Origin of the sequence: Bradyrhizobium sp. 521_C7_N1_3 (genome assembly GCF_052075975.1) — a bacterium.
In the GTDB taxonomy this organism is placed as follows: domain Bacteria; phylum Pseudomonadota; class Alphaproteobacteria; order Rhizobiales; family Xanthobacteraceae; genus Bradyrhizobium; species Bradyrhizobium japonicum.
In genome coordinates this window covers 9,282,939-9,337,051 of record NZ_CP197232.1, presented here as the reverse complement: position 1 = coordinate 9,337,051, position 54,113 = coordinate 9,282,939, and the positions used below count along the sequence as shown (strand labels likewise).

59 protein-coding genes (2 of these 59 cut by a window edge) are annotated in these 54,113 nt (G+C 65.0%); 38 read left to right on the top strand and 21 right to left on the bottom strand.

Annotated elements, in window-relative coordinates:
* The 3 genes from ykgO to AB7008_RS44305 all read left to right on the top strand — a co-directional run.
* Positions 1–56: the end of a type B 50S ribosomal protein L36 gene (gene ykgO / locus AB7008_RS44315; protein WP_006611362.1), read on the top strand. It extends 70 nt beyond the left edge of the window; 56 of the gene's 126 nt are visible here — the last part of the coding sequence; its start codon lies beyond the left edge, outside the window; its stop codon occupies positions 54–56.
* A 107-nt stretch (positions 57–163) separates the two neighbouring features.
* Positions 164–811 (top strand): tetratricopeptide repeat protein, encoded by a 648-nt coding sequence (locus AB7008_RS44310; protein ID WP_304491603.1) that lies wholly within the window; start codon positions 164–166, stop codon positions 809–811.
* A gap of 124 nt (positions 812–935) precedes the next feature.
* Complete coding sequence (locus AB7008_RS44305; protein WP_028147974.1) at positions 936–1,196, top strand: hypothetical protein; 261 nt, start codon at positions 936–938, stop codon at positions 1,194–1,196.
* Between the two features lie 7 nt (positions 1,197–1,203).
* On the opposite strand, the gene AB7008_RS44300 is transcribed toward AB7008_RS44305, so the two are convergent.
* Positions 1,204–1,386: a hypothetical protein gene (locus tag AB7008_RS44300; RefSeq protein WP_014491898.1), complete on the bottom strand. Its 183-nt coding sequence runs from the start codon at positions 1,384–1,386 to the stop codon at positions 1,204–1,206.
* A gap of 327 nt (positions 1,387–1,713) precedes the next feature.
* Between AB7008_RS44300 and AB7008_RS44295 the strand changes: the two genes are divergently transcribed.
* Positions 1,714–2,670, top strand: a complete 957-nt coding sequence (locus AB7008_RS44295; RefSeq protein WP_441260908.1) for an alpha/beta fold hydrolase — start codon at positions 1,714–1,716, stop codon at positions 2,668–2,670.
* 118 nt (positions 2,671–2,788) lie between these two features.
* Here the strand turns inward: AB7008_RS44295 and cycA are convergent, their stop codons facing one another.
* Positions 2,789–3,184: a cytochrome c-550 CycA gene (cycA, locus tag AB7008_RS44290; protein ID WP_014491900.1), complete on the bottom strand. Its 396-nt coding sequence runs from the start codon at positions 3,182–3,184 to the stop codon at positions 2,789–2,791.
* Positions 3,185–3,448: 264 nt separating this feature from the next.
* Between cycA and AB7008_RS44285 the strand changes: the two genes are divergently transcribed.
* Positions 3,449–4,942, top strand: a complete 1,494-nt coding sequence (locus AB7008_RS44285; protein WP_304491600.1) for an FAD-linked oxidase C-terminal domain-containing protein — start codon at positions 3,449–3,451, stop codon at positions 4,940–4,942.
* Between the two features lie 26 nt (positions 4,943–4,968).
* Positions 4,969–6,132 carry an acyltransferase family protein gene (locus AB7008_RS44280; protein WP_441260907.1) on the top strand — a complete coding sequence of 388 codons (1,164 nt, stop codon included), beginning with the start codon at positions 4,969–4,971 and terminating at the stop codon, positions 6,130–6,132.
* Between the two features lie 45 nt (positions 6,133–6,177).
* Here AB7008_RS44280 and AB7008_RS44275 read toward each other — a convergent pair whose 3' ends face one another.
* Positions 6,178–6,663, bottom strand: coding sequence for a putative quinol monooxygenase (locus AB7008_RS44275; protein WP_304491598.1), 486 nt, complete (start codon positions 6,661–6,663; stop codon positions 6,178–6,180).
* 221 nt (positions 6,664–6,884) lie between these two features.
* On the opposite strand from AB7008_RS44275, the gene AB7008_RS44270 reads away from it, so the two are divergent.
* The 4 genes from AB7008_RS44270 (at position 6,885) to AB7008_RS44255 (ending at position 11,368) form a co-directional block, all read left to right on the top strand.
* Complete coding sequence (locus tag AB7008_RS44270) at positions 6,885–8,123, top strand: FAD-binding protein (RefSeq protein ID WP_248880118.1); 1,239 nt, start codon at positions 6,885–6,887, stop codon at positions 8,121–8,123.
* Entirely contained in the window at positions 8,120–9,442 is a 1,323-nt protein-coding gene (glcF, locus tag AB7008_RS44265) for a glycolate oxidase subunit GlcF (RefSeq protein WP_304491597.1), read from the top strand. Before AB7008_RS44270 ends, glcF begins: the two co-directional genes overlap by 4 nt.
* Positions 9,443–9,510: 68 nt before the next feature.
* A complete protein-coding gene (locus AB7008_RS44260; protein ID WP_304491595.1) occupies positions 9,511–9,885 on the top strand; it encodes a histone in 375 nt (124 codons plus the stop codon).
* Positions 9,886–10,336: 451 nt separating this feature from the next.
* Positions 10,337–11,368, top strand: coding sequence for a TorF family putative porin (locus tag AB7008_RS44255; RefSeq protein WP_028157912.1), 1,032 nt, complete (start codon positions 10,337–10,339; stop codon positions 11,366–11,368).
* 253 nt (positions 11,369–11,621) lie between these two features.
* On the opposite strand, the gene AB7008_RS44250 is transcribed toward AB7008_RS44255, so the two are convergent.
* The gene (locus AB7008_RS44250; protein WP_028157913.1) at positions 11,622–13,385 is read right to left on the bottom strand and encodes an ABC transporter ATP-binding protein/permease; all 1,764 of its coding nucleotides are present in this window, start codon (positions 13,383–13,385) and stop codon (positions 11,622–11,624) included.
* A 311-nt stretch (positions 13,386–13,696) separates the two neighbouring features.
* On the opposite strand from AB7008_RS44250, the gene AB7008_RS44245 reads away from it, so the two are divergent.
* Positions 13,697–15,361, top strand: coding sequence for an L-lactate permease (locus AB7008_RS44245; RefSeq protein WP_028157914.1), 1,665 nt, complete (start codon positions 13,697–13,699; stop codon positions 15,359–15,361).
* 242 nt (positions 15,362–15,603) lie between these two features.
* Entirely contained in the window at positions 15,604–16,002 is a 399-nt protein-coding gene (locus AB7008_RS44240; protein WP_304491593.1) for an META domain-containing protein, read from the top strand.
* 146 nt (positions 16,003–16,148) lie between these two features.
* Here AB7008_RS44240 and AB7008_RS44235 read toward each other — a convergent pair whose 3' ends face one another.
* From AB7008_RS44235 to AB7008_RS44225, 3 genes are all read right to left on the bottom strand, one after another.
* Positions 16,149–17,360 carry a hypothetical protein gene (locus AB7008_RS44235; RefSeq protein WP_304491592.1) on the bottom strand — a complete coding sequence of 404 codons (1,212 nt, stop codon included), beginning with the start codon at positions 17,358–17,360 and terminating at the stop codon, positions 16,149–16,151.
* A 143-nt stretch (positions 17,361–17,503) separates the two neighbouring features.
* Positions 17,504–19,135 carry a chaperonin GroEL gene (groL, locus tag AB7008_RS44230; RefSeq protein ID WP_028157916.1) on the bottom strand — a complete coding sequence of 544 codons (1,632 nt, stop codon included), beginning with the start codon at positions 19,133–19,135 and terminating at the stop codon, positions 17,504–17,506.
* Positions 19,136–19,243: 108 nt separating this feature from the next.
* A complete protein-coding gene (locus tag AB7008_RS44225) occupies positions 19,244–19,540 on the bottom strand; it encodes a co-chaperone GroES (RefSeq protein WP_014491914.1) in 297 nt (98 codons plus the stop codon).
* Positions 19,541–19,868: 328 nt separating this feature from the next.
* Between AB7008_RS44225 and AB7008_RS44220 the strand changes: the two genes are divergently transcribed.
* Positions 19,869–20,387: a hypothetical protein gene (locus tag AB7008_RS44220; protein ID WP_028157917.1), complete on the top strand. Its 519-nt coding sequence runs from the start codon at positions 19,869–19,871 to the stop codon at positions 20,385–20,387.
* A gap of 189 nt (positions 20,388–20,576) precedes the next feature.
* Here AB7008_RS44220 and AB7008_RS44215 read toward each other — a convergent pair whose 3' ends face one another.
* Positions 20,577–21,356, bottom strand: coding sequence for a protein phosphatase CheZ (locus tag AB7008_RS44215; protein ID WP_028157918.1), 780 nt, complete (start codon positions 21,354–21,356; stop codon positions 20,577–20,579).
* A 314-nt stretch (positions 21,357–21,670) separates the two neighbouring features.
* On the opposite strand from AB7008_RS44215, the gene AB7008_RS44210 reads away from it, so the two are divergent.
* Positions 21,671–22,486 carry a L,D-transpeptidase gene (locus tag AB7008_RS44210; protein ID WP_248880114.1) on the top strand — a complete coding sequence of 272 codons (816 nt, stop codon included), beginning with the start codon at positions 21,671–21,673 and terminating at the stop codon, positions 22,484–22,486.
* Between the two features lie 73 nt (positions 22,487–22,559).
* Here the strand turns inward: AB7008_RS44210 and AB7008_RS44205 are convergent, their stop codons facing one another.
* The 6 genes from AB7008_RS44205 to AB7008_RS44180 all read right to left on the bottom strand — a co-directional run bounded on the left by AB7008_RS44205 (position 22,560) and on the right by AB7008_RS44180 (position 28,060).
* The gene (locus AB7008_RS44205) at positions 22,560–23,411 is read right to left on the bottom strand and encodes a DUF2076 domain-containing protein (RefSeq protein WP_304491591.1); all 852 of its coding nucleotides are present in this window, start codon (positions 23,409–23,411) and stop codon (positions 22,560–22,562) included.
* 125 nt (positions 23,412–23,536) lie between these two features.
* Entirely contained in the window at positions 23,537–24,382 is an 846-nt protein-coding gene (locus AB7008_RS44200) for a ChbG/HpnK family deacetylase (protein WP_304491590.1), read from the bottom strand.
* A complete protein-coding gene (locus AB7008_RS44195; RefSeq protein ID WP_014491920.1) occupies positions 24,379–25,425 on the bottom strand; it encodes a glycosyltransferase family 2 protein in 1,047 nt (348 codons plus the stop codon). Before AB7008_RS44195 ends, AB7008_RS44200 begins: the two co-directional genes overlap by 4 nt.
* 85 nt (positions 25,426–25,510) lie before the next feature.
* Positions 25,511–26,488, bottom strand: a complete 978-nt coding sequence (gene hisG, locus AB7008_RS44190) for an ATP phosphoribosyltransferase (RefSeq protein WP_028157922.1) — start codon at positions 26,486–26,488, stop codon at positions 25,511–25,513.
* A 3-nt stretch (positions 26,489–26,491) separates the two neighbouring features.
* The gene (locus AB7008_RS44185; RefSeq protein ID WP_028157923.1) at positions 26,492–27,643 is read right to left on the bottom strand and encodes an ATP phosphoribosyltransferase regulatory subunit; all 1,152 of its coding nucleotides are present in this window, start codon (positions 27,641–27,643) and stop codon (positions 26,492–26,494) included.
* A 192-nt stretch (positions 27,644–27,835) separates the two neighbouring features.
* Positions 27,836–28,060, bottom strand: a complete 225-nt coding sequence (locus tag AB7008_RS44180; protein ID WP_304491589.1) for a hypothetical protein — start codon at positions 28,058–28,060, stop codon at positions 27,836–27,838.
* 247 nt (positions 28,061–28,307) lie between these two features.
* On the opposite strand from AB7008_RS44180, the gene AB7008_RS44175 reads away from it, so the two are divergent.
* A complete protein-coding gene (locus AB7008_RS44175; RefSeq protein WP_244463960.1) occupies positions 28,308–28,760 on the top strand; it encodes a hypothetical protein in 453 nt (150 codons plus the stop codon).
* Entirely contained in the window at positions 28,729–29,781 is a 1,053-nt protein-coding gene (locus tag AB7008_RS44170) for a helix-turn-helix domain-containing protein (protein WP_441260906.1), read from the top strand. Before AB7008_RS44175 ends, AB7008_RS44170 begins: the two co-directional genes overlap by 32 nt.
* Positions 29,782–29,837: 56 nt before the next feature.
* On the opposite strand, the gene AB7008_RS44165 is transcribed toward AB7008_RS44170, so the two are convergent.
* Entirely contained in the window at positions 29,838–30,587 is a 750-nt protein-coding gene (locus AB7008_RS44165; RefSeq protein ID WP_304491587.1) for a 16S rRNA (uracil(1498)-N(3))-methyltransferase, read from the bottom strand.
* Between the two features lie 211 nt (positions 30,588–30,798).
* On the opposite strand from AB7008_RS44165, the gene AB7008_RS44160 reads away from it, so the two are divergent.
* Complete coding sequence (locus tag AB7008_RS44160) at positions 30,799–31,458, top strand: hypothetical protein (RefSeq protein ID WP_304491586.1); 660 nt, start codon at positions 30,799–30,801, stop codon at positions 31,456–31,458.
* A complete protein-coding gene (gene ubiA, locus AB7008_RS44155) occupies positions 31,455–32,387 on the top strand; it encodes a 4-hydroxybenzoate octaprenyltransferase (RefSeq protein ID WP_038944546.1) in 933 nt (310 codons plus the stop codon). Before AB7008_RS44160 ends, ubiA begins: the two co-directional genes overlap by 4 nt.
* A gap of 115 nt (positions 32,388–32,502) precedes the next feature.
* Here ubiA and AB7008_RS44150 read toward each other — a convergent pair whose 3' ends face one another.
* On the bottom strand, positions 32,503–33,021 hold the full coding sequence (locus AB7008_RS44150; RefSeq protein WP_304491585.1) for a DUF6101 family protein: 519 nt from the start codon (positions 33,019–33,021) through the stop codon (positions 32,503–32,505).
* Positions 33,022–33,297: 276 nt separating this feature from the next.
* Between AB7008_RS44150 and AB7008_RS44145 the strand changes: the two genes are divergently transcribed.
* From AB7008_RS44145 to AB7008_RS44105, 9 genes are all read left to right on the top strand, one after another.
* Positions 33,298–34,701 (top strand): TldD/PmbA family protein, encoded by a 1,404-nt coding sequence (locus AB7008_RS44145; protein WP_028157930.1) that lies wholly within the window; start codon positions 33,298–33,300, stop codon positions 34,699–34,701.
* Positions 34,688–35,506 carry a 3'(2'),5'-bisphosphate nucleotidase CysQ gene (locus AB7008_RS44140; RefSeq protein WP_038955620.1) on the top strand — a complete coding sequence of 273 codons (819 nt, stop codon included), beginning with the start codon at positions 34,688–34,690 and terminating at the stop codon, positions 35,504–35,506. Before AB7008_RS44145 ends, AB7008_RS44140 begins: the two co-directional genes overlap by 14 nt.
* Positions 35,507–35,566: 60 nt before the next feature.
* A complete protein-coding gene (locus AB7008_RS44135; RefSeq protein WP_014491932.1) occupies positions 35,567–35,809 on the top strand; it encodes a DUF4170 domain-containing protein in 243 nt (80 codons plus the stop codon).
* Complete coding sequence (locus AB7008_RS44130) at positions 35,806–36,519, top strand: lysophospholipid acyltransferase family protein (protein WP_441260905.1); 714 nt, start codon at positions 35,806–35,808, stop codon at positions 36,517–36,519. The genes AB7008_RS44135 and AB7008_RS44130 overlap by 4 nt, the downstream gene beginning before the upstream one ends.
* Entirely contained in the window at positions 36,512–37,816 is a 1,305-nt protein-coding gene (locus AB7008_RS44125) for a 3-deoxy-D-manno-octulosonic acid transferase (RefSeq protein ID WP_304491583.1), read from the top strand. The genes AB7008_RS44130 and AB7008_RS44125 overlap by 8 nt, the downstream gene beginning before the upstream one ends.
* The gene (lpxK, locus tag AB7008_RS44120) at positions 37,809–38,825 is read left to right on the top strand and encodes a tetraacyldisaccharide 4'-kinase (protein ID WP_304491582.1); all 1,017 of its coding nucleotides are present in this window, start codon (positions 37,809–37,811) and stop codon (positions 38,823–38,825) included. Before AB7008_RS44125 ends, lpxK begins: the two co-directional genes overlap by 8 nt.
* Before the next feature lie 314 nt (positions 38,826–39,139).
* On the top strand, positions 39,140–39,475 hold the full coding sequence (locus AB7008_RS44115) for a GYD domain-containing protein (RefSeq protein ID WP_011090245.1): 336 nt from the start codon (positions 39,140–39,142) through the stop codon (positions 39,473–39,475).
* Between the two features lie 385 nt (positions 39,476–39,860).
* Entirely contained in the window at positions 39,861–40,220 is a 360-nt protein-coding gene (locus AB7008_RS44110; RefSeq protein WP_248880105.1) for a hypothetical protein, read from the top strand.
* Between the two features lie 346 nt (positions 40,221–40,566).
* Positions 40,567–40,881 (top strand): hypothetical protein, encoded by a 315-nt coding sequence (locus AB7008_RS44105; protein ID WP_248880104.1) that lies wholly within the window; start codon positions 40,567–40,569, stop codon positions 40,879–40,881.
* A 16-nt stretch (positions 40,882–40,897) separates the two neighbouring features.
* Here AB7008_RS44105 and AB7008_RS44100 read toward each other — a convergent pair whose 3' ends face one another.
* The gene (locus tag AB7008_RS44100; protein ID WP_014491939.1) at positions 40,898–41,125 is read right to left on the bottom strand and encodes a DUF2093 domain-containing protein; all 228 of its coding nucleotides are present in this window, start codon (positions 41,123–41,125) and stop codon (positions 40,898–40,900) included.
* Positions 41,126–41,319: 194 nt separating this feature from the next.
* Here AB7008_RS44100 and AB7008_RS44095 point away from each other — a divergent pair, with 194 nt between their 5' ends.
* Both AB7008_RS44095 and AB7008_RS44090 read left to right on the top strand, forming a co-directional pair.
* The gene (locus AB7008_RS44095; RefSeq protein ID WP_304491581.1) at positions 41,320–42,144 is read left to right on the top strand and encodes a dienelactone hydrolase family protein; all 825 of its coding nucleotides are present in this window, start codon (positions 41,320–41,322) and stop codon (positions 42,142–42,144) included.
* A gap of 268 nt (positions 42,145–42,412) precedes the next feature.
* Positions 42,413–42,562 (top strand): hypothetical protein, encoded by a 150-nt coding sequence (locus AB7008_RS44090; RefSeq protein ID WP_196236551.1) that lies wholly within the window; start codon positions 42,413–42,415, stop codon positions 42,560–42,562.
* A 178-nt stretch (positions 42,563–42,740) separates the two neighbouring features.
* Here AB7008_RS44090 and xseA read toward each other — a convergent pair whose 3' ends face one another.
* Positions 42,741–44,363, bottom strand: coding sequence for an exodeoxyribonuclease VII large subunit (gene xseA / locus AB7008_RS44085; protein WP_248880103.1), 1,623 nt, complete (start codon positions 44,361–44,363; stop codon positions 42,741–42,743).
* A gap of 138 nt (positions 44,364–44,501) precedes the next feature.
* On the opposite strand from xseA, the gene AB7008_RS44080 reads away from it, so the two are divergent.
* From AB7008_RS44080 to AB7008_RS44060, 5 genes are all read left to right on the top strand, one after another.
* A complete protein-coding gene (locus AB7008_RS44080; RefSeq protein WP_304491580.1) occupies positions 44,502–45,512 on the top strand; it encodes an alpha/beta hydrolase in 1,011 nt (336 codons plus the stop codon).
* Positions 45,509–46,096 carry an inner membrane-spanning protein YciB gene (locus tag AB7008_RS44075; protein ID WP_304491579.1) on the top strand — a complete coding sequence of 196 codons (588 nt, stop codon included), beginning with the start codon at positions 45,509–45,511 and terminating at the stop codon, positions 46,094–46,096. Before AB7008_RS44080 ends, AB7008_RS44075 begins: the two co-directional genes overlap by 4 nt.
* A 12-nt stretch (positions 46,097–46,108) precedes the next feature.
* Positions 46,109–46,666, top strand: a complete 558-nt coding sequence (locus AB7008_RS44070; RefSeq protein ID WP_028157941.1) for a hypothetical protein — start codon at positions 46,109–46,111, stop codon at positions 46,664–46,666.
* 4 nt (positions 46,667–46,670) lie between these two features.
* Positions 46,671–46,973 (top strand): winged helix-turn-helix domain-containing protein, encoded by a 303-nt coding sequence (locus tag AB7008_RS44065; RefSeq protein ID WP_028157942.1) that lies wholly within the window; start codon positions 46,671–46,673, stop codon positions 46,971–46,973.
* Between the two features lie 303 nt (positions 46,974–47,276).
* Positions 47,277–47,690, top strand: coding sequence for a hypothetical protein (locus AB7008_RS44060; protein WP_028157943.1), 414 nt, complete (start codon positions 47,277–47,279; stop codon positions 47,688–47,690).
* 24 nt (positions 47,691–47,714) lie between these two features.
* On the opposite strand, the gene AB7008_RS44055 is transcribed toward AB7008_RS44060, so the two are convergent.
* Positions 47,715–48,005: an AAA family ATPase gene (locus AB7008_RS44055; RefSeq protein ID WP_304491577.1), complete on the bottom strand. Its 291-nt coding sequence runs from the start codon at positions 48,003–48,005 to the stop codon at positions 47,715–47,717.
* A gap of 331 nt (positions 48,006–48,336) precedes the next feature.
* Between AB7008_RS44055 and purD the strand changes: the two genes are divergently transcribed.
* A complete protein-coding gene (gene purD, locus AB7008_RS44050) occupies positions 48,337–49,620 on the top strand; it encodes a phosphoribosylamine--glycine ligase (RefSeq protein ID WP_304491576.1) in 1,284 nt (427 codons plus the stop codon).
* A 167-nt stretch (positions 49,621–49,787) separates the two neighbouring features.
* Complete coding sequence (locus tag AB7008_RS44045; protein ID WP_441260904.1) at positions 49,788–50,693, top strand: alpha/beta fold hydrolase; 906 nt, start codon at positions 49,788–49,790, stop codon at positions 50,691–50,693.
* Here the strand turns inward: AB7008_RS44045 and AB7008_RS44040 are convergent.
* Positions 50,690–51,148, bottom strand: a complete 459-nt coding sequence (locus AB7008_RS44040) for a nucleoside deaminase (RefSeq protein ID WP_041954073.1) — start codon at positions 51,146–51,148, stop codon at positions 50,690–50,692. The genes AB7008_RS44045 and AB7008_RS44040 overlap by 4 nt on opposite strands.
* Before the next feature lie 119 nt (positions 51,149–51,267).
* Here AB7008_RS44040 and AB7008_RS44035 point away from each other — a divergent pair, with 119 nt between their 5' ends.
* Positions 51,268–53,373, top strand: coding sequence for a pseudouridine synthase (locus AB7008_RS44035; RefSeq protein ID WP_441260903.1), 2,106 nt, complete (start codon positions 51,268–51,270; stop codon positions 53,371–53,373).
* A complete protein-coding gene (rsmD, locus tag AB7008_RS44030; protein ID WP_441260902.1) occupies positions 53,374–53,928 on the top strand; it encodes a 16S rRNA (guanine(966)-N(2))-methyltransferase RsmD in 555 nt (184 codons plus the stop codon).
* Between the two features lie 106 nt (positions 53,929–54,034).
* Here the strand turns inward: rsmD and mutL are convergent, their stop codons facing one another.
* Positions 54,035–54,113, bottom strand: partial view of a DNA mismatch repair endonuclease MutL gene (gene mutL, locus AB7008_RS44025; RefSeq protein WP_441260901.1) — the 3' portion only. Its footprint extends 1,733 nt past the window's final position; only the last 79 of its 1,812 coding nucleotides appear in the window; its start codon lies beyond the right edge, outside the window; the stop codon is at positions 54,035–54,037.

Below are 54,113 nucleotides of genomic sequence, written 5' to 3'. Positions count from 1 at the left end.
GCCGGGTCTATGTGATCAACAAGGTGCAGCGCCGCTTCAAGGCTCGCCAGGGCTGATATTGCCCTCGCGGTCGCCTCTCGCGCGCCCCGCAAGACCACGGCTCACACGAGTTTGACGCCGCCTTTGCTTTGCAAGGGCGGCTTTGCGCGTCTAGACTTTGGCCATGGCAGTGAGATTCCCTTTCGCACGCACCCTGTGTCTGGCTCTCGTTCTGGGAGCCGCCGGTCTCGCTTTGGTCACTCCTGCCTTGGCGCAGGCTGATCCGCCGGCTCCGCCCGGCAAGCAGAAGAAGCTTCCCGAGGCGCCGGCCAAGCTGCCGAAGGTGGACCGCAGCAAGAATCTCGATTTCCTGTTCGGCGCGCTGAAGGCCGCTCCCGACGAGGCCAGCGCCAAGCATGTCGAGGCACGGATCTGGGCGATCTGGATCCAGACCCCGAGCGACACCGCATCGCTGTTGATGGCGCGGGCCAAGACCGCGGTCGACGCGCAGAAGATCGACATCGCGATCAAGCTGTTGGATTCGGTCATCAAGCTCAGGCCCGACTACATCGAGGCCTGGAACCGGCGCGCCACGCTCTACTACATGCAGAATGACTACGGCCGCTCGCTTGCCGACATCCGCGAGGTGCTGATCCGGGAGCCGCGCCATTTCGGCGCGCTCGCAGGCCTCGGCATGATCATGCAGGAGGTCGGTGACGAGAAACGTGCGCTCGAGGCCTACCGCAAGGCGCTGGCCGTCAATCCGCACCTCGAGAAGATCCCCGACCAGGTCAAGGCGCTGACTGAGAAGGTCGAAGGCCGCGACATCTAGCGGACAAGTTGATCATTTCCCGAGTGATTGCGGCGTGCGCGGATTAACCACGATCACAGGTGCGGCGTTCTCGGGGGTATTGTTGGAGCGCGCGCAGGCCTACCTGCATGGCAGGAGCACGGCCATGAAGCGTTTGATCTTTGCAGGTGTATTGCTGCTCGCATCGGGCTCGGTGAGCCTCGCCGACGGCTTGTTCTGGGTGGTCGGCAATCGCGCCACGGGCAAATGCAACATCGTAACCAGCAATCCCGTGATCATCGGCGATATCTGGTTCGGCGACGGTCCCTACAAGTCCAGGGCCGATGCCAAGCTTGCCCGTTCGACGATTCGCGCCTGCCCCGCGGTCACGCCGGACGAGGAAAAGGACGAGGACGGAACGAACTAGCCTGCACCTAGTGCAGGATGCTTCCGGCGCGCTCGACAAGGCCGTGATCGGCGGCTGCGGCGTAGGCCTTTGCAAGCTCCGTCTCGAGATGCTCATTGATCAGAAGCAGTGCTCGCACGGCACCGCGCAGGTCACCGTTGCAGCTCGCCACGATCTCGTCGATCGCAGTGTCGTTGGATCTGAAGCTCATCGACATTCTCCGGTTCAAATCAGGACAAATCCTGCCGGCCTTTCCCGCATCTCCTGGAGTTGCGAGGAGGATCGGCGCCCACCCGCGCCTAGATGGCGGAACCGACCGTGGCGATTATATGGAAGCCGCGATGACGACTGCATGAAGCTGGCCTGAGGCTTGCGTGCTGCGAGGAATTCCATTGATTTTGTTGCATTTTTTCTTGATGGAATTATGCACATATCCACAGCCCCGGCATTTCACGTGGAGCGCGGGATCTCACGGCGCGAAACTGCCGCCCGCTAGTCTCGTAACTGCCAGGTGCCCTGGATCGCCCGGATTCTCTCCATGATCGTGATGTCAGTCGTGACCGCGCTGGTTGTGCTGGCGCTGGCCACGCAGGCCGGCATCCTCGCCGTGCAGCGCGCCTTTCCGCCTCAGGGCCGGATGGTCGAGGTCGACGGCGCTGTGCTTCACGTCGTCGATATCGGTCCGCGCGGTTCAGGCGTGCCGATCGTGATGCTGCACGGCGCGAGCTCCAATCTCGAAGCGATGCGGCGTCCGCTCGGCGACCTCCTGGCCAAAGACCATCGCGTCATTTTGATCGACCGTCCCGGTCACGGCTGGAGCACGCGGATGCGGCGGCAGGATTCGACGCCGCAGATCCAGGCCCGGATGATCGACGAGGCGCTTGGTAAGCTCGGGATCGATCGCGCGGTCTTCGTCGTGCATTCCTGGAGCGGTGCGCTCGGCGCGCGGATCGCACTCGATCATCCCGGCCGCGTCGCCGGTCTCGTCATGCTGGCGCCGGTGACCCACCCCTGGCGCGGCGGCGTCGGCCGCTACAACGAGATGATCGCAACGCCGGTGATCGGCCCGCTGCTCGCCTACACCATCACGCTGCCGATGGGGTATTTCGTTGCCGAGGCTGGCGCGCGCAACGTCTTCCTGCCGCAAATCATGCCGGACGGCTTCGTGCAGGACTCCGCGACGCCGCTATTGCTGCGTCCGCGCGAGTTCATCGCCAATGCCTATGATTTGGTGACGCTGAAGCAAGCGGTGACGGCGCAGGCAGCGCGTTACGGCGAGATCAAGGCGCCGGTCACGATCATCGCCGGCGAGCCCGACAAGACGGTGAAGACCGACATCCACGCACGCCCGTTCGCCGAGATGGTGCCGGGTGCGAAGCTGATCGTGCTGCCCGATCTCGGCCACATGGTGCAGAACGCTGTGCCGGACCTCGTGAAGACGGAGATCGAGACGATGATCGGGAAAATCGTCCTGGCGCAGGCGGCCGCCGATTAAAGCGTTTTCGAGCGAAGCGGATACCGGTTCGTGTGAAGAAAACGCGTCAAAACAACAATCCCGAGCTTCGCTTCGGACTCAATCAGAACCGAAGCCCGGGCGGCTGCCGATCGCGCGCTTACTGCTTGATTTTCCCGTCCTTGTCGAACTGCGCGACGAAGGCCCAGAGATTGTTGATCTCGTTCTCGTTCTTGATGCCGGCGAACGCCATCTTGGTGCCGGGGATCTTGGCCTTGGGGTCCTTGATGTATTCCTTGAACGTGGCTTCGTCCCAGGTGATGCCGGAATTCTTGTTCGCATCCGAGTAATTGTAGTCCGGCGCGGTGCCGGACTTGCGGCCGTTGAGGCCGTTGAGCTCGGGGCCGACCTTGTTCTTGGCGCCTTCGCCGATCGCGTGGCAGGCCAGGCATTTGTTGAACGACGATTTGCCGGCCGCAACATCCTGCGCCATCGCGGCGGGTGCGGTGGCAGTCACGGTGAGGATCATCAGTGCGCCAAAAGTCAGTTTTGTCATCGGGTGCTCTTCGTCTCTTCCCTGGTGGGTCTAGGCTGGTCGGTCTTGCCTGGTCGGCAAACGACGGGCCTGCCGGTTTTGGCAGGCCCGCCCGGCTTGGACAAGCCGCCAAACCATGACAGGTTTCATGCTGTCCTACTTGTCCCAGAGCGAACTCGCCGAAGATCGCCGTTCCGACTTTCGGATGGCCTACCCAAACAGGCGCGGACGTGGTTGATTTGGCGCGACAATTTGATCGTGGGCTACGAGTCGGAAGGATATGTTATGGCCATCATGATGCCCGCGAGCGACCAGACCGTGCTGGCGCGCCGCGCTGAGATCGTGGCTGCATTGCGCGCAATCGTGCCCGGCGAGGGCGTGATCGACAGCGCCTCCGAGATGCGGGCCTACGAATCCGACGGGCTGACGGCCTATCGGCAGCCGCCGATGGTCGTGGTGCTGCCCGACACCACCGAGCAGGTCTCGCTCGTCCTGAAATATTGTGCCGCGCAGGGGATCAAGGTGGTTCCGCGCGGCTCCGGCACTTCGCTGTCCGGGGGCGCGCTGCCGCTGGAAGATGGCGTGCTGCTCGGGCTCGGCAAGTTCAAGCGGATCCGCGAGATCGATTTCGACAACCGCGTCGTCGTCACCGAGCCGGGCGTCACCAATCTCGCCATCAGCCAGGCGGTCGCGCATGCCGGCTTCTACTACGCCCCCGATCCGTCCTCGCAGATCGCCTGCTCGATCGGCGGCAATGTCGCGGAGAATTCCGGCGGCGTGCACTGCCTGAAATACGGCATGACCACCAACAACGTGCTCGGTTGCGAGATTGTCCTGATGAGCGGCGAGATCCTGCGCATCGGCGGCAAGGGGTGCGAGAACGCCGGCTACGACCTGATGGGCGTCATCACCGGCTCGGAAGGGCTGCTCGGGGTCATCACCGAGATCACGGTGCGCATCCTGCAAAAGCCGGAGACGGCGCGGGCGCTGATGGTCGGCTTCGCGCAGGTCGAGGCGGCCGGCGAATGCGTGGCACGCATCATCGGCGCCGGCATCATCCCGGGCGGCATGGAGATGATGGACAAGCCGGCGATCCACGCCGCTGAGGCCTTCGTTCATGCCGGCTATCCGCTCGACGTCGAAGCGCTGCTCATCATCGAGCTCGACGGTCCCAAGATCGAGGTCGACGAGCTGATCACCCGCGTCGAGACCATTGCGAACGCTTGCGGCTCGACCACCTGCCAGATCTCGACCTCGGAGGCCGAGCGCAATTTGTTCTGGGCCGGCCGCAAAGCCGCGTTTCCGGCCGTTGGCCGCATCTCGCCCGACTATCTCTGCATGGACGGCACGATCCCGCGCGGCGCGCTGCCGAAGGCGCTCGCCCGCATCCGGGAGCTTTCGGAGAAATACCAGCTCGGCTGCGCCAACGTGTTCCACGCCGGCGACGGCAATCTGCACCCGCTGATCCTCTACGACGCCAACAAGCCCGGCGAGATCGAGCGCGCCGAGGCCTTCGGCGCCGACATCCTGCGCGCCTGTGTCGAGTTCGGCGGCGTGCTCACCGGCGAGCACGGCGTCGGCATCGAGAAGCGCGACCTGATGCCCGACATGTTCACCGAGATCGACCTCAACCAGCAGCAGCGGCTGAAATGCGCCTTCGACGCGCAGGGCCTGCTCAATCCCGGAAAAGTGTTTCCGACCCTGCACCGCTGCGCCGAGCTCGGCCGCATGCATGTGCATGCCGGGAAGGTGGCATTTCCGGACATTCCGCGGTTCTGACGGTCGATACCCGGCATGGCGGCGACATGGCGGAGGTTCGGATCCGTGTGAGGAAAGAGGCGCCGGGCGGGCCGCTGGCGAAGTCGCGCCTGCTGTTCATCGACAACATCCGCTGGTCGATGATCATTCTCGTGCTGAGCATGCACGCAGCCGACACCTACAGTCCGTTCGGCAATTGGTACTATGTCGACCGGCGGGAGACCGGCTTCGGCACGGCCCTCTTCTTCGGCATCTATCAGAGCTTCCTCCAGGCCTTCTTCATGGCCGCGCTATTCTTCATCGCCGGCTATTTCGCCGTCGGCGCCTTCGATCGGAAAGGACTTTCGAAATTTGCGCGTGATCGGCTGATCAGGCTCGGCTTGCCGACTTTGCTCTACATGTTGGTGATCGGCCCGCTCACGCAGTATTTTCTGTCATGGACTTGGGGCAAGGGCGGTTTCGGCCATCAATGGCTGACCCATCTGATGGACGGCGAATGGCTTTCCGAGACGGGACCGATGTGGTTTTGCGCGGTGCTGCTGCTGGTCTCGCTCCTCTATGGCCTGATCCGCCAGACCGGATGGCGGGAGCCCGAAGTTGCGCTGTGCGGCACGGGGATTGTTCTGTTCGTTGCGGCCATGGCGGCACTCACCTTCGCCGTTCGCATCGCCGTCCACGCCGATACCTCCGTGCTCAACGTTCACCCCGGCGATCTCCCGCAATACGCTCTCATGTTCGCAGCCGGCGCCCTCGGCTATCGCGGCAATTGGATGCTTGGGCTTGCCGAGCGCTCCTGTATCCGCTGGGGACTGTTCGCGCTGTCGCTCTCTGCGCCGCTGTTTGCAGCGCTCGTGCTGTTCGGGGGAGGCCTGCAGGGTGACACCGCGCTCTATGCAGGCGGCTTCAACGTCGTCAATGCCGGGAAGTGCCTGTGGGAGGCGCTGGTCTGCGTCGGCATGGGTCTCTTGATGCTGGCCGTCTACCGCCGCCATTTCGACGCGCAAGGGCCGGTCGCCAAATGGCTGTCGGACAACGCCTTCGGCGTCTACCTGATCCATCCGCCGATCCTGGTCGGCTTTGCCCTGCTTCTGCACGCAATGCCGCTCTTCGCACTCACCAAGGCGTTCCTGCTGACCATGTTGGCCGCGATCGGCAGCTTGGCCGTCTCGGCACTGATCCTGCGCAGATCGCCGCTGCGCGCGATCATATAGTCGTGTGCCGCGGTCCGGATCGAACCGCGGCATACGAGCTGGTGCTTACATAAGTGCGTATTGAGCCCGTTCGCGCTTCGCCAGCAGCGGCAGGGCTTCGCCGGCGATCCAGGTCTTGAAATGTGCGCTCTCCTGATGCGCCTTGAAAGCCGCCTCGTCGCGGAACAGCTCGTAGAACAGGAACTGGGCCGGATTGTCCTTGGCGCGCGAGATCAGGAACAGCTTGACGCCGTCCTCGCGCTGCGCCTCCGGCAGGAAGCGGTCGAGGATCGCGGCGACCTTGTCGGCCTCGCCGGGCTTGGCCTCCCATTGTGCGACGACGAGCAGGCCGCCGCCGTCGACGGCGTCGCTGAGGGACTTCTGCGTGGCGTAGTGGTTCATGGTCCTTGCTCCTTGCTGCTGGGCTTGAGATGACGCCGCCGCCCATGGCGAGAGATAGATCGCCAGGACGGCTCCGAAGGCCCGGATCACCGACCTGCGGCTGAACGCTTCGTGGACGCGCGGCATCAGCCGCTGATGTATCGATCGCATGCTTGTCTCCATCGGTTGGCCTCGATCGCGATCGGCGCAAGCTTGTAGCGAGGGGCTGCCGGCTTTGGTTCGCCGCTGATCGAAGTGTCGATGTCGTGAACGCTTCGATCATGATCGAAGCGTTGTTGTCGCCCGTGCAGGATCCCCGACTGCACCGGCGATGATCGCCGGCGTCACGCCGCATTTGATTTTGGTGGCGAATTTCGCTACCGCCTTTTCCCGTGGATACGCTCAGGGTCAGAGACGCCAAAGACGTCGAAGAGGTGGTGCGCGCGGCGATTGCCAACGAGCAGCCGCTCGAGATCATCGGTCATGGCAGCAAGCGCAGCATTGGCCACACGATGGCGACCAACGCCGTGCTCGACCTCTCCGCGCTGAATGCCGTCACCTCCTACGAACCGAACGAGCTGATCGTCACGCTCCAGGCCGGCGCGCCGCTGGCCGACGTGCTGTCGCTGATCGATGCCAAGAACCAGCAATTCGCCTTCGAGCCGATGAATACGGCGCCGCTGCTCGGCGCGCCCGCGTTGGGTACCATCGGAGGCATGATCGCGGCCGGCCTTGCCGGTCCGCGGCGGATCAAGGCGGGCGGAGCGCGCGACCACCTCTTGGGGGCGCACGCCGTCTCCGGCTTCGGCGACAGCTTCAAGACCGGCGGCAAGGTGGTGAAGAACGTCACCGGCTACGACCTCTGCAAGCTGCTGGCGGGGTCCTGGGGCACGCTGTCGGTGATGACCGAAGTCACGCTCAAGGTGATGCCGAAGCCCGAAGCGGAGCGGACGCTGCTGCTGCGCGGGCTCGACGATGCCGCCGCCAACAAGGCGATGACCGCTGCGCTCGGCTCGCCCTACGACGTCTCCGCCGCCGCGCATCTGCCGAAATCGGCGTTCCGGGCGAAGACCGACGGGCTTGGCGACATCGCCAGCCAGGGCGAAGCGCTGACCGTGCTGCGGCTCGAGGGCATCACGGCGTCCGCGGCGCACCGCGCCGGCTCGCTGCGCGAACTGCTGGCGCCGTTCGGGACCGCGACGCTGGTCGAGGATGCGGCGTCCGCCGCATTGTGGGCCACGATCCGCGACGTCCTGCCGTTCGCGGCCGGCGGTGCAGTTGGGGCCTGGCCGGTGTGGCGGATCGTTTGTCCGCCGGCTTCCGGCGCGGCGCTCGGGACGCAGCTGGCGCGCGAGACCGGCGGCGACATCATCTACGATTGGGGCGGCGGCCTTATCTGGGCCGCGCTGCCGCCGAAGGCCGACGCGCATGCCCCGGCCGTGCGCCAGCGCGCGGATGCTTTCGGCGGGCACGCCACGCTTATCCGGGCGGCCGAGGACGTCAGGCGCGGTGTCGACGTGTTCCATCCGCAAGCGCCCGGCATTGCCGCGCTGAGCGATCGGGTCCGCGCCAGTTTCGATCCGAAAACCATTCTCAACCGGGGGCGGTTGACGCGGGGCGCTGCGGCATGAAGACCGAATTCTCACTGGCGCAGCTCGCCGACCCCGACATCGCGGAAGCCGACAAGATCCTGCGCGCCTGCGTCCATTGCGGCTTCTGCACCGCAACCTGTCCGACCTATGTGTTGCTCGGCGACGAGCTCGATAGCCCGCGCGGCCGCATCTACCTGATCAAGGAGATGCTGGAGAAGGACCAGGCACCGACGGCCGAGGTGGTCAAGCATGTCGACCGCTGCCTGTCGTGTCTGTCCTGCATGACGACCTGCCCCTCAGGGGTGAACTACATGCACCTCGTCGACCAGGCCCGGGTCCGGATCGAGCAGCGCTATCAGCGGCCGCTGACCGAGCGGCTGTTGCGCCAGGTGCTGGCCTTTGTCCTGCCGAATCCGCAGCTCTTCCGCACCAGCATGCGGCTGGCGCGCCTCGCCCGTCCGCTTGCCGTATTCCTGCCGACGCCGCGGCCGTCGGCGACGCCCGGCCTGATCCAGCGCCTCAAGGCGATGCTGGCGCTGGCGCCGAACCGTCTGCCGTCGCCCGGCCCGCTCCCGGGCAGCGTGTTCGCGGCACTCGGCAAGAAGCGCGGCCGGGTCGCGCTGTTGCAAGGCTGTGCCCAGCAGGTGCTGGCGCCGCGCATCAACCAGGCCGCCATCAGCCTCCTCACCCGCCACGGCATCGAGGTTGTCCTGGTCCGGGACGAGCAGTGCTGCGGCGCGCTGACCCATCATCTGGGTAACGACCAGGATGCGTTGGCGCGGGCCCGCGCCAACGTCGCGGCGTGGCGAAAGGAAGCGGCCGGCGAGGGGCTCGACGCCATCTTGGTGACGGCCTCCGGCTGCGGCACGGTGATCAAGGACTACGGCTATCTGCTGCGCGAGGACACGGCGTTCGCCGCCGATGCAGCGCAGGTGTCCACGCTCGCCAAGGACATCACCGAATTCGTCGCCGGCCTCGAGCTCGCGACCACTACCCAACAGGACAACATCGTCGTCGCCTATCACTCCGCGTGTTCGTTGCAGCACGGCCAGAAAATCACGGGGCTTCCGAAAGAATTGCTTTCCAAGAATGGATTCGTGGTGAAAGATGTGCCTGAGAGCCATTTGTGTTGCGGCTCGGCGGGGACCTACAACATTCTCCAGCCCGAGCTTGCGGGCCGGTTGCGCGACCGCAAGGTGGCCAACATCGCAAGCGTCAAGCCGGACATGATTGCCGCAGGCAATATCGGCTGCATGGTGCAGATTGCCAGTGGCACGTCAGTTCCGGTCGTACACACGATTGAGCTTCTCGATTGGGCTACGGGCGGGTCGCGGCCGGCATTGAATGCGTCGAGCTAGCCTTCGTCCGGAGGTGACGGCTGAAGACGCCCGATCGACCATTGTTCGGCGGCAACAGGAGGACCACGATGGCGAAAGCGAAGAAGAAAAAAAGCAAGAAGGCCAAAAAGGCCAAGAAGGCTGTAGCGGCGAAGAAGACCGCGAAGAAGGCAGCCAAGAAGTCCGCGAAGAAGTCTGCCAAGAAGGCTGTGAAGAAATCTGCCAAGAAGGCCGCCCCGAAGAAGGCCGCCAAGAAGGCTGCGAAGAAGTCGGCCAAGAAGGCTGCCAAGCCGGCTGCACCGAAGAAGGCCGCAAAGAGAGCGGCACCGAAGAAGGCGAAGGCAGCTCCTGCGCCGATGCCATCAGCGCCGGTGGCGGCTCCGGCTCCGGAGCCCGCCGCCGAGACAAGCTGGGCGATGCCTTCGTCTTCTACGGAGCCGACGCCGGCCGAGGAGCAGGGTTAGGCCCCGAGGGGCCCCCACGGTTAGGGTCCAAGTCAGGTCCAGGGTGAGGACCAAGGCTGGGTCCATCCCGACGACAACGACCGATCTCAGGAAGGCCGCGGCGGTGACGCTGCGGCCTTTTTGTATCGTCACAATGGTCGCGGTCGGGTTGTCGTTTCTCGCGTCAGTCCGATTCGTGGCACAGGCACCACTGCACCGGCGGCTCCCGTACTAATCCGGACGGCTCTGTGCACTTTGGAATGCAAATAATGTGATCGAGAAGCAACACAGGCGGACAACCTTTTGTAGAAGTGTCAGAACGCCTAAAAAGTCGGCAGATGCTCGTGATTTTTGCTTCACGGTTCGCATCCTCCCAGCCAGATTGTCGCGGTAACGAAATTTTGCAGTCAGATCGTACGGCCCGGGGGGCTTCCGGGAAACCGACTGTGTGGAACTGGTGATGGGGATCGAAATGAAAAAAGTGGCTTTGTTGGCAACGGCGCTGGCAATGGTGACGGGTTCGGCTTTCGCGGCAGACATGCCGGTCAAGGCTCTGAAGGCCCCGCCGCCGCCCGCCTTTGACCCCTGGGATGTCGCCTTCGGCGCCGGCATCATGAGCGATTACATCTTCCGCGGAGTCACTCAGTCGAACCACAACCCGTCAGTCGCGGCCTATTTCGAGCCGCGCTACAACGTCAACAAGGACCTCCAGCTCTACGTCGGTACGTCCGCGGAGAGCATCTCGTTCCCGAACCGCGCCGCGGCTGAAGTCGACATCTACGGCGGTATCCGCCCGACCTTCGGCATGTTCGCCTTCGACTTCGGTATCTGGGGCTACCTCTATCCGGGCGGAAGCTGCTTCGGTTCGCAGGGCACCCTCGCCCAGGGCAATTGCGGCACCAGCCTCGACAATTCGCAGGGCGCGATCGGCCTTCCGATCAACGGCAACTTCGCCAAGAAGGACGCAAGCTTCTACGAAGTCTATGCCAAGCTGAACCTCAACATCAACGATCAGTGGGTCGTTGGTTTCAACGAGTACTATTCGCCGAACTTCCTGAACCTCGGCGCCTGGGGCAACTACGCCTCGATCACCGCCAAGTGGACCGCGCCGAGCACCACGTTCGGTGCCAGTGGCGTCGGCATGTATGTGTCGGGTGAATTCGGCCGTCAGTGGCTCGGCACGTCCGACATCTTCTACGGCATTGCCGGCGACCCGCTGTACTCCAACGGCATCAAGGAGCCGAGCTACAACACCTGGAACATCGGCGTTGGCTTCACCTACAAGGTGTTCACGCTCGATCTGCGCTACTACGACACCGACCTCTCGAAGGGTAACTGCAACGCCTTCACCAGCGACTTCTCGGCCACCAACTCCAGCCCCGGTTTCGTGACGCCGATCAATGGCGGCGCGAATGCGGCCACGGCGTTCGGCTCCAACTGGTGCAGCGCGGCCGGCGTCGCCAAGCTCTCGGTCGACCTGACGGCGATGACCAACCTGAAGTAAGTTTCTTCCCGAGACGACCTAACGAGGGCGGCAGAGCAATCTGCCGCCCTTTTGCTTTGGGCTTGGGCTCTTCAGTGAGAGCGCTCGGCTGCATGGTCCGAGACGCGCCGCAAGGCGGCGCACGTCACCACGAGGGGCGGGATCTTGCCGCGAGGACAGACCTCATCGTGAGGAGCCCGCCGGAGGCGGGCGTCTCGATGGGGGGCCGCGACGAAGGTCCTGTCGAGGCTAGCCTCAGGCTTGGTGTGCCGCCTCAGCTCGCCGCGGTCGACTCCGCCTGGGCCGGCTCGCCGTCCTTGCCGAGAACATGGATCTCGCCGTCCTTCACCATCGCCACCTTGCGGGTGTGGAAGGCGTCGAGCGTCGAGCGGTGGCCGATCGAGACGATGGTGGCCTGCGGCAGCTTCTCCGCCAGCAGCCGGTACAGCCGGGCCTCGGATGGCTCGTCGAGCGACGCCGTGGCCTCGTCGAGGAACAGGTAATCCGGCACGTGCAGCAGCGCGCGCGCGAGCCCCAGGCGCTGCTGCTCGCCGAGCGACAGTGTCCGGTTCCAGTGGCCGTCCTCGTCGAGCCGCTCAGCGAGGACGGGCAGCCCGACCGCGATCAGCGCGTCCCTGATCCGCGCGGTCTCGAACGTGCCGGGCGCGGCGGGGTAGATGACGGCATCGCGCAGCACGCCCACCGGGAAGTAGGGGCGCTGCGGCAGCATCATCAGCTTCGCCCTCTCGGGGATGAAGATGGTGCCGGCGCCGAATGGCCAGATGCCGGCGATGGCCCGGAACAGCGTCGACTTGCCCGAGCCGGACGGCCCGGTCACCAGCACCCGCTCCGAAGTCTGGATGGCGAAGGCGTCGGCGGCGACCAGCGGCGTGCCGTTGGGCAGGTTCACACAGAGCTGTTCGAGGGCGATGTTGCGGCCGCCGCTGGCGGCCTTCAGCGCGATCGCGGGCTCATGCGCCGGCGGGTTGGTGGCTGAAGCGACCGACATCTCGAAGCCGTCGAGACGTGCGACGATCGAGCGCCATTCTGCAAGCGACCGGTAGGCCACCACGAAGAACGACAGCGCCCCCTGGACGCTCGAGAACGCCGATGCCGTCTGCATCATGTCGCCGAGCTGAATCTTCTTGGCAAAGAAGGCCGGCGCCACCAGCACGTAGGGGAAGATCACGGCGGCCTGCTGATAGCTCGCCGTGAACGCGGTGAGGCGCTTGGTACGGCTCATGATGGCGTACCAGTTGCCGATCACGTAGCCGAACCGGCCCAGCAGGCGGCCGCGTTCGGCGCCTTCGCCCTTGAGCAGTGCGATCTGCTCGGAATTCTCGCGGACGCGGACGAGGTTGAAGCGGAAGTCGGCTTCATAGCGCTGCTGCTCGAAATTGAGATTGACCAGCGGGGCGCCGATCCAGTGCGTCAACGCGGTGCCGAAGATCGCGTAGATCAGCGCGCCCCAGCACAGATAGCCGGGGATCATGAGATCGGTGCCGAACAGGTGCAGCGGCGCAGCATTGGACAGGCCCCAGAGGATGATCACGAACGAGAACAGCGTCACGATCGCCGACAGCAGGCCGAGCCCGATCGTCAGCGTCTGCTCGACGAAGTTCTTGACGTCCTCGGTGATGCGCTGGTCCGGGTTGTCGGCCGCGTCGCCCTTGAGCTGCATGCGGTAATGCTTGGAGCCGTCGAGCCATTCGCCGAGATAATGCGTCGTCAGCCATTGCCGCCAGCGGATCTGGAGCCACTGGTTAAGGTAGAGCTTGTAGACGGCCAGCGCGATCGCGGTGAAGGCGAGGGCGATGAAGATCCAGATCTGCGTGACGAAGGCGTCCCAGTCGCTGTTCTGGAGTGCGCTGTAGAACCGGTTCTGCCACTGGTTCACCAGCACGTCGATCGCGACCAGCGCCAGCTCGATCGCGATCACGGCGGCGAGCAGGCCGCGGCCGGCCCACTTGTCCTCCGAGCGGAAATAGGGGACGGCGATTCGCCAGACGATCGCGAGCGTGGCGCTGATGTTCTTCACAGAGCTCTGTCTCCTGAGGGGATGTGCACAACGGCCATAGGCCAAATGGTTGTGGCAATGGCAGAAACGGGCGCGCTTAGACTAAAGTCGCAAGTTCAGCAATTTGCGTTGGATTGTCGCAGCCTGCAACCCTAGCATGGGCACGACGGCGCGGGGTGGGGGCCTCCAGGACTTCGCGGGCTTGTGAGCGGACGGGAACCGCCGCACTCGCGAGGAATTCGCGTCCAGTCCGGGGGGTATCGCTTCCAGCGTCAAGCAGGTCCGGCTGTCCACGCGGGCCGCCTGCCGCAACAGGCGTGGGGGAGGAAGCCATGTGGAATCAAATCTATAATCCGCTGAACAACGCGGGGCTGTCGACCATCGCGGCCGCCATACCGGTTGTCTCGCTCTTGGTCATGATCGCGAGCGGGCGCGTGAAAGCGCACATTGCGGCCGTGATTGCCGTGATCATCACCAACCTGATCACGATCTTCGTCTTCACGATGCCGGCAGGCATGTCGATCCGCGCCTCGATCCTCGGTGTCGTGACGGGCTTCTTTCCGATCGGCTGGATCGTCCTCAACGTCATCTTCCTCTATCAGGTGACGGTGTCCACCGGGCGCTTCGAATTGCTCAAGCGCGCCATCGGCGGCGTCACCGAGGACCGCCGCTTGCAGCTCCTGCTGGTCGCGTTCTCGTTCGGCGCGTTCTTTGAGGGTGCTTCGGGCTTCGGCACGCCGGTCGCTATTACCGGTGCCGTGCTGATCGGCCTCGGCTTCTCGCCGCTCGCGGCATCAGGCTTGTCACTCATCGCCAACACCGCGCCGGTCGCTTATGGCGCGCTCGGCACGCCGATCCAGGGCCTTGCATCCGTCACCGGGCTCGATCCCTACATCCTCGGCGCGATGGTCGGCCGGCAATTGCCGTTCTTCTCGATGATCGTGCCGTTCTGGGTGGTGTGGGCGTTCGCGGGTTGGCGCGGCATGAAGGACGTCTGGCCGGCGATCCTCGTGACCGCCGTTTCCTTTGCCATCCCGCAATTCGTGATCTCGAACTTCATCAACCCCTGGATCGTCGATATCGGAGCATCGCTGATCTCGATGGGCGCGCTGATCCTGTTCCTGAAGGTGTGGCAACCAAGGCAGCTCTGGACATCGCCGGAACTGCGCGGCCACGACGAGTCGGCCGCGCAGATGGAAAAAGCAACGCCTCTCGACAAGACGCCGCTCACCCAGTCCGAACTGTGGAGCGCGCTGCTGCCGTGGATCATCGTCTGCATCGTGATGCTGATCTGGGGCAACGGTGCCTTCAAGACCTGGGCGAACGGGATTTTCACCTGGAACTACGCCGTTCCCGATCTGCATCAGATGATCAACAAGGTGCCGCCGGTGGCGGCCAAGCCGACGCCGGAAGGCGCGGTGTTCGCGTTCACCTATCTGTCCTTCACCGGCACGGGTATGCTGATCGCCGCGATCATCTCGGGCTTCCTGATGCGCGTCGGCCCGGGACGGCTGTTGGTCGAGTATGGCCGCACCATCCGGCTGTGCGCGATCTCGCTGATCACGATCTCGGCGATGCTCGCGATCGGTACGTTGACGCGGCTGTCCGGCGTCGACGCGACGCTCGGCCTCGCCTTCGCCGCAACCGGCGTGCTCTATCCCTTCTTCGGCACGCTGCTCGGCTGGCTGGGTGTGGCGCTGACGGGATCGGATACGGCGTCGAACATCCTGTTCGGTAATTTGCAGAAGATCACCTCCGAGCAGCTCGGCCTGTCGCCGGTACTGATGGCGGCCGCGAACTCGTCCGGCGGCGTGATGGGCAAGATGATCGATGCGCAATCGATCGTCGTCGCCTCCACGGCCACGCGGTGGTACGGGCACGAGGGCACTATCCTGCGTTTCGTGTTCTGGCATTCGATCGTGCTGGCCTGCCTCGTCGGCGTGCTCGTGACGCTGCAGGCCTATGTCTGGCCGTTCACGGCGATGGTGCTGAAGTAGCAGGCCACGCCACGCCTCAACGCAAATCCCCGCAAGGCTTCGCCGCCTTGCGGGGATTTTTGCATCTGAAGCATGATCCGGAAAAGTGCGAAGCGGTTTTCCGAAAAGATCATGCTCAAACAACAACCTGAAGCGCGATGACGATTCGTCCCAATCTCATCGCGCTTTAGCCTCCGCGAACCTTCTCAACGGCACCGCCGTCTTATAGAAGGTGCCGCAAATCAGGTCGGTCGAGAGGTCTCATGGTTTCGCTCAAGCAGATGGCGTGTTTGGCGGTTGCAATGCTGGCGATGTCCACGCTCGCGCGCGCAGAGGACGGTTTTCCGTTCGGTACCGAGATGACGCTGGAGGCCCTGCCGCAGGCGGGCTCGAAGCGGATTCCGAACATCGAGATCGGCGACAATGGCGAAGTCGTGCTGGAGCTCTGGTGCAAGGGTGGCAAGGGCCAGTTCTCGGTCGCCGGCAACACCGTGATCTTCGTCCCCGGCCAGATCCAGGATCGTTCCTGCCCGCCGGCCAGGGCGCAGGCCGACGATGAACTCGTCGCGGCGCTGGGCAGCGTCGAGACCTGGAAGCGCCAGGGCGACGTGCTGACGCTGATCGGTCCCAAGCCGCTGCGCTTCAGGACGACGGGGAATTAGGTCTCGTGTCCCGGACGCGCTGCAGCGTGCAACGCTGCTGCGCAGATCCGGGACCCAGACTCGATCGGCGACTTCGCTTGCGGCCTCTGGGCCCCGGCTCTGCAGCGCATCACTGACGTGCTGCGCTGCGTCCGGGGCTCGAGAGCCTACTTCCACACCGACTTGTCGGCGTCCCAGCGCTGGCCCTTCAGCTCCTTGGCGAGCGCTTCGATCGAGCCATTGTCGTCGGGCTGATCGCCTTCCTCGTCGGTCGAAGCGTCATCCGAGAGATTGAGCTTGGCGCCGCTGTTCTCATCGGCGGTCGTGGTCGAGGGGCTGCCGATCCAGAGCATCAGCTTGTCGGTCGTGCCGGGCTTGTCGGGCGAGATCAGGCCAGCAACCTCGATCGTGTCGGTGAGCTCGAGTGCCGGAAAATCCTGGTTCGGCCGCTTGAAGACGAGCTTGAGCTTGCCGGTGGCGGGATTGAATTTTTGCGAGACCGGCTTTGCCGCAAGCGTCTTGCTGAGCACGCCCGCGACGGCAGTCGCGAGCTTGTCGCGGTCGAGCTTGTCGCCGGCACGCCAGTCGGCCGCGGGAAAGCGGATGGTGCGGTCCATCTCGGTCATGCCCGCGGTCCAGCCCGCCGCGGTGACGCCGGGCATAGCCTTCAACTTCGCCAGCAGCGCGCCGGCGCGTTCCGGATCGACCGACATGTTGATGGTCTGCTCGCCGGCACGCAGCGCGTCACAGCCGACGGTCAGGCTCGCCAGCGTCACCTCGACATCCTGGCCCTTCAGGCTCTTCAGGAACTCGGTCGCCGCATCCAGCTTGACCTTGACCGCGATCGCTTCCGGCGAGACGTCGGTGAAATCCTTCGGCTGCGGCGTGATGCCGTCGTCGGAGGTCTGGTTGTCCTGAAATTCCTTCTCGCTGAGATCGGAATTGTCGGGCGAGGTGACCTCGGTCACGGTCTGGCCGATCGCGATCTGGCCGCGGAACTCGAACGTGTCGCCGGTCTGTTTGCGCAGCAGCTTCACGGTGACGGGCGCCTTCTCGCCGAGGCTCTGCGTCGTGCCCGTCAGGTTCTGGCCCGCGACCTGGAGATTGACGACGAAGCGGTCCTTGCGATCGGAATTTTTTGCCACGGGATAGCAGACGTCGAGCACGGCCGCCGTCACCGTCTTGCCCTGCCGCGTCTCCTTCAGGATCACGTCGGCATTGCCGTCCATCAGGCCGTCGATCGAGGTGAAATAGCGGGTCTCCGTCCCGCCCGGCGCCGTCGCCTTCGGCGACAGCTTCATCTGGGCCGATGCGACATCGGGCGAGACGGCAAGCAGGGCCGCCAAAAGGGCTGTCGAACAAACCAGAAGCGCACGCATCGATGAATCCTCGCGCAATCGAATCGGCGCGCCACCGTAGTGGGTTTTGGCCGCCGGTTGAATTGGAAAGCAGAAGGGGCAGGGTCGGCAAAAAAGAAGGCCGCCCGGAGGCGGCCTTCGCAACATTGTAATGGAACGCAGGCTTAGAAGCCGCCCATGCCGCCGCCGCCCGGCATGGCGGGCGGAGCTTCCTTCTTCGGCGTTTCGGCGACCATGGCCTCGGTGGTGACCAGCAGGCCGGCCACGGACGAGGCGTCCTGCAGCGCGGTGCGGACCACCTTGGCGGGATCGATGATGCCCTTCTCGACCATATCGACATAGTCCTCGTTCTGGGCGTCGAAGCCGAAGGTCTCGGACTTGTTCTCCATGATCTTGCCGACCACGATCGAGCCTTCCACGCCCGCGTTCTCGGAGATCTGGCGGATCGGGGCTTCCAGCGCCTTCAGCACGATGTTGATGCCGGCCTGGACGTCGGCATTGGCGTTGGTGAGACGGCCCACCGCCTTCTTGGCCCGCAGCAGCGCGACGCCGCCGCCGGGGACGATGCCTTCCTGCACCGCGGCGCGGGTGGCGTTGAGCGCGTCCTCGACGCGGTCCTTCTTCTCCTTGACCTCGATCTCGGTCGCGCCGCCGACGCGGATCACCGCGACGCCGCCGGCGAGCTTGGCGAGGCGCTCCTGGAGCTTCTCACGGTCGTAGTCCGAGGTGGTCTCCTCGATCTGGGCCTTGATCTGGCCGACGCGGGCCTCGATCTCCGGCTTCTTGCCGGCGCCCTTGACGATCGTGGTGTTCTCCTTGTCGATCACGACCTTGCCGGCACGACCGAGCATTTTCACCGTGACGTTCTCGAGCTTGATGCCGAGGTCTTCGGAGATGAGCTGGCCGCCGGTGAGGATCGCGAGGTCCTCGAGCATGGCCTTGCGGCGGTCGCCGAAGCCCGGCGCCTTGACGGCGGCGACCTTCAGGCCGCCACGCAGGCGGTTGACGACCAGGGTCGCCAGCGCCTCGCCCTCGACGTCCTCGGCGACGATGACGAGCGGCTTACCCGACTGCACCACGGCTTCCAGCACCGGCAGCATGGCCTGCAGGCCGGACAGCTTCTTCTCGTGCAGGAGGATGTAGGCGTCCTCGAGCTCGGCGGTCATCTTCTCGGCGTTGGTGACGAAGTAGGGCGACAGATAGCCGCGGTCGAACTTCATGCCCTCGACGATGTCGACCTCGGTGTCGAGCGACTTGTTCTCCTCGACGGTGATGACGCCCTCGTTGCCGACCTTCTGCATCGCCTGGGCGATCATCTTGCCGATGGCGGCATCGCCGTTGGCCGAGATGGTGCCGACCTGGGCGACCTCGGAGGAGGCGGCGACCGGCTTGGCGCGCTTCTCGATGTCCTTGATCACCGCCGTGACCGCGGTGTCGATGCCGCGCTTGAGGTCCATCGGGTTCATGCCGGCGGCAACCGCCTTGGCGCCTTCGCGCACGATGGCCTGGGCCAGCACGGTCGCGGTGGTGGTGCCGTCGCCCGCGGTGTCGTTGGTCTTGGAGGCGACTTCGCGCAGCATCTGCGCGCCCATGTTCTCGAACTTGTCCTCGAGCTCGATCTCCTTGGCGACGGTGACGCCGTCCTTGGTGATGCGGGGGGCGCCGAAGCTCTTCTCGATGACGACGTTGCGGCCCTTCGGACCGAGCGTCACCTTGACGGCGTTGGCGAGAATGTCGACGCCGCGCAGCATGCGTTCGCGCGCGTCTCCGGAAAACTTGACGTCTTTGGCAGCCATTTCTTCAATCCCTCATGTTTCGTGACGTGTCTGCCGCTTGCGGAATGACCGAATGCCCGGATCGCGCGATCCGGGCATGACATTCAGCGGCTGTTCAGGCTGACGGCCTTAGGCCATGACACCCATGATGTCCGACTCCTTCATGATCAGGAGCTCTTCGTTGTCGATCTTGACCTCGGTGCCCGACCACTTGCCGAACAGCACGCGGTCGCCGACCTTGAGGTCGATCGGGATCAGCTTGCCGGCCTCGTCGCGGCCACCGGGGCCGACGGCGACGACCTCGCCCTGGGACGGCTTTTCCTTGGCGGTGTCCGGAATGATGATGCCGCCCTTGGTCTTTTCCTCGGCGTCGATACGTTTGACCACGACACGGTCATGCAGCGGACGAAATTTGGATTTAGCCATGACGTTTCCCTTTGGAGGCTCGCTTCGGAAGGAATGGAAGTGGGTAGGGCGGCGTCCGTCCACCCTCTTGCCGAGGATCGAACGGCGCGCTTAGCAATCGGGCTTTCCGAGTGCTAATAGTGCGCCCGGAAATATGGCTTGGCCGCGATCCTGTCAAGCAAGGGTGGTTAAGCGATTGGTGAGGCGGATATAGGATCGTGTCTAGAGAAACTTATTGGTCGCGCTGGCGTATAAAGGACGTCATTGCTCCGACAGCGGTTTTGCGCTTGGCTGCGGCAGGGATGCGGTCGGGGTCTCGTTTGGGGGACGGTTTGCTCGGGGGAATGTCATGATCAGTTCAGCTCACGCACGCACGGTTGCCAATCTGGCGGCCGCCTCCTGCCTGGCGCTGCTGCTTGGCGCCTGCGGCGGCGGTATGAGCCTGCCGTCGTTCTCATCGTCGCCGCCGCCCGAGGCCGAGCCCGGCGCGGGTCCGGAAATGCCGGCGAGCATCCGCGCCGACGAGATCGTCGGCCGCTGGGGTCTCGCCTCGTTCCAGAACCCGGCCGACCGCGCCCGCACCGAGGCCGCGGCCCGGGCGCAGTGCAAGAACCCCTACGTGATCACCGCCGGTTCCTCCGGCGGCGTGATCATGCATCTCGCCGACCAGGCGACGCCGCAGGAGCTGCGGTTGAAGGGCTCGCCCAGCGGCAAGAACTACATCGGCCCGGCGGGTCCCACCCCCGGCGAGCAGGACCGCGAGATCGTCTCCTTCGACGGCCGCGTCCTGATCACCCGCTTCATCGACAAGGACGCCGCCACTCGTTACGGCAACATGGTCTACGTCCGCTGCGCGCCGAGGGCGTAGTTTCTCGACTTCGTCATGCCCCGGCTTGACCGGGGCATCCAGTACGCCGCGGCCTCTCGGCTCAATCACCACCGCCTCTGGAATACTGGATCGTCCGCCTTCGCGGACGATGACAGCGGAGGGGACGCTCCAAAAACAAAAAACGCCGGCTCTCGCCGGCGTTTTGTTTTTCCGTGATGCCGCGCCCGATCAGTCGAACAGCGCGTCGATGTCGTCCTGCGAGGCGTGGCCGACGTCGCCGGCGAGCTTGGGGCCGTTGAGGAGCTTTTCGTCCTCGCTGCGGGTGTCGGCCGGCGCGGGCACATGGGCCTTGATCGCGTCGACGCCGCCCCAGATCTCCATCATCGCATTGATGTGCTGCTCGATGAACTTCATCGTGGTCATGACCTTGCTGATGCGCTGGCCGGTCAGGTCCTGGAAGTTGCAGGCTTCGAAGATCGAGATGACGCGTTCCTGGATGTCGTCGGCGAGCCGCTTCTGCTGGTCGGCCGATTGCACCTTGGACATCGCGCTGGCCGCCTGGTCGATCGACTCGGCGGCTTCGAGGATCTGCTGGGTCGCCTGCTCGGTGCCGCCGACGACCGCGCCGAGCTCGCCATTGACCTTCGCCATCTCGCCGCCGTCGAAGCTCTTGCCGTGCAGCGTCGCGATCTCGCGCTTGGTGCGATCGATGGCGTCGTGGATGAGATCGAGCTCGACCTTCAGCTTCTCGCACTGCTCGATCTGCGCCCGGTAGGTATCGAGCATGGTACGAGCTTCAGAGAGCTCGTGGGCGGTGGAGGCGTCGATCGCCGCCATGGCCGCGCTGCCGGACAAGGGCACAGTGCCCTTCGCCATCTGTGCGCGGATCGCACGCAGCTCCGCCATGATCTCGTTGTGCATCGGCGCAGCCTCCTCAATCATTTCGGGGCTGGGCATCTCGCCGACAATAGCCTCTTCGACACGAAAACGTTTGCGGTGAATAGCCATCAGGAACTCCCCCCACCTCACTCACGCGTCTTTGTAGGCAGAAGCGATTTAACACGAGGTTCACAGCGGGAACTGTTGCGCGGCCGCACGCGACGGCACGAAAAGAAGCGATTAACCATGGGCCTGCGGCGTTCATCGAAAATAAACGCTGATCGCCAAATTGCACCCTCGCTCGCGACGTGGTGAATCGAAACGGCTGATACGTTTACCAAACACAACGGCTTTTGCTCTTTATTGACCACGTCGCGGTCGCCGATCAGCCATCGGCTCCGCACGACGCATGTGATCTAGACGAAACAGTACAGAGTACGTCGATGTTCAAGAAAATGTCTGTCGCGCTGCTCGGCAGCGCTTGCACCTTCATTGCCGGCGCGAGCAGCGCCAGCGCCTTCGACAATAGTGTGCCGAACGATCCGCCTGCGGTGCTCTACCAGCCGCGGGTGCCGCCGGCGCCGGTGCGCGTCGCCTCCAATGCGAACATGGGCGGCGGCTTCATCGAGTTCCTGTTCGGTGACGGTCCCGGCCGCGGCCCGGCCTACGCGCCGCAGCAGCCGGTCTATCAGCAGCAGCCCGGCTATTACGACCAGCGTCGCCTGCCGCCGATGGGCGAGCCGCAGATGCAAGGCGGATATCAGCAAGGCGCAGGTCTCCAGCAGGAGGCGGTCGATCCGCGCCAGCGTCCGTTCGATCCAAGATTCGAGAAGCAATCCGTCGACTATACCGGCAAGGAAAGTGCCGGCACCATCGTGGTCGATACGCCGAACAAGTTCCTCTATCTGGTCGAGGGCAACGGCCGGGCGGTGCGCTACGGCATCGGCGTTGGTCGTCCCGGCTTCACCTGGTCCGGCGTGAAGTCGATCACGGCCAAGCGCGAATGGCCGGACTGGACGCCGCCGGCGGAAATGATCGCGCGCCGGCCGGACCTGCCGCGGCACATGGAAGGCGGCCCGGAAAACCCGCTCGGCGCGCGCGCGATGTATCTGGGCTCGACGCTCTACCGCATCCACGGCTCCAACGAGCCCTGGACCATCGGCACCAACGTCTCCTCAGGCTGCATCCGCATGCGCAACGAGGACGTCATCGACCTCTACGGCCGCGTCAATGTCGGCACCAAGGTCGTGGTGATGTGATCGCCTGACGCTCGACATGAAAACGGCCGCCTTCCGGGCGGCCGTTTTTGTTTGTCGCGCTGATCGGGCAGCCTCACGCGTAGTCGCTGCCGCCATCGTCTCCGCCGCCGAAGTCGCTGTCGTCGTCGGCCATGTCCACATCGTCGTCGTGGTCGTTGTCGTCGTAGTTCTGATCGTTGTTGTTGTCCCGGTCGTTCGACGCCTGGTCGGTGAAGCCCTGGCGGGAACCGTCGTCGCGGTCGCGGTTGGAGCCGATGTCGTTGAGACCGGCATCGCGCGAGAGCGAACCGCCGGACTGGTCGCTGCCGCCCCAGGGACTAGCGCTGCGGTCGCCGAACGCGTTGGTGTCGCCGAAGGCCTGCTGATGCGATCCGCCCATCATGCCGCGGATGCTGGAGAGCAGCAGCGAGCCGCCGACGACGCCGGCCGCGGCCGCCGCCGCGGTGCCGAGGAACGAGCCGCCGCCACCGCCCATCGGCGGGGCGCCATAACCCTGACCCGGAGCTTGACCTGGAGCTTGGCCGTAGGCCTGTCCATAAGGAGGCGGCGCGCCGTAGCCCGGCTGCGTCTGCGGCATCACCTGACCGGTGTTCCAGACCGGCCGCTGCTCACGCGGCGGCACGTTCGGAACCGAGCCGCGCGAGGGGCCTCCGCCGAACAAGCTATCGCGCATGGTATCGAGGAAGCCGCCGGACTGCGCCTGCTCGGGCGCATGGGCCGCTTCCAGCTCCTGGATACGGTTATGGGCGCGCTTCAGCGCTTCGTCCTGCAATAACGTGGTCTGCACCAGCGCGTAGACCGCGCCGGGGGCCTTGCGCAGGCCATCGGAGATCGCGGCGATCGCGTCGGGATCGCGCGGTGCATTTTCCAGTTTCGAAAGCCGGTCGAAAAGCTCGTCGACGAGCTGGCGTTCCTGCGGCGTCATGATCAGTCTCCCTCGCGCAAATCAAGCGCGAGGGAGATGTAGGGTTCCATTGTGGTCCCAACAGTGCCGGCCGGATTAAATTTCGGTATGCGACAAGCTGCCCGGCGGCTTGTTTTCGGCCGGTTTCACCCCAGCGTGGCGCCGCTGTCCGCCAGCAGGCGCGCAAACGCGTCGCCCGAGAGATAAGCGTGCTCGCGTTCGCGGACGTCGGTCATCGGATCGAGCCCGGCGAGGATGTCGTCGACGAAGCCGGGGTGGCACATCACGAGGCCGCCATCGGGGAGGCCTTCCAGAAACTGCCGCATCAACGCGCCGAAATCGGCCTCGCGCGTAAAATCATAGGCGCCGGCGAAGCCGGGATTGAAGCTGAGGCCGGCGCTGGCGGCGCGGCGGCGGAATTGTGCGCTCAGGATATCGAGCACCATGGCTTTTGGTGAGGCCAGCCGCTGCACGAGCGGCAGGTCGCGCCCGCCCTGGCGGACCCAGGCTTTCGGCGCGGCTTCGCTGACCGCATCGACAAAGCCGTCGCGCACCTGCGGATAGAGCTGCACATGCTGGTGGCCGTCGACGAAGTCAGGCGGGCGGCCGAACGCTTCGGCGAACGCCGCCAGCTGCGCCTTGACCTCATTGCGAAAGAATTCGCGGTCGAGCCGGCGCGCAAGGCCGGCGCGCAGCAGCTTCGGGAACGGCATGAACATGTCGCCGTCCAGCGGTCGGAAATGCATGGTGAGCGGCCGGAACGGCGCCGACAATGTCACGTGCAAGCCGATCGCGCAGCGCGGGCTCGCTTTCGCCGCCGTCTGGAGCGCCTCGATCTCGCCGCGCTCGATCGCCGGTCCCACCATCATCACCGAGGTGGCATTGAGACGGCCGCGTTCGATCAGGTCGCGGATGGCGCGATTGACGCCCGGGCTGATGCCGTAATCGTCGGCGCAGAGCCAGATCCGCCGCAGGCCCGCGGCGGCGCTCATTCGGCGGCCGTCCTCTTCGAGGCGTCGTCGGCCTTTCCGGTCTCGAAATGCTTTTCGCTGTGCTCGGCAACGAAGTAGATCGGGCGCGCCTTCAGCTCGGACAGGATCTTGCCGATATATTCGCCGACGATGCCGATCATGATGAGCTGCACGCCGCCGATGGTCATCAGGCCGATCACGAGCGAGGGATAGCCGGGCACCTGCTTGCCCGTGGTCCAGACCTCCCAGAGGATCGAGAGGCCGAACAGGAAGGCGCCGCCGGCGAGGATCACGCCGAGCAGGCTGGCGAAGCGCAGTGGTGCCACCGAGAACGAGGTCACCCCTTCGATCGAAAGACCGAGCAGGCGCGCGGCGCTGAAGGTGGTCACGCCATGGGTGCGCGGCGCGGGCTCGTAATCGACGCGGATCTGGCGGAAGCCGATCCAGCTCGCAAGGCCCTTGAAGAAGCGGTTGCGCTCCGGCAGCTGCCTGAGCGCTGCGACCGCGCGCGGCGACAGCAGGCGGAAGTCGCCGGCGTCTTCAGGGATCTTCTGGCGCGCGCCCCAATTGATCAGCGAATAGAACCCGCGCACGGCGACGCGGCGCAGGAAGGGCTCGTTGTCGCGATGGGCCTTGGCGGTATAGACGACGTCATAGCCGTCCTCGATCCAGTGCCGCACCAGCTGCTCGACCAGGGCCGGCGGATGCTGGCCGTCGCCGTCCATGAACATCACGGCGCCGAGCCGGGCATGGTCGAGGCCGGCCATCAGCGCGGCTTCCTTGCCGAAATTGCGCGACAGCGACACCACCTGAACGTCGACCGCGTCGGCCGGCAGCGACCGGGCGATCGAGAGCGTCGCGTCCGCGCTGCCGTCGTCGACATAGACGACCTCGCAGCCGAGGCGATAGCGCTGCCGCAGCGTCTTGGCGAGATCGCAGATGCGCTGGTGCAGGACGGCGAGGCCCGCCGCCTCGTTGTAGACGGGGACGACAATCGACAACCCCTTCGCGGCGGCACTGGCCGCGGTGGTCGTCATGCCGGAAACGTCAGAGCCCAGCGTCATTGATCAAGGTTCCAGAGGCGTCCATGGTTCTCAACAGCATATGGTAGCTGCCGTTTGCTGTCGCTACGCTGAACGAACCTGAGGCTCACTGCCGCAGGAATGCCTCGAGCTTGGCGAACAGCGGGTTCTCCCGGTCGAACACATAGTCGAGCGAAACCACCGAGACGGTCTCGGCGCCATGCTCGCGCAGGAAGCTCGCCAGCGCATAGAGCTGACCCGGCGGACAGTGCAGCGTCAGCATGCCCGACGAGGTCGGCCCGCCGAACGGGGCTACGACGCCGAAGCGCTCGTGGGCTTCGCCGAGCAGGGCGGCGTCGCATTGCTGGAAGCGGGTGCGGACCTCGCGGTATTTGTTGGCCCGCGCCCTTGCTGCGATGTGATCGAGGATGACGCGCGCGGTCTCCCGCGCCTGCGGCGACCAGTCGGCATCCTTCGAGGCGACCAGATTGGCCTGGCTGCGCAGGATCACGCCGTCGTCGAGCACCCGCAAGCCGTTGGCGGCGAGCGTCGCGCCGGTCGTGGTGATGTCGACGATCAGCTCGGCGCTGCCGGCCGCCGGCGCGCCTTCGGTCGCGCCCGCGCTTTCGACGATGCGGTAATCGGTGATGCCGTGGCTCTGGAAGAAGGTGCGGGTGAGGTTGATGAACTTGGTCGCGACCCGCATCCGCATGTGATGCTGCTCGCGGAAGCCGGTGGTGACGTCATCGAGGTCGGCCATGGTGCGGACGTCGATCCACGCCTGCGGTACCGCGACGACGACGTCGGCATTGCCGAAGCCGAGCCCGTCGATCAGGGACACGCGCTTGTCGGCATCCGCGATGTTCTCGCGTACCAGGTCTTCGCCGGTGACGCCGAGATGCGCGAAGCCGCGCGACAGTTGAGAGGCGATCTCGCTCGCCGAGAGATAGGCGACCTCGACATTGTCGAGGCCTGCGAGCGTGCCGCGATAGTCGCGCGCGCCGCCGGCCTTCGACAGCTTCAGCCCGGCGCGGGCGAAGAACGCCTCGGTGTTTTCCTGCAGGCGGCCCTTGGAGGGAACGGCCAGGACGAATGGCGCGCTCATGACTTAAGCTCCCACCTTGCGACCGATCCGGGTCAGCGCGTCGACCCAGACCGAGAAGCCGACCGCGGGGATCGGCTCGGCCGATCCGAGCTGGGTCATCAGCCCGTCATAGCGGCCGCCGGCGACCAGCGGCTCGGCGCCGTTGCCCCTGTGATGCAGCTCGAATTCGAAGCCGGTGTAATAGTCGAGGCCGCGTCCGAACGCGGTCGAAAAGCGCGTCTGCTTCACGTCGATACCGCGCGCGGCCATGAAGCCGACCCGGCTTTCGAACTGGTCGACGGCAGCGCTGAGGTCGAGCTTCGCATCCGTGGTGAGCGCGCGGAGCTCGGCGACGGCATCGTCGGGATTGCCTGCGATCGACAGGAAACGCTTGAGCACGGCGATCGCCTCGCGCGGCAGCGCGCCGCCCTTCAGCGTCGACTGCTCGAGGAAACGGTCGGCGATCTCGGCGGTGGTGCGGCCCCCGACATTGGTGGTGCCGGCGATCGACATCAGATCGGTGACGAAGGCGAGCGCCGCCTTGCGGTCGGAGCCGGCGAGCGCGGCCAGCACACCCTCATATTCGCTGCGGGTCGCGGTGGTCGCGGCCGCCAGCTTCTCCAGATCTTTTTCCAGGCTGATCTTGCGGTTGAAATCCTTGACCAGGCGGCGGCGCCACACCGGATAGAGGTCGAGCGCATCGAGCAGGGCGTTGAACAGCGCCACGTCGCCGGTGCGGATCTCGACATCGCGGACACCGAAGGCGGCGGTCGCTTCCAGCGCCAGCGCCAGCATCTCGGCGTCGGCCGCGGCGCGGTCCTGGCGGCCGAACGATTCGATGCCGGCCTGAAGAAACTCGCTGGCCTGGCCGCTACGGTAGCGGAACACCGGGCCGAGATAGCTGAACCCGGCCGGCTGGCCGGCGCGGCTGGAGGTGAGGTAGTCGCGGGCGACCGGGATGGTCAGGTCCGGGCGCAGGCAGAGCTCCTCGCCGGACAGGTCCGTCGTCAGGTACAGGCTCTTGCGGATGTCCTCGCCGGAGAGGTCCAGGAACGGCTCGGCCGGTTGCAGGATCGCGGGCTCGGCCCTGACATAGCCGGCCTGCGCGAACGACAAGAGCAGCGTATCCGCCCAAGCGGCGGAGCCGGCAGCATTTGAGGTGGCAGTCGCGGTCATAACAGGGGTCCATCGTCCCGGCGGAACCGGGCAGGGCAAAGGGGAGGCGAATTGGCGCAGGCCTTAGCATGGCGCGAAAGCGGTTTCGACCTCCAAAGGATCAATCGCTTAACGGCTTTGGAGGTGGGACGCAGCGATCTGCCAGAAGGCATTTTAGGTATCTTAATACCTAGAACGAAAGAGGCTTGGCTTTCACTCAGTCTGGCCGGAGCGATCTCTGGGCGCATCGCCAAGCGATGCATCGGTCGAGGCGAAGGCAAGCCCTGCGGTTTCGGAAGCGGCGTGATCTGCGAGCTCCTCGGCAAGCTCGATAATTCTCTGCCTCCTGCTCGGGTCCCTTATGCCGAGAAATGCCTTGATGAGCCCGAGCTCCTCGCGTCGCCGCCTGTCCGATGCAACATCGTCGTCCATGGCCATGTCGTCCTGCGCGACAGCCTCATTGCCCGTCGCTGATTTTGTCCGCGCATGCGACTCAATGCAGCAACCGCAAGCCCGACGTCACATTGAGAAATTGAGGAGGACAGGCAAGTCGTCGCATACTCATATTGGGTATGGCGGATGATCCGTTTGCTGCTGCCTTCGTTTACACTGTGAATATTGGTTTCGATTCATGCGCAATGCATCAGATGTTATCCGGACGGTCTCACGGCACACGCTGGCCTATATGCTGTTTTCGATCAGCGAGCTATTCCGGCACTACGACGAATTCGATCCGCTGGACCTGCTGATCGTTCATGCGATTCTCAACGCGAACGTCATCAATGTGATGAACGATCCGTCGCTGGACGAGAGATTCTCCAGCATTCACGCGGTCGAGCCGGATGCGATCAAGCAAGGGGTGTCCCGCGCGGCGCTCTCTCGCTTCCTCAGCCTGCCGCTCGAGACGGTTCGCCGTCGCGTGACGGGACTTAAAAGACGAAAGATTCTCGCCGAAACCAAGGCCGGGCTCATCGTGACCGAGCAGAACGCATTCAGGTTTGGAAACAATCACGAACTGCAGAAGACTAACATGCTGCTGCTCACAAAACTGCTTCGCGATCTCAAGCGCGCCGGCATCAATGGTCCGGATGATCTGCGTGCCCCCAATGGCACTGCATCGACAAGGAAGGCGAAGTAAGCGGCAGGATATGGATCAAGGCCTTTTCGATACTGCTCGCGATGAAGCGCAAGGAACAGCATTAGACGGCTTGCTGTCGTTCCAGGGTCTCAAGCCATCCGCGGCTCTCGAGCTCCAATCTTACGACATCGATCATTTCGGAGAGAGTGAGAGATATGCCGGCGCATCCAGCATGCCGCTGTCGGCCGGGGCGACTTCAATCAAGCGCGCCCGGCTTAGCCTTCCGGTCCTGACGCTGTCTCTGGTGAAGACCTTCCCGCGGATCATCCGCGGTTATGATCTGGCGCACGCCATCGCGGTGGCGGTGCCGATGGACCATGTAACCTCCACCCGCATCAACGGGCAATCAATTGGCAGCTCGATACTCGTTCTCAAGGGGAGATCCGATTGCCTGGTCTATGAGCCGGCAGGGCGTTTGTGGGCTGTCGCCTATTTCAGCTTGCCCGAGCGCGACCCCTGGTCTCAGCTGGATGACGGCTATCATTTGCTGAGCCCGGCATCGGACGTACTTGCCTCCCTGCATGGTTCGATTTCCACGACGCTTGAAACCGCCGCACATGATCCAGACTTCCTGAACGAGCCGACGTCGCGAACGGCAGTCGAACAATCCCTGTTCGTCACAATGGATGCTGCCATTCGGTCCAACGCGAATCGCGGGCCCATGCACTCCACGACGGACAGCTATCAGCGGATCGTCGCAGAGATGGAACGATTGATCCGCCACGATCTCGCGATCTGGCACAAGACGACCGAACTGGCGGAGCGGGTGGGCGTGTCCGTTCGGACCCTCCAGAGTGCGACGCAGGCCATCTGCGGCATGAGCCCTCATCGCTACAGCCGGGTCTTGCGCCTCTGGTCGGTACGAAAGCAGCTGCGCACCGGCCCGGCTCGCCGCAGTGTGAAGGCCTGCGCAATCGGCCATGGCTTCTGGCACCTGAGCGAGTTCGCAGCGAGCTACAGGGCGGCTTTCGGAGAGCTGCCGTCCGAGACCCTGCATCGGTCGAAGCGAGAGGTCATCTAAAGCGCGAACCTGTAGAGCCGCCGCGCGTGAATCGACGTTGGGTTCGCTTGGCTAGGTTAGGTGCCGTCCCAATCGCCCAGTACCGCCTGCACCAGCGCCAGCGCCGCCACCGCGGCCGTGTCGGCCCGCATGATCCGGGGGCCGAGCGCCAGCCGCAGGATTTTCGGCTGTCGCAGCAGCAGGGCGCGCTCCTCCTCGGCAAAGCCGCCTTCGGGGCCGATCAGCACGTCGATGCCTTGGCCGGCCGCGTGGGCCTTCGCCAGGCTCCGAATGGGGTTTTGGACCTCCGCCGCCTCATCACAGAAGATGAGCAGCCGGTCGGCAGGGCGCTGACTGAGATACCGGTCCAGCGGCACCGGCTCGGTCACCGTGGCGATGCTGAGGATGCCGCATTGCTCGGCGGCCTCGACGACATTGGCACGCATCCGCTCGGTGTTGACCCGGGAGGCCTGGGTGAAGCGGGTCAGGACCGGCTGAAGCGTGGCGGCGCCCATCTCGATGGCCTTCTGGACCATGTAATCGAGCCGGGCATGCTTGAGCGGCGCGAAGACGTAAGCGAGCTCGGCCAGCCGGTCCTGGGGCCGGGTCTGCTGGAGGATGACGAGGCCGTCCGGCCGCTTGCGGCCTTCGATCGCGGCCTGCCACTCGCCGTCGCGGCCGTTGAACGCCAAAACCTCGGCCCCGGCGGCAAGCCGCAGCACATTGCCGAGATAATTGCTCTGGTCGCGGTCGAGCGGAACCCTGGCGTCCTGGGCAAGGGGGACGTCGACAAACAGGCGGGGCGCGCGAAAATCGTGGGAGGGCATCGTTCAAAGGTCCAATTCGCCGCCGTTATTAACCGAAAGCCGCCATTTCGGGGGTAAATATTGCCGAATCGGTGCGTCGGCGCGCCGCGCTCTTGCCCTATTCGACGGGTTGTTAAGGGCCGGCGGGAATCGTAAAATCGCGAGCACGCTGGTTGCGCCTCAATTGGGAAGGCGCCGAAACCCGCAAGCTCCTGCCGGAGAGACTGCCTTGATGATCCGTCATTTGATGGTTCCGATCACTGCCGCCATGGTCACCTTGGGCGCCGCGGGCGCCCACGCGCAGGGCTTCCCTGCGCCGCTGCCTGGCCAGGCCCCAACCAGTTCCGCGTTTCCACCCGTGAATGGCTCGGCACCGACCGCTTCGGTCGGCACGGCGCCCCAAGGATCGTTTCCCGTCAACGGCGCCGCGCCCGTCGGTGGCGCAGGTGCCTTCAGCGCCGCTCCGCCGACGCAAGGCGGTCCCGGCGAGGACTGCATGAAGGCCTTCATGCCGCTGCGCGAGGAAGCCGAGAAGCGCGGCAAGCTGATCAAGGCGGCAAGCGACCGTCACGCGCCGCCGGACGAAGCCTGCAAGCTGATCCGCAATTTCAGCCAGGCTGAGTCCAAGATGATCAAGTACATCGAGGCCAACGCGGCGAAGTGCGGGATTCCGGCGCAGGTCAGCGCACAGATGAAGGACGGCCACAAGAACACCGAGGCCATGTCGACGAAGGTCTGCAACGTCGCGCAGCAGATGCAGAACCAGCCGCGCGGTCCGGCCGGTCCGTCGCTGAGCGAGGTGCTGGGCTCGGGCTCGGCGCCTGAGGCCAATGCCGGCAAGAAGGGCGGCAGCACCTTCGATACGCTCAACGGCAACGTCCTCACCCGATGAGTGATACATCCGCCCGCGTTGCCGATTCCACCGGCAACTGGGTCGATACGCTCGCGCCGCAATGGGCGCGGCCCTATTTGCGCCTGTCGCGCTTCGATCGTCCGATCGGCTCCTGGCTCCTGTTGATGCCGTGCTGGTGGTCGGCGGCACTCGCCGCCGGCATGGCACATGATGTCCGCGGCCTGCCGCTCACCATCGTGCTGTTCTTCATCGGCGCCTTCGTGATGCGCGGAGCAGGCTGCACCTGGAACGACATCACCGACCGCGATCTCGACGACAAGGTCGAGCGCACCCGCTCGCGGCCGTTGCCGTCGGGCCAGGTGACCACGAAGCAGGCGCTGGCCTTCATGGTCGCGCAGGCGCTGACCGGTCTCGTGGTGCTGCTGCAATTCAACCGCTTCGCGGTCCTGACCGGCATCGCTTCGCTTTTGATCGTCGCGATCTATCCCTTCATGAAGCGCATCACCTGGTGGCCGCAGATCGTGCTTGGCCTCGCCTTCTCCTGGGGCGCGCTGATGGGATTTGCCGTCACCTTCGGCCGCATCGAATTGACCGCGCTGGTGCTCTATGCCGGATCGATTTCGTGGGTGATCGGCTATGACACGATCTATGCGCATCAGGACGCCGAGGACGACGCGCTGATCGGCATCAAGTCCACCGCGCGGCTGTTCGGCGCGCACACGCACCAGGCGCTGATCCTGTTCTACGGGCTTGCGGTGATGTTGATCGGCGTCGCGCTGGCGTCCGGCGATGCGCGCTGGCCGGCCTGGCTCGGGCTTGCCGCGTTCGCCGTGCATCTGGCGTCGCAGATCGTGCGGCTGGATATCAGCGACCCCTTGCTGTGCAAGCGCCTGTTCTACTCGAACAAGTATGCGGGCTTCCTGCTGTTTGCGGGATTGCTGGTCGACGCGGTGATGCGGGCGGCGTAGCTGTCGTAGGGTGGGCAAAGGCGCTCTTGCGCCGTGCCCACCATCTTTCCGAGATTGAGATGAAAAAGGTGGGCACGCTTTCGCTTTGCCCACCCTGCGGCACCGTGCTTGCCGTTCAATCCCGCGCGATGATCTCACGCTCTTCGCGATGAACCGGCAGCTCGCGCGTCATGGCGGTGCGCCGTCGCATCAAAAATTTCGGACGGCGGGCGCGGATCGCGTTGGCGCGGCGACGGCGCGGCGTGGGCTTGCGGGCGCCTTCGTCGAGCTGTGGAAGCGCGAACAGCTCGCTCCAGATCGCCCAGGCCTCGGCGAGCTCGTCGCCATCGGTGCTGACCAGCAGCGGAACGGACAGCGAGGGATCGCGATGCACGAGGACGAGGGTCTGCGCCTCGTCATTGCCGCGCAACGCAACGCCGGTGAAGTCGCTGACGCGGACGTTGATCGCCATCTGCATGCCGCGAACGGCACGGCGCAGCACGACACGCTCGCGATGAAGCTCGATCTGCCTGGTGTATCCGTCGGCGCGCGGATCGTGCGCATCGAAGCGGACCGGAAGGGAAAGAGGGTCGAGCCGCAAGCTGCGGCCCGACCCGGCGGGAGCGACCCCGCTTGTTGCTGTTTGACGCCTCACGGCTTTAGTTCTCCCCGCCGGGATTATGTTCCCGGTCGATGCGAGGACCTTAGCGCGCGCCGTTCCGAAACCACTTAAAAAGGCTGGTTAATCCAGCGTCACCACCGCTCATGATTGACAAGACCTTGGCACGCATGATTGACGAGACGTTGCGCCGGACTTGCGAATCTGAGCTTTTTGCGGGCTGAAAACGCTTGAAGTCCGTACCAATTGGGCACATCTGGTGTTCAGGGCCGGTATCGCCCCGAAACCTCCCGCCGCAACAGGATTTCGTTTGTGAACCCTTCACCAAGCTCGACGCTTTCGCCCCAGGATTCGTCCAAAGCCAATCGCGACCTGTTCGATCAGTCCGCGCTCTCCGATCTCGCGCAGCGGCTGGTCGAGGCGGCCAGGCGCGCCGGTGCGGATGCGGCCGATGCGGTCGCCGTGCGCGGCGTCTCGCAGGGCGTCGAGGTGCGTGACGGGCGCGTCGAGGAATCCGAACGCTCCGAGGGCGACGATGTCGGCCTGCGCGTGCTGGTCGGCCAGCGCCAGGCGGTGGTCTCGACCAACGACGTCAGCGGCGATGCCGTGACCAAGCTTGCCGAGCGCGCGGTGGCGATGGCGCGCGTCGCGCCCGACGACAAATATGTCGGCCTCGCCGATCCCGCGCTGCTCGCGCGCGACTTCCCCGATCTCGATCTGCTCGATCCCGACGTGCCCGCGACCTCCGAGCTCGAGCGCCGCGCGCTCGAAGCCGAGGCTGCCGCGCTCGCCGTGAAGGGCGTGACCAAGTCCGGCGGCGCCTCCGCCTCCGCCGGCATGGGCGGTATGGTGCTCGTCACCAGCACCGGCTTCCATGGTTCTTATTTGCGTTCCAGTCAGGGCATTTCGGCGACCGCGATATCGGGCGAAGGCACCGGCATGGAGCGTGATTACGACTTCACCTCGGCGCCGCACGGCGCCGATCTCCTGTCGCCGGAAGTCGTCGGCCGTTCCGCCGGCGAGCGCACCGTGGCGCGTTCCAATCCGCGCAAGGTCGAGACCTGCAAGGTGCCGGTCGTGTTCGATCCGCGCGTCGCGGGCTCGCTGGTCGGCCACGTCGTCGGTGCCATCAACGGCGCCTCGATCGCACGCAAGACCAGCTTCCTGAAGGACAAGCTCGGCCAGCAGCTGTTCGCCAAGAACATCCGCATCATCGACGATCCGCTGCGCAAGCGCGGCCTGCGCTCGCAGACCTTCGATGCCGAAGGCGTCGCGGTGAAGAAGATCGCGCTGGTCGACGAGGGCGTGCTGACGACCTGGCTGCTCGACTGCGCGACCGCGCGCGAGCTCGGCCTCACCACCACCGGCCACGCCCATCGCGGCGTCTCGTCCTCGCCGTCGCCGGGGCCGTACAATCTGCATCTCGAACCGGGCACGCCGACGCCGGCCGAGCTGATCGCCGACATCAAGCAGGGCTTCTACGTCACCGACCTGATCGGCTCCGGTGTCAACGGCGTCACCGGCGATTACAGCCGCGGCGCCTCCGGCTTCTGGATCGAGAATGGCGAGCTGACCTATCCCGTCAGCGAGGTCACGATCGCGGGCCATCTGTTCGAGATCTTCAAGTCGATGCAGCCGGCGAACAATCTCGAGTTCCGCTACGGCATCAATGCGCCGACGGTGCGCATCGAGGGTTTGACGCTTGGCGGACGCTGACGCGCATGCAACGGACGAAACCATCCTGACGCGCGACGCGGCGCTGCTGCAGGACGCGGTGCGGGAGGCAGGCAGCCTCGCGCAGTCGATGTTCCGCACCGAGTTGAGGAAGTGGACCAAGGGCGCGTCCTCGCCGGTGTCGGAAGCCGACATTGCCGTCAACGACCTGCTCGAAGCGCGCCTGCGCGCGGCGACGCCCGATTATGGCTGGCTGTCCGAGGAGAGTGCCGACGACGAGGTGCGGCTGTCGCGGCGGCGGACCTGGGTGGTCGATCCCATCGACGGCACCCGCAATTATCTCGGCGGCCATGACGAATGGTGCGTCAGCGTCGCGCTGGTCGAGGATGCCTCGCCGGTGCTGGCTGCGGTGTTCGCGCCGGCAACCGGCGAGTTCTTCTTCGCGGCCCGCGGGCAGGGCACGACGCTCAACGGCAAAGCCGTGCGGGCGGCGTCCGGATCCGCGCTCGACTTCTCACGCGTCGCCGGCCCGAAGCCGATGGTCGAGCGGCTCAATACGGCCGGCGGCGACATCAAGCTGCATCCGCGAATCGGTTCGCTCGCGCTGCGCCTGTGCCGGGTCGCCGATGGCGTGCTGGATGCGGCTTTCGCCGGGGGCAACAGCCATGATTGGGACCTTGCGGCGGCCGATTTGATCGTGCAGGAAGCGGATGGTAGGATGAGCGACCTCTCCGGAGATCCCATCCTCTATAACCGCCGGGAAGTCACGCACGGGGTGCTGGTGGCAGCGGGTCGCGATCGTCATGCGGGCATCGTCGCGCATTTTCGAAATCGGCCCTTGCCCTGAGTGCGTCCGCCGTGCTTCTCGAACACTGCTTTGCCGGGCAGCCCGTTAGGAACAGAACCCATGCCAGATAGTGCCCCGCAACAATTGCTGCATCTCGTCATCGGCGGCGAACTGCTCGATCTCGAGCACAACACCTTCAAGAACCTCGACGACGTCGAGATCGTCGGCCTCTATCCGAACTATGCGTCCGCTCACGTCGCCTGGCGCGCCAAGGCGCAGAGCACGGTCGACAACGCGCAGATGCGCTACTTCATCGTCCATCTCCATCGGCTGCTCGACCCGAATCAAGAACCGGCACGTTGAAAAAACTGCTTCGCAATACGCTGCGAAGCAGCTGGCTTCAGCGTGCCGTCGGGGTTCTGGCGGCCGAATATCTGCGTCTGGTCTGGCGGACCAACAAGTTCACGTTCGATCCGCCAGATGTCTATGACATCGTCGAGCCGCAGATTCCCGCGATCTTCGCCTTCTGGCACGGCCAGCATTTCCTCACGCCCTTCATCAAGAAAAAGGAGTCCCACCGGGCCAAGGTCCTGATCTCGCGGCATCGCGACGGCGAGTTCAACGCGATCGCCGTCGAGCGGCTCGGCATCGGCCTGATCCGTGGTTCCGGTGACCACGGCGGCGCCTTCCACCGCAAGGGCGGGGTGGGCGCGTTCAGGGAAATGGTGCAGACGCTCCAGGACGGTTGTAATGTCGCGCTGACCGCCGATGTCCCCAAGCGCTCGCGCGTGGCCGGGCTCGGCATCATCATGCTGGCACGGGAATCGGGGCGGCCGATCATGCCTTTCGCGATGGCGACCAGCCGCTTCATCCGGCTCAAGAACTGGGACCGCACCACCATCAACCTGCCGTTCGGGCGAGGCGCATTGGTCGGCATCAAGGAAATCCACGTGCCGCCGGATGCCGACGCCGCCACCATGGAAGCGCTGCGGCTGGAGCTGGAAGAGACCTTGAACGAGGCGACCCGCCGCGCCTACGCGCAACTCGGCCGTCCGGGGCCCCAAGATGGCTAATTCGCTGCCGATAACGCTGCGGATGTACCGGCGCCTGGCCTCGGGCCTGGTGCCGCTTGCGCCGGCGCTGATCAAGCGGCGGCTGAAGCAGGGCAAGGAGGATCCCGCCCGCGTCGGCGAGCGGCGGGGCCTGTCCCGGGACGTGCGTCCGCACGGCCCCCTGGTCTGGATTCATGGCGCCAGCGTCGGCGAGGTGCTCGCCGCAGCCGCGCTGGTCGAGCGCCTGCGCGACCTCAATCTGCGCATCCTGCTCACCTCGGGCACCGTCACCTCCGCCGCCGTGGTCGCGAAGCGGTTTCCGCCCGACGTCATCCATCAATACGTGCCGTATGATTCCCCGCGCTATGTCGCGCGCTTCCTCGATCACTGGAAGCCGTCGCTGGCGCTGTTCATCGAATCCGATTTGTGGCCGAACCTGATCCTGGCGGGCGCTGCGCGCCGCCTGCCGATGGTGCTGATCAACGGGCGGATGTCGCCGCGCTCCTTCCCGCGCTGGCGGCGGATGTACGGCACCATCTCGGCGCTGCTGTCGCGGTTTGACATCTGCCTGGCGCAGTCGAAGACAGATGCCGAGCGCTTCTCGGCGCTCGGCGGCCGCGACGTCGTCACCACGGGCAATCTCAAGCTCGACGTGGCCGCGCCGCCGGCCGATCCCGCCAAGCTCGAGCGGCTGATTGCGATGACGCGCGGCCGCCCGATCATCGTCGCGGCCTCGACCCATCCGGGCGAGGACGAGATGCTGATCGCGGCGCATCGCAGCCTCGTCGGTTTCTTCCCGCAGCTTCTGACCGTGATCGTGCCGCGGCATCCGGATCGCGGCGCCTCGATCGCGGGCTTGATCACGGCGTCGGGCCTGAAGCCGGCGTTGCGCTCGCGTGAGGAATTGCCGACGGCCGCGACCGACGTCTATGTCGCCGACACCATGGGCGAGCTCGGCTTGTTCTACCGCCTCTCGCCGGTCGTGTTCATGGGCGGATCGCTGATCCGCCATGGCGGCCAGAATCCGATCGAGGCGATCAAGCTCGGCGCCGCGATCGTCCATGGTCCGCACGTCTTTAACTTCGCCGATGTCTACGAGGCGCTTGATAGCAGCGGCGGCGCGCGCCAGGCCGACACGCAGGAGACGCTGGTCAAGCAGCTCGGCCAGCTGCTGGCCGATCCCACGGTGCGCGACGGGATGCAGCGCGCAGGCGCAGGCGTGGTCGAGGATCTCGGCGGCGCGCTCAATCGCACCATGACGGCGCTCGAGCCCTATCTGTTGCAGCTCACCATCGAGATGGGGGCCGCCAATGCGTGAGCCGGTCTTCTGGTACCGGCCGCGTTCCTTCAAGTCTCATGCGTTACGGCCGTTGGGCTTGCTCTATGGTGCGATCACCGAACGGCGCATGCTGCGCCAGGGCTTTGACGCCGGCATCCCCGTGATCTGCGTCGGCAACTACCATGTCGGCGGCGCCGGCAAGACGCCGACCGTGCTCGCATTGACGAAGCTGCTGCGCGAGCTCGGCGAGACGCCGGTGGTGCTCAGCCGCGGTTATGGCGGGCGCCTCAAGGGGCCGGTCATGGTCGACCGCGAGCGCCACACCGCGTCCGACATCGGCGACGAGCCGCTGATGATGGTGCGCGACGTTCCTGTCGTGGTCGCGCAAGACCGTCTCGAAGGCGTTGCGCTCGCGAAGTCGCGGGGCGCGACCGTGATCCTGATGGACGACGGCTTCCAGAACCCGCGCCTGCTGAAGGACGCTTCCCTGATCGTGATCGACAGCGAGCGCGGCCTCGGCAACGGCAAGGTGTTTCCGGCCGGTCCGTTGCGCGCGCCGCTGAAGGCGCAGCTCGCGCGCACCGATGCGCTGGTGCTGATCGGCAATGGCCATGCCGCCAACGATGTCGCGGCGGAGCTTGCGAAGCGCAACAAGCCGGAGCTGCGCGCGCGCCTGAAGCCGGATGCGGCCTCGGTCGCGCAACTCCTCGGTAAACGCGTGTTTGCGTTCGCCGGCATCGGCGATCCCGCGCGTTTCTTCCGCAGCTTGCGCGCCTGCGGCATCGAGGTCGCGCGCACGCGTCCCTTCGCCGATCACCACATGTTTTCGCAGAACGAGATCGCCGCGCTCGCAGCGGAGGCGCAGCGCGAGCAGCTCACGCTGGTGACGACGGAAAAGGATCTTGCGCGCCTGCGCGGCCGCGACGGCGTGCCCGATGGCATCGTGCCGTTCGCGGTGCAGCTCGAATTCGATGATCCGGCAGCGCTCCGGCAATTGATCAGCGATCATCTCTACAAGGCGCGCGAGCGGCGGTTCGCCAGGCGATGATTTCTTGATGATTTTTTGATGATTTCTTGCCGTGGACAAAGCGCTCCGCCGTAACCCAACACCGCGCGCCATGCGATATGCGACAATGGATCGGGGCGACATGTCGCGGCGGATGAATTGTCTTCCGCACGTTCGGGAGTTGATGTAGCCTCGCATGAGAGCCGTCACCGGGACGTGCCGAACTCCCGGCAATCATCGGCGGCGTTTATGCCCACGGCGGGCAGCGTACCTTCATCATTTCAGATGCGAGACCGTTACGATCAGTTCGGAACGGCAGGAGAGTTATTGCCAAAAAGCTCAGAGGAGAACATGCCATGCATTTTTGCCTCACTGGACAATATACACCACGCGCTCTCAACGCCATTTTGGAAAACCCCACGACCAATCGCCAGGAGGCGGCGAGAAAACTCATTGAAGCGGCCGGCGGCAAGCTGATTTCGATGTACAGCGTTGCTGCCGACGGTCCAGGCGTTCTGGTGATTTTCGATGTGCCTGATCCGAGCGCGGCCCCGGCCATTTCCGGTCTGACCGTTACGGCGGGCACCCTGCAGAACGTGAAACTGACCCGGCTGTTCACGCAGGACGAGATCAAGCAGGTCCGCCAGAACGCGGCGAAGCTGCGTTCTTCGTATACTCCGCCCGGAGGCTGACATCCGGATCTCGAGCGATGCCGCCGCAATCGCATCAAGCGGCGGCAACGCTCACCTCACAGCAAGAAGCAGGTCTGCACGCTGAGGCGAGGCGAAGGCCTTCTCGCGTCCATCGACGGACGATGCGGGACGGCGCGTGCTGTGTCCGGCGCCACAGGTCCGACTGAACGTGCTTACCAGCGGACCCGTTAACGGCGTGCAATTCCGGCCCAGCGGTCAGTCCCTCACCAGGCTCCAACAGCCATCATTCCGATGATGGTCAGGCACGAGACGCAGGCCACCATGACAGTATAGCATTCGGGTGTATTCATCGCTTGCTCCCAAACTGCCGCCAATTGCTTGGTCACTGCTACGCGGGAGAGTTCGCCGGTCTCGGGCCGCTTCAATGCGGCACGCCGCGACCGGTCTTGCGTTGTGCGTCCGTCCTCTCATCGTCACCCTGATCCGCAAGATGATGATGCGCCTCGGGAGCTTCAGAGCGTTGAGCTATGATCAGAAGCTGTTTCCGCATTTCAGCGAGGCGGGCGCGGCAATATTCACGATAGAGCATGTCCAGTATGGTGGGCATGATCACCCCCATCCTTTGACTTTCGATTTACAAAATATTCCACCGCGAATTTTCGAGGTGATGGTAGCCCGCCAGATGGCTCTTCGATATGAGCCCGTTCACAGACTGCGCCAATTCCAAAGCTCAATGGGCCGTTTGGTTGACTTGATGGTCTGTGCGTCAAAGGAGCAGGGCTAATTACCTAACATGTAGTTTAGCAGCGCTCTGTTTCACCAAGACTTCGTCAAACAACTTGAGGGCGCCGAACCGCAGCGAAAAATCCAACCACAGCGCGAAGTGACTTACCACGGAGTGCAAGCGCGCTTCGATGCAACGCGGATCGGCACGACGGAGATCATTTCGGCGGTGAGGCGCGCAGTCCAGGTGCGCGCGAACCTCGTCTCCATCTTCATGCCGCGCGAAAAGCTGTGCCGCTCGTGCGACGCCGGCGGGACCGTTACGCTTTGCTCACCTGCACCAGCCTGCCATTCAGGCGACATTCATCGCAGGACGCCTATCGGTTCCAGACGATCAGGAGAATCCGATGAAACTGCCATCCGCAGCCGTCGCTGCCAGTCTTGTGTGTCTGATCATTGCGCCCGTGTTTGCGCAGACGCCGCCGACGACGGCTCCCGCTGCGCCAACCGGCACGGTGCCCGTCCCCGCGACCAAGCGCGTCACCTGTCTTGCGACGACGCAAAGCCTGAAGGGACAGGACAAGCGCGACCAGATGCAGCTCTGCATGGCGCAGGCACGGGTCGACTGCCTGAAGCAGGCGATCGATCAGAAGGTTGTCGGCGAGCCCAGGAAGAGTTTCATCAAGACCTGCATGGGCGGCGATGGCACGGAGCAGCAATAGTCGCGTGCCGGTGGCCTCACGGCTGCGGCTTCAGCGCGCCGGGGAAGTGCCGCTGCAGCACGGCGGCGGGCGTGGCGTAGGCCTCTTGCAGGTCCACGCTCCAGTACTTCAATTCGTCGAGCGGTATCCGCGTGTCGGTGATCGCGCAGCGCACGAAAGTCCCCGGCGAGATCACGCGGAAATCGCCGTCGAGATATTGCACCTGCGCTTCGCCATGGCCCGAGGGGCCGAACTTGTTCAGCACGGTCGAAAGTCTCCGTGGAAGGGCTCTCCGTGGAAAACCCCGGAGGGCACGATGTGTTGGACGGGACTTAGCATAGATAGGGTGGCTTGTCCGCCCGGTAAACCCACCGGTTTGTGATGTTTTGCCGCCGTTTCCGCATGATAGTGCTTCGCGCGAGGGATGGCCGGTTCCGGCATCTTCCACGGCAGAATCCGATGCGCCTTCGACTGACCGCCCTGTTCATGATGCTGCTGATGTCGGCCGCGCGCGCCGCGCCGGCGCCGCAGCAGGTCGACATTCCGCTGTCGTCCGGAGTGCTGCATGCGCAGCTCTACAAGCCCGAAGGCGAGGGGCCGTTTCCGACCGTGATCGCGCTGCACGGCTGCGGCGGCCTTGGCAATCATTCAGAATCGGTGCTGCCGCGCTATCGCGACTGGGCGCTGCAATTGCTGAAGACCGGCAACGCCGTGCTGCTGCCCGACAGCTACGGGTCGCGCGAGCTCGGGCCGCAATGCCGCGTCAAGGAGATGCACGTCAAGGCCCGTCGCGAGCGTGTCGCCGACATCGCGGCCTCGCGCGCCTGGCTGATGAAGCAGAGTTGGGCCGCGCGCGACCGCGTCAGCCTGATCGGCTGGGCCAATGGTGCCAGTGCGCTGCTCTGGGCGGTGCGTCCGCAGAGCGCCGCGCGCGAGGCCGGGCCGGATTTTCGTGCGGCGATCGCGTTCTATCCGGATTGCCGGATCTCCGCCGGCCTCGGCTGGAGCGCGCGGGTGCCGACCCTGGTGTTGATCGGCGCCAATGACGACGTCTCGTCGCCGCCGGCCTGCCGCCAGATGGTCGACGGCGCGCGCGGCCGCAGCGCGCTCACGCGCATCGTGGTCTATCCCGGCGCCTATCACGATTTCGACCGCGCCAATACGCCGCTGCACGCAGCTGCCGGCACCACCGACGCCGCCGCGCCCGAGCACGGCCATCTCGGCACGGACGCAGAGGCGCGCGCGGAATCGCAGAAGGAAGTCGCGGAGTGGCTGGCGCGGTGAGGGCGGGTTTGTAGCCCGGACGGAGCGCAGCGAAATCCGTGACGGTCGCAGCGCGTGGCACGATCCCCGGATTGCGCTGCGCTTCATCCGGGCTACGCACTTAGTCCGAGCGGGGCCGCCCGAGGAACAAATCTGGCGGACAGCCCCGCATCGACCACCGCCCTGCACGGAGTATGGCCGACCGTGAATCTACGTATCGCGTGTCGCGGCGGTTTCAGCAGGCGACGGCGCCTTAGTTCGACCACGATGTCGATTAAACGCAGTCCTCATGCGCAATCGCTTCGTCCTGTTCTCATCCGCACTGATCGTCTTCACCGTCGCGATCTTCCTGTTCGAAGCCCACGCCGGCGCGCCGCAACGCGCACCGGAACATTGCGGCTTCTGGACCACGATCGACGCGGGATTGTCCTGCCGGTAGGCGGGCTGCAATGACGTGGTTGGGGCTGCATGCGCGCACCACACACTCGGTGTCGTCGCCGGCTTGACCGGGCGATCCAGTACTCCGAGACGTCCGTGAGTCACCGGGAAGCCGCGGCGTACTGGATTCCCCGCCTGCGCGGGGAATGACGTCGAGGGCGGAACGCCGCCGTTGCGCCTCAGAACAAATTGCCCTGATCCACCGGCTTGGCCACGCGCTTCGGCGCAGGTTTTGCGTCCTGCGCGGCCGGCTTTGCTTGCGACGGCGCGCGCTTTGCGGCGGGCGCCGGGCGATCCGCATCCGCCGTCGCGCCGACACGGCCGTCCGCAAATTCGATCTCGACGCGTGCGCCGGGACCAATCGCGTCCGCCGCATGCAGGGGATGCCCGGCTTCATCCCGCACCAGCGCGAAACCGCGGGCGAGCACGCCGCGATACGACAAGGCCGAGAGCAGCTTGCCGCTGTTCTCGACGCGGGCATCCAGCCGCTGCAACAGCGTGACAAGCGCGCGGCCGGCGCGTTCGGCCAGACGATGCGTGCGCTCGCGCTGGCGGGCAATTGCGTTGCGCTGCGCCTGTGCATTCGAAAGTTTCGAGGCGCGCAAGCGCACCTCCAGCCCGGCGAAACGGTCGCGCCGTTGCCGCAGCAGCGAGCGCGCGGACAGGCCGAGCCGCTCGCCGCACACGGTGAGGCGGTGATCGGCCTGCGAAATCTGCCCGTGCAGCACCCGCAGCGTCAGCTTTGCGCTCGCCGCGGTAAACCGGCGGAAATGCGCATGCGTGTTGGCCTTGAGCCCGCGGGGTAGCGACGCGCCCGCCGAATCCAGCCGCTGCCGCGGGATCGCGAGCAGATCGCCTGCCGCCGGCAGCGCGCGCGCGGCGGCGCGCAGCTCGCTGCGGCGGCTCTCATGGGCACGCTGCCAATAGGCGCGGGTGCGGCGGGCGAGATCGGCGACCTCGACGAACAGATCGCTGCGCACCGGCACCGCCATCTCGGCCGCCGCCGTCGGCGTCGGCGCGCGCTTGTCGGCGACGAAGTCGATCAGCGTGATGTCGGTCTCGTGCCCGACCGCGGAGATCAGCGGGATCATGCTCTCGGCTGCCGCCCGCACCACGATCTCCTCGTTGAACGACCAGAGGTCCTCCAGCGAGCCGCCGCCGCGCGCGACGATCAGCACGTCGGGCCGCGGAATCTTGCCGCCTTCCGGCAGCGCGTTGAAGCCGCGGATCGCGGCTGCGACCTGCTCGGCCGAGCCTTCGCCCTGCACCTTGACCGGCCACACCAGCACGTGGCGGGGAAAGCGGTCCTCGAGCCGATGCAGGATGTCGCGGATGACGGCGCCGGTCGGCGAGGTCACCACGCCGATCACTTCCGGCAGCCAGGGCAGCAACTGCTTGCGCGCCTCGTCGAACAGGCCCTCGGCGGCGAGCTTCTTCTTGCGCTCCTCCATCAGCGCCATCAGCGCGCCGATGCCGGCCGGCTCCAGCGCCTCGATCACGATCTGGTACTTGGATGAGCCCGGATAGGTCGTGAGCTTGCCGGTGGCGATGACCTCGAGCCCTTCCTGGGGCTTGAAGCGCATCCGGGAGTGCACGCCCTTCCAGATCACTGCCTCGATCTTGGCGCTCTCGTCCTTGAGCGCGAAATAGCAGTGGCCGGAGGAGTGGGCGCCGCGGAACCCGGAGATCTCGCCGCGGACCCGGACATGGCCAAAGGCGTCCTCCACCGTCCGCTTCAGGGACTGCGAGAGCTCGGAGACGGTGAATTCGGGGGCGTTGAGCAGTGGTTCCGCTGAAGGCATCGGCAAACGATTCGGCATTTTGGGGTCAGGCCCGACGTTAAGGATTTTCGCGGCGCGGCGCCAATCCGGGGATTGATATGAAGAGTACTCTGTAATATAGAGTTCTCTATTGATCGATAAATTCAAGGGAGTTGGGCCATGGCGATCCGGCTGCTGCGCGGCGTCTTGCATGGACTGAAATGGGCCCTGTGCGCGGTCGGCGCTGTGGCGCTGATCCTGACCGCGATGATCGCAACGCCGCTGGAGCGGCCGCCTGAGATGCGATCGGTCTCGGAGTCCGTGAAGCTCGTCGACTTCTCGACCATGCCGCCGCTCGAGCGCTTTCAGGCCCGTGACGGCACCTGGATCGGCTATCGCCACTACGCGCCGAACGGACCCGCGACCGGCCGCGGCGCGATCTTCATCCATGGCTCCTCCGGCTCCAGCGGCACCGTCAATCACGCGTTGACCCATGCGATCGCATCGCGCGGGGTGGAGACCTGGGCGCTCGACATGCGCGGCCACGGCGGCTCCGGCACGCGCGGCGATATCGGTTATGTCGGCCAGCTCGAGGACGACCTCGTCGATTTCGTCGCCCATGTTCGCAAGGGCGCGCCCGACCTGCCGCTCACCCTGATCGGCCATTCAGCCGGAGCCGGCTTTTCGCTGCGGCTCGCCGCGACCCCGATCATGCAGGACATGTTCGTGCGCACCGTGCTGCTCGCGCCCTATCTCGGCTACGACGCGCCGACCAACCGGCCGAGCAACGGTGGTTGGGTCAGTGCCGACATTCCGCGTTTCCTCGGGCTCACGGCGCTGCGCAAGCTCGGCATCGACTGCTGTGCGCAGCTTCCGGTGCTCGCCTTCGCCGTGCCGGCGAATTCGGAGCGGATTCTAACCCCGACCTATTCCGACCGCCTGATGCGCAACTTTGCGACGCGCGGCTATCGCCTCGATCTGCCTAATGTGACGCATCCGATGACGATCTTTGGCGGAGCCCAGGACGAGATGATGATCTCAGACAAATATGCCGAGACCGTGCAGGCCATCAAACCCTCCGTCGACGTCAAGCTGATCGAGGGCGTCAACCACATGGGCATGGTCACCAATCCGAAGGCGGTCAACGCGATCGCGGAGGACGTGGCGACGCGGGGAGCTGGCCAGTCGTGAAAAACCTGTTCGAAGCCGGAAAATTGCTGCTGCTCGACATGGCGGCGACGCTGTTCTTCCTCGTGCTCTATCTGCTGACCCACAATGTGACCCTGTCGGTCATGCTTGGCATGGTGCTGGGCATCGCCCAGATCGGCTGGCAATTCGCGCGCCGCAAGCCGATCGACACGATGCAGTGGATGAGCCTGTTTCTGGTGCTCGGCGCCGGCACCGTCACGCTGATCACCGAAGATCCGCGTTTCGTCATGATCAAGCCGAGCGTGATCTACATCGTCGTCGGCATCGTGATGCTGAAGCGCGGATGGATGAACCGCTATCTGCCGCCGATCGCGATCGAGCTGGTGCCTGACATCGCCATCATCGTCGGCTACGCCTGGTCAGGCCTGATGTTCTTCTCTGCGGCGCTCAACGTGGTCGTGGCGCTCAACTTTGATGTTGCGACCTGGTCGGCGGCCATGTCGATCTATGGCATCGTCAGCAAGGCCGTGATGTTCCTGATCGGCTACGCGGTCATGCGCAGCATCGGCCGCAGACGACGTCTTGCCGGCGACCGCCCCCGCGATGTTGCGGCGATGCCGGGTTGATGGGGGGACGACATGATCGACAGCAAGCAGGCATCTGAAGCGCTGGCCGAAATCGACGACATGGTTCATCGCGTTCGGCGATCGCGGGTCTACGACATCGCAAGCCAGATGATGATCCTTTGGGGCGCCCTGGTGTTCGCCGCGAATATCGCCACCTGGCTCTGGCCGCGTGAAGGCTACCCCATCTGGTTCGCCGTTTATGTCCTCGGCCTTGCCGGATCGTTTGCCATCAGCGCGTCCAAACAGGCCAGCACGGGCGTCCGCAGCAGCTTCGACCGGCGGATGTTCGTTGCCTTCCTGCTATGCATCGCCTTTGGCTATTTCTGCTCGCTGGTCCTCGGACATTTCTCGCCACGGCAGCAGGGCGCATTCTGGACGGTCTATTTCATGCTGTTCTATGCGCTTGCAGGGCTATGGCTCGCCTACGCCTTCGTCGCAATTGCGGTGTGCATCACGGTGTTGACCCTGGTCGGCTATTACTTCGTGGCCGGCGACGCTTTCGTGCCGTGGATGGCCGTCGTCAATGGCGCCGGGCTGATCGGCGGCGGCCTCTGGATGCGACGAAGCTAGCGCCATGGCCGAGCTCGACGACATCATCCACCAGCCGCTGCGCCTCAAGATCATGGCCGCGCTGAACTCGCTGCCGGCCACGGCCGCGGGTCTCGAATTCTCCCGCCTCAAGAAGCTCACCGGCGCCACCGACGGCAATCTCGGCGCCCACATCGAGACGCTCGCCAAGGCCGGCTACGTATCGGTCGACAAGGCTTTTGTGGGCAAGAAGCCGCAGACGACGGTGACCGCCACAGCCGCCGGCCGCGGCGCCTTCGCGCGGCACGTGGCGACGTTGCAGGAGATCATCGCGGGCAAGCAGGTGTAGCTCCGCCGTCATCGCGCTGCTGATTGCTGTGCCCTCGCCCCTTGCGGGAGAGGGCAACTCCGCTGGTCAACACAGGCTCACTTGGGTGAGGGGTTCTCTCGGCGAGTCCCGCTCCCACTTGAACCGACTACGATGACAGCGCACTAAACTATGTCAGCTGGATGCTTGCGATTTGGAATTTGGTGCACTGTCACCATTGGGGTCAACGCCACGCCAGTGAGCCAGAAAGTCCTTAACGCAACAGATCACCATGGATTTCTTTCGGTCGAAAGACCTCGATTGGTCGATGGACGGAGCCGACCCGTGAGATTTTTGCTGAGAATTTTGCTCGTAACCGCTCTCGTGAACCTTGCTCCAGCCGTCGCCCAGGCGCCCAAGCAAGCCGTCGCCTCTCCTGCCTTGCAGAAGGAATTCGATGGCTTCATCGAGAAGTTTCGCGCGGCGCTGAAGGCAAACGATTCCGCCGCCGTCGCCAGCATGACGCGATTGCCGTTCATGAACGACAAGGCAATTCGCGACGCCGCGCAATTTCGCGCCAAGACCTATCCGACCTCGTTCACGGCGAAAAATCGCGCGTGTATCCAGCGCGGCAAGGCCGTCTACGATCGCGATCAAGAAAACAATGACAATTACTTCGTCTTCTGCGGCGACCTCATCTTCGTCTTCACCAAGACGCCGGCGGGGTTCCTTTTTACGGACGTCGGCGCGAATGACTGATCCGGGGATTGCGGTGACAGTGCACTAAACCATGTCAACTGATGTGTTGGCTTTGGAATTTGGTGCACTGTCACCGTAGTTCTGATGCTGTAGGGATCGCGCATAAATGGGGTCGGCGACATTCAGTTCGAAAAAATCGTCGTCGCCAAAATGGACAATACGCCGTGCGCCCAAGCACAGATCGATTGCGTCAAGAACCGATGACTTTCCCATATCCCCCGGACCGATCAAACAGTTGACGCCGGGCGATGGATGCCAAATCAGTTCCTTAATACAACGGAAGTTGCGAATATCGATGTTGCGGATGCGAGCCACGAAAAGAGACCTCGGGAATACAGAGGCGGGTTCGTAGGATACTACTTAGACTCCGCGTGACAACCAGCAGTAATACTTAAGTCTGCGGCTACCTTTGGTCGTCGCGCGTCACGGGCCAGGCCCCGCAAGACATCCGGCGCCCCGAATGTCCATGCCAATCGCCGGCTATGGGTGTCGCTCCGGATCGAAATATTTCTGGGCTAAAATGGGCTATGCGGGCTCGGCTTCGCTACGCGCCCGGATGACGGGGAGATTGGCTCAGCCCCCCTTGAGGCCCGCGCCGATTCGTGCGACCTCCGGCCCCAGCAAAACCCCTTATTCTGAGCCCTCGATGCACATTCTCCTGCTCGGTTCCGGCGGCCGCGAACATGCCTTGGCGTGGAAAATCGCAGCCTCCCCCCTGGTGACCAAATTCTGGTGCGCGCCCGGCAATGCCGGCATCGCGCGGGAGGCGGAATGCGTGGCGCTCGATGTCGCCGACCATGCCGCCGTGATCGACTTCTGCAAGACGAATGCGGTCGAGCTCGTGGTGGTCGGCCCCGAGACGCCGCTGGCCGCCGGCATCGTCGACGACCTCACCGCCGCCGGCATCAAGGCGTTCGGGCCGAGCGGGGTGGCGGCGCAGCTCGAGAGCTCCAAGGGCTTCACCAAGGCGCTGTGCACCGAATTCGGCATTCCGACCGGCGCCTACAAGCGCTTCACCAACGCCAATGATGCGCGTGCCTACGTCCAGAGCCAGGGTGCGCCGATCGTGGTCAAGGCCGACGGCCTTGCCGCCGGCAAGGGCGTCGTGGTCGCCAAGACCGTGCGCGAGGCCGAGGACGCCATCGCCATGATGTTCGAGGGCGCCTTTGGCGAAGCGGGCGCCGAGGTCGTGATCGAGGAATTTCTGCCGGGCCGCGAGATCAGCTTCTTCGCGCTGTGCGACGGCGAAACCGCCATCCCTCTCGCTTCCGCGCAGGACCACAAGCGGGTGTTCGACCACGACGTCGGCCCGAACACCGGCGGCATGGGCGCCTATTCGCCGACGCCTTTGGTCACGCCCGCGATCCACGATGCGATCATGGCCAAGATCATTTTGCCGACGGTCGCCGGCATGAAGCAGCGCGGCACGCCGTTCCGCGGCATCCTTTACGCCGGGATCATGCTGACGACGCAGGGCCCAAAGCTGTTCGAGTTCAACGTGCGCTTCGGCGATCCCGAGTGCCAGGTGCTGATGCTGCGCATGATGTCCGACATCGTGCCGGCGTTCATCGCCGCCTGCGACGGCGAGTTGAAGCATTTCGATCTGCGCTGGTATCCGGAATCCGCGCTCACGGTGGTGATGGCGGCGAAGGGCTATCCCGGCGACTATCAGAAGGGCACGCGCATCGAGGGCCTCGATGACGCCTCAGAGGTCGAGACCGTCGAGATCTTCCATGCGGGCACGGTTGAGAAGGACGGCACGATCCTCGCCAATGGCGGCCGCGTGCTCAATGTCTGCGCCCTCGGCAAGACCGTGACGGAAGCGCAGGCGCGCGCCTATCAGGCCGTCGACCGCATCAACTGGCCGGAAGGCTTCTGCCGCCGTGACATCGGCTGGCAGGCGGTGGAAGCCGAGAAGGCCAAGGGCTGACAGCGTTTTTTCCGGTCGCCGCGCAAAGCAAGCGGCGTCACGGCTCCGCCACATCGACATTCCAAAAATGCGCAATCGGTTGTTGGGCTTAGCGTCCCTCGCCGATGGCACTGTGCTACTGTGCATGGGGTTGTTTTCGACATTTTTGTTCTGAGGTGATGGAACCCATGTCCGATCTCGCCGACCTCTATCCCGGCTTCGCCTCCGAATGGATCAACACCTCCCTCGGCCGCATCTTCGCCCGTGTCGGCGGCAAGGGGCCGCCGCTGCTGCTGCTGCACGGCTTCTCCGAGACCAACGTGATGTGGCACCGCGTGGCGCCGCAGCTCGCCGACAAGTTCACGCTGATCATCGCCGATCTGCCGGGCTATGGCTGGTCCGACATGCCCGAGAGCGATGCGCTGCACGTCCCCTACAGCAAGCGCGCGATGGCCGAGGCCATGGTCGAGGCGATGGAGAGCCTCGGTCACGTCCACTTCGGGCTCGCCGGCCACGACCGCGGCGGCCGGGTGTCGTATCGGCTGGCGCTCGACCATCCCGGCCGGCTGTCGAAGCTCGCCGTGCTCGATATCCTGCCGACCTATAATTACTGGGAGCGGATGAACCGCGCCTACGCGCTGAAGATCTATCACTGGACCTTCCTCGCCCAGCCCGCGCCGCTGCCGGAGACGCTGATCTCGGGCAATGGCGAGTTCTTCCTGCGCTTCAAGATGGCGAGCCAGACCAAGTCGAAGACGCTGGACGCCATCGACCCGCGTGCACTCGAACATTACATCGCCCCGTTCCGCGATCCCGCCCGCGTGCATGCGATGTGCGAGGACTACCGCGCCGGCGCCTATTTCGATTACGACCTCGACAAGGCCGACTTCGAAGCCGGCAAGAAGATCACCGTGCCCATGCTGGCCCTGTGGGGTGGCGCAGGCATCGCCCAGGCCGCCGCCACGCCGCTCGATACCTGGAAGCAATGGGCGACCAACGTCGACGGTATGCCGGTGGACTCCGGCCATTTCCTCACCGAGGAGAACCCGGACGTCACCGCAAAGGCACTGCGCGAGTTCTTCTCGGCGTCCTAGCGCCGCTCCCGGAAGAACTCCCGCAGCAGCCGCGCCGCCTCGCTCTCGCCGACCCCGGAATAGACATCCGGCGCATGATGGCAGGTGGGGGAAGCGAAGAACCGCACGCCGGACTCGACTGCGCCGCCCTTGGGATCGGCGGCGCCGTAATAGAGCCGCCTCACCCTTGCAAAGGAGATCGCGCCCGCACACATGGTGCAGGGCTCCAGCGTCACGTAGAGGTCGCAGTCGACCAGGCGCTCGCTGCCGATCTTTTTGGCGGCCTCGCGCAGTGCGATGATCTCGGCATGGGCGGTCGGGTCGTAATCGGTCAGCGTCCGGTTCGCCGCGGTGGCGATGACCTCGTAATTGCGGACCACGACGCATCCGATCGGAACTTCGCCCGCCTTTCCGGCATTTTCGGCCGTTTTGAGCGCCAAATCCATGAAAGAGGGGGCTTTCAAGCCTCGTATCATTGCCAGAAACCTGCTAGTAGCTCCGCCTTCAGCAAGAGTGAATACCGGATTTGCCTGAGCATGCGGCTCGAAACGAGCGCGCACAATGCTTTCTGGCCACCCCCTAAGTGAGATTATTCATGCCTCGCGACAGCGACAAAGACAACGATTCCCGCGGCCGGCGTGATCGAGGCCCGGGCAGGGGTGGCCCGCCCAAGGGCCGGTCCGGCAAGCCGCGCGGCCCCGAGAAGAAATTCGCCAAGCGCGGCCATGAGGGGGGCGACAGCCGCCCGCCCCGCGGCGACCGCGACAGCCGTCCGTTCCGCCGCCGCGAGGAGGGCGATGCCCCGCGCCGCGATTTCAGCGACCGTCCGAAATTCAAGCGCGACGACCGTGGTGGTGGGGAGCGCAGCTTCAAGCCGCGTGGCGACCGCCCGTTCTCCGATCGCGGCGCGCGCGATGGCGAGAAGCGGCCGTTCAAGCCGCGCGGGGATCGCCCGTCCTATGGCCGTGACGACCGTCCGCCGCGCAGCCGGGATCGCGACGATTCCCGTCCCGCCGGCCGGTTCGGCGACAAGAAGTTCGGCGACAAGCGGCCCTATGCGCCGCGTGGCGACCGCCCGGAACGCAAGTTCGACGGCGAGCGGAAGTTTTCGCGGGGTGCACCGGATCGCGAACGCGACCGTGGGGATCGCAACGATCGCCCGCGTGACTTCAGCGATCGTCCGCGCGATCGTGGCGAGCGCAGCGATTCAAAGCCTTGGCAGAAGCGCGACACGGGTCCGCGTGGCGATCGTCCGCCGCGCAAGGATTTCAGCAAGGGTCCGCGCAAGGATTTCGGCGGCCGCGACCGCGGCGAAGACAAGCCCTGGCAGAAGCGCGACGATCGGCAAGGTGGCGGCGAGGACCGTCCGCGTTTCTCGCGTTCGCGCGACGATCGCGCGTCCGGCGATCGTCCGTTCCGCGATCGCCCCAAATTTGATCGGCCGCGCGACGATCGTCCGAAATTCGATCGGCCTCGTCGTGATGGCGATGGCGAACGCGGCGGCGACCGTCCCAAATTCAATCGTCCGCGCGAGCGCTCCGAGGGCCGCTCCGACTGGCACGAGCATCCGCGCAACGAAGGCCGCTTCGGCGACCGTCCGCGCCGTGAAAACGAGGATGAGAGCAGGATCTTCGAGAAGCGCCCCGCTTTCGGTGGCCGCGGCGCCTATCGGGACCGTGATCGGGATTTCGAGGGCCGTCTGCGTCGTGACGAAGCACCGAAGCCGAAGAAGGCCGGCGAGCGTATCGCAAAAGTGCTGTCGCGTGCGGGCCTCGCCTCGCGCCGCGACGCCGAGGAGATGGTCACGCAGGGCCGCGTCGCCGTCAACGGCCGCGTCATCAATTCGCCGGCGCTCGACATCACGCGGAACGATGTCGTCACTGTCGATGGCAAGCCGCTGCCGGAGCGCGAGCGCACGCGGCTGTTCCTCTACCACAAGCCGCGCGGGCTGATGACGACGCATGACGACCCCGAGGGCCGTCCGACCGTGTTCGACAATCTGCCCGAAGGCCTGCCGCGGCTGATCTCGATCGGCCGGCTCGACTTCAACACCGAAGGCCTGTTGCTGCTCACCAACGACGGCGGACTCGCGCGTACGCTCGAGCTGCCGGACACCGGCTGGCTGCGCCGCTACCGCGTCCGCGCCCATGGCGACGTCACGCAGGCGCAGCTCGACGAATTGAAGAACGGCATCGAGGTCGAGGGCGTCAAATACGGTCCGATCGAGGCGACGCTGGAGCGCGACCAGGGTGCCAATGTCTGGCTCGTGTTCGCGATCCGCGAAGGCAAGAACCGCGAGGTGCGCAACGTCTGCGCCCATCTCGGGCTCGAGGTGAACCGGCTGATCCGCGTGTCCTACGGCCCGTTCCAGCTCGGCGAGGTCCCCGAAGGCCAGGTCGAGGAGATCAGGTCGCGCGTGCTGCGCGAGCAGCTCGGCGACAAGGTGATCGAGAAGTCGGGCGCGCAGTTCGACGTGCCGAAGAAATCTTCTTCACCCGACGGCGAAGCGCCACGCGAGAAGAAGCCTGCCAGCAAGCGTGACGTGATCAACGATCGCAAGGGCCGCCGCGTGCTGGTCCAGCGCACCGGCAGCGAGGAAGCGCGCGAGCGCAACGAGGCCGAGGCCAACGGCTACGGCCCGCCGCGCCGTCCCAAGCGCGGCTATCACGGCAAGCGCGACCTGACGCCGCGGGAGGACTAAGTGCGTGTCGTCGGCGGTCGATTGAGGGGGCGCAATCTCGCCTCACCGTCCTCGCGCGACATCCGCCCCACGGCGGACCGGCTGCGCGAGTCCGTGTTCAACATTCTCGTGCACGCCTATGACGATCCGATCCGAGATGCGCGCGTGCTCGATCTCTTCGCCGGTACCGGCGCGCTCGGCATCGAGGCGTCCTCGCGTGGGGCGAAGTTCACGCTGTTTGTCGACAACGGCGCCGAGGCCCGCGCGCTGCTGCGTAACAACGTCGAGACGCTCGGCCTTGGTGGCGTGACCAAGGTCTATCGCCGCGATGCGACCGATCTCGGGCCTGCGCACCCCGTCGAGCCGTTCTCACTGGTGTTTCTCGATCCGCCCTACGGCAAGGGATTTGCGGAGAAGGCGCTTGTGAGCTTGCGCGACGGTGGCTGGCTGACACCGGGTGCGCTGCTCGTGGTCGAAGAGGCGAAGGCCGCACAGTTCGTGACGCCGGAAGGTTTCGAGGAATTGGAGCGGCGAGCGTATGACGACACGGAGTTTGTGTTTTTGAAGAGGCCGTAGCCTCGCTGCCGTAGGGTGGGCAAAGCGAAGCGTGCCCACTACCTATCGTAATCATGGAAAGATGGTGGGCACGGCGCTGCGCGCCTTTGCCCACCCTACGGCACCGTCATCTTCTCCCGAACAGCTTCTCCACGTCCGACAGCTTGAGCTCGACATAGGTCGGGCGGCCGTGATTGCACTGGCCG

Bases quoted from the DNA above. Each gene is read 5' to 3' on its own strand.
- AB7008_RS44215 (WP_028157918.1), bottom strand. From the start codon at position 21,356: ATGGCTATTCACCGCAAACGTTTTCGTGTCGAAGAGGCTATTGTCGGC.
- AB7008_RS44170 (WP_441260906.1), top strand. From the start codon at position 28,729: ATGGCACTGCATCGACAAGGAAGGCGAAGTAAGCGGCAGGATATGGAT.
- hisG (WP_028157922.1), bottom strand. From the start codon at position 26,488: ATGAGCGCGCCATTCGTCCTGGCCGTTCCCTCCAAGGGCCGCCTGCAG.
- cycA (WP_014491900.1), bottom strand. From the start codon at position 3,184: ATGACAAAACTGACTTTTGGCGCACTGATGATCCTCACCGTGACTGCC.
- AB7008_RS44260 (WP_304491595.1), top strand. From the start codon at position 9,511: ATGGCGAAAGCGAAGAAGAAAAAAAGCAAGAAGGCCAAAAAGGCCAAG.
- AB7008_RS44165 (WP_304491587.1), bottom strand. From the start codon at position 30,587: ATGCCCTCCCACGATTTTCGCGCGCCCCGCCTGTTTGTCGACGTCCCC.
- AB7008_RS44205 (WP_304491591.1), bottom strand. From the start codon at position 23,411: ATGACGCCGCAGGAACGCCAGCTCGTCGACGAGCTTTTCGACCGGCTT.
- AB7008_RS44035 (WP_441260903.1), top strand. From the start codon at position 51,268: ATGCCTCGCGACAGCGACAAAGACAACGATTCCCGCGGCCGGCGTGAT.
- AB7008_RS44180 (WP_304491589.1), bottom strand. From the start codon at position 28,060: ATGGCCATGGACGACGATGTTGCATCGGACAGGCGGCGACGCGAGGAG.
- AB7008_RS44065 (WP_028157942.1), top strand. From the start codon at position 46,671: ATGGCCGAGCTCGACGACATCATCCACCAGCCGCTGCGCCTCAAGATC.
- AB7008_RS44110 (WP_248880105.1), top strand. From the start codon at position 39,861: ATGCGGCACGCCGCGACCGGTCTTGCGTTGTGCGTCCGTCCTCTCATC.
- AB7008_RS44115 (WP_011090245.1), top strand. From the start codon at position 39,140: ATGCATTTTTGCCTCACTGGACAATATACACCACGCGCTCTCAACGCC.
- AB7008_RS44300 (WP_014491898.1), bottom strand. From the start codon at position 1,386: ATGAGCTTCAGATCCAACGACACTGCGATCGACGAGATCGTGGCGAGC.
- AB7008_RS44235 (WP_304491592.1), bottom strand. From the start codon at position 17,360: ATGCGTGCGCTTCTGGTTTGTTCGACAGCCCTTTTGGCGGCCCTGCTT.
- AB7008_RS44185 (WP_028157923.1), bottom strand. From the start codon at position 27,643: ATGACCGCGACTGCCACCTCAAATGCTGCCGGCTCCGCCGCTTGGGCG.
- AB7008_RS44245 (WP_028157914.1), top strand. From the start codon at position 13,697: ATGTGGAATCAAATCTATAATCCGCTGAACAACGCGGGGCTGTCGACC.
- lpxK (WP_304491582.1), top strand. From the start codon at position 37,809: ATGCGTGAGCCGGTCTTCTGGTACCGGCCGCGTTCCTTCAAGTCTCAT.
- AB7008_RS44305 (WP_028147974.1), top strand. From the start codon at position 936: ATGAAGCGTTTGATCTTTGCAGGTGTATTGCTGCTCGCATCGGGCTCG.
- groL (WP_028157916.1), bottom strand. From the start codon at position 19,135: ATGGCTGCCAAAGACGTCAAGTTTTCCGGAGACGCGCGCGAACGCATG.
- AB7008_RS44280 (WP_441260907.1), top strand. From the start codon at position 4,969: ATGGCGGAGGTTCGGATCCGTGTGAGGAAAGAGGCGCCGGGCGGGCCG.
- ubiA (WP_038944546.1), top strand. From the start codon at position 31,455: ATGAGTGATACATCCGCCCGCGTTGCCGATTCCACCGGCAACTGGGTC.
- AB7008_RS44310 (WP_304491603.1), top strand. From the start codon at position 164: ATGGCAGTGAGATTCCCTTTCGCACGCACCCTGTGTCTGGCTCTCGTT.
- AB7008_RS44125 (WP_304491583.1), top strand. From the start codon at position 36,512: ATGGCTAATTCGCTGCCGATAACGCTGCGGATGTACCGGCGCCTGGCC.
- AB7008_RS44070 (WP_028157941.1), top strand. From the start codon at position 46,109: ATGATCGACAGCAAGCAGGCATCTGAAGCGCTGGCCGAAATCGACGAC.
- AB7008_RS44275 (WP_304491598.1), bottom strand. From the start codon at position 6,663: ATGCGATCGATACATCAGCGGCTGATGCCGCGCGTCCACGAAGCGTTC.
- AB7008_RS44090 (WP_196236551.1), top strand. From the start codon at position 42,413: ATGCGCAATCGCTTCGTCCTGTTCTCATCCGCACTGATCGTCTTCACC.
- AB7008_RS44160 (WP_304491586.1), top strand. From the start codon at position 30,799: ATGATCCGTCATTTGATGGTTCCGATCACTGCCGCCATGGTCACCTTG.
- AB7008_RS44040 (WP_041954073.1), bottom strand. From the start codon at position 51,148: ATGATACGAGGCTTGAAAGCCCCCTCTTTCATGGATTTGGCGCTCAAA.
- AB7008_RS44045 (WP_441260904.1), top strand. From the start codon at position 49,788: ATGTCCGATCTCGCCGACCTCTATCCCGGCTTCGCCTCCGAATGGATC.
- AB7008_RS44200 (WP_304491590.1), bottom strand. From the start codon at position 24,382: ATGAGCGCCGCCGCGGGCCTGCGGCGGATCTGGCTCTGCGCCGACGAT.
- AB7008_RS44210 (WP_248880114.1), top strand. From the start codon at position 21,671: ATGTTCAAGAAAATGTCTGTCGCGCTGCTCGGCAGCGCTTGCACCTTC.
- AB7008_RS44095 (WP_304491581.1), top strand. From the start codon at position 41,320: ATGCGCCTTCGACTGACCGCCCTGTTCATGATGCTGCTGATGTCGGCC.
- AB7008_RS44105 (WP_248880104.1), top strand. From the start codon at position 40,567: ATGAAACTGCCATCCGCAGCCGTCGCTGCCAGTCTTGTGTGTCTGATC.
- AB7008_RS44175 (WP_244463960.1), top strand. From the start codon at position 28,308: ATGCTGTTTTCGATCAGCGAGCTATTCCGGCACTACGACGAATTCGAT.
- AB7008_RS44255 (WP_028157912.1), top strand. From the start codon at position 10,337: ATGAAAAAAGTGGCTTTGTTGGCAACGGCGCTGGCAATGGTGACGGGT.
- AB7008_RS44285 (WP_304491600.1), top strand. From the start codon at position 3,449: ATGGCCATCATGATGCCCGCGAGCGACCAGACCGTGCTGGCGCGCCGC.
- AB7008_RS44195 (WP_014491920.1), bottom strand. From the start codon at position 25,425: ATGACGCTGGGCTCTGACGTTTCCGGCATGACGACCACCGCGGCCAGT.
- AB7008_RS44240 (WP_304491593.1), top strand. From the start codon at position 15,604: ATGGTTTCGCTCAAGCAGATGGCGTGTTTGGCGGTTGCAATGCTGGCG.
- AB7008_RS44080 (WP_304491580.1), top strand. From the start codon at position 44,502: ATGGCGATCCGGCTGCTGCGCGGCGTCTTGCATGGACTGAAATGGGCC.
- glcF (WP_304491597.1), top strand. From the start codon at position 8,120: ATGAAGACCGAATTCTCACTGGCGCAGCTCGCCGACCCCGACATCGCG.
- purD (WP_304491576.1), top strand. From the start codon at position 48,337: ATGCACATTCTCCTGCTCGGTTCCGGCGGCCGCGAACATGCCTTGGCG.
- AB7008_RS44220 (WP_028157917.1), top strand. From the start codon at position 19,869: ATGATCAGTTCAGCTCACGCACGCACGGTTGCCAATCTGGCGGCCGCC.
- AB7008_RS44135 (WP_014491932.1), top strand. From the start codon at position 35,567: ATGCCAGATAGTGCCCCGCAACAATTGCTGCATCTCGTCATCGGCGGC.
- AB7008_RS44295 (WP_441260908.1), top strand. From the start codon at position 1,714: ATGATCGTGATGTCAGTCGTGACCGCGCTGGTTGTGCTGGCGCTGGCC.
- xseA (WP_248880103.1), bottom strand. From the start codon at position 44,363: ATGCCTTCAGCGGAACCACTGCTCAACGCCCCCGAATTCACCGTCTCC.
- AB7008_RS44225 (WP_014491914.1), bottom strand. From the start codon at position 19,540: ATGGCTAAATCCAAATTTCGTCCGCTGCATGACCGTGTCGTGGTCAAA.